The following is a 55,346-nucleotide window of genomic DNA, read 5'->3' on the forward strand; positions in this document are numbered from 1 at the left end:
CCATGAAGCACGGCCTCGAATACTTCCACGCCGCCGCCGCAGGATGGAGCCTCAGACATGTGTGCATGCCCTAGGGCGAAGGCCGGGACCCATAACCACAGCTGGTTGCTGCTGCACCGGGCTGTGGCTCCAGCCTTTTCAATAACAAGCGATGGTGGCTATGGGTCCCCCGATGCGCAATTGCGCATCTGAGCCTTCGCCGGGACGACGGGGTTTTGGGCTTGCCCCCTTTGAACCATCCGGCCATGGCGGACTCAAAGGGTTGACGACCATGGGGCCGCCGCGCCATTGAGCATAGGCCCGCAAGCCTCCACAGAAAGCCACCATGCCCATTCGCCTGGACAGAAGCAGCGCCGATTTCGACCAGCGCTTTGGCGCCTTTCTCGGCGCCAAGCGCGAAGCATCCGCCGATGTCGAGCGGGCGACCCGCGCCATCGTCGATGACGTGGCCGCGCGCGGCGACGTCGCCCTGCTCGAGGCGACCCGCAAATTCGACCGGCTGGATATCGCAGCCTCCGGCCTGCGCGTTACCGCTGATGAGATCGCGGCCGCGACCAAAGCCTGCGACAGCGCCACGCTGGATGCGCTGAAATTCGCGCGCGACCGGATCGAGATGTTCCATCGCCGCCAACTCCCCAGGGACGAGCGCTTCACCGATGCGCTCGGCGTCGAGCTCGGCTGGCGCTGGAGCGCGATCGACGCGGTCGGCCTCTATGTGCCCGGCGGCACGGCGGCGTATCCGTCCTCGGTGCTGATGAATGCGGTGCCGGCCGCGGTGGCCGGGGTGCCGCGCGTGGTGATGGTGGTGCCGTCGCCGGACGGCAAGCTCAACCCGCTGGTGCTGGCGGCAGCCGAGCTCGGCGGCGTCTCGGAAATCTACCGCGTCGGCGGCGCGCAGGCGGTGGCCGCGCTCGCCTACGGCACCGCCACGATCGCGCCGGTGGCAAAGATCGTCGGCCCCGGCAACGCCTATGTCGCCGCCGCCAAGCGGCAGGTGTTCGGCAAGGTCGGCATCGACATGATCGCCGGCCCCTCCGAAGTGCTCGTCATCGCCGACGACACCGGCAATGCCGGCTGGATCGCGGCTGATCTTTTGGCGCAGGCCGAACACGATGCCAGCGCGCAGTCGATCCTGATCACCGACAGCGAACGTCTCGCCGCCGAAGTCGAGCAGGCGGTGGAAGCACAGCTCGTCACCCTGCCGCGCGCGGAAATCGCCCGTGCCTCGTGGCAGGATTTCGGCGCCATCATCATGGTGAAAAAGCTCGACGAAGCCGTGGAGCTGGCGAACGCCATCGCCGCCGAGCATCTCGAGATCATGACCGCGGATTCCGAAGCGCTGTCGGCAAAAGTCCGCAACGCCGGCGCGATCTTTTTGGGCTCGCATACGCCCGAGGCGATCGGCGACTATGTCGGCGGCTCCAACCACGTGCTGCCGACCGCGCGCTCGGCGCGGTTCTCGTCGGGCCTCGGCGTGCTAGACTTCATGAAGCGCACCTCGATTCTCAAATGCGGGCCGGACCAGTTGCGCGCGCTGGGACCCGCCGCGATGACCCTGGGCAAGGCCGAAGGTCTCGATGCCCATTCACGCTCGATCGGATTGCGTCTCAACCTGTCATGACCAAGCCGCCCGCAGACGAGGATCCGCAGAATCGCATTGTCGCGGTGACGCTGGACGAGGAGTCGATCGGGCGTTCCGGGCCTGACATCGAACACGAGCGCGCGATCGCGATCTACGACCTGATCGAACAGAACCTGTTCGCGCCCGACGGGGCGGAGGGCGGCCCGTTCACCCTGCACCTTGCCATCACCGGCAACCGGCTGATGTTTGACATCCGCCGCGAGGACGGCACGCCTGTGGTGGCGCATCTGCTGTCGCTGACGCCGTTCCGGCGGATCGTGAAGGATTATTTCATGATCTGCGACAGCTATTACCAGGCGATCCGCACCGCGACCACCGACAAGATCGAGGCCATCGACATGGGCCGCCGCGGCATCCATGACGAGGGATCGCGCACGCTGCAGGAGCGGCTGAAGGGCAAGGTGCGCGTCGATTTCGAAACCGCGCGGCGGCTGTTCACGCTGATCTGTGTACTGCACTGGAAGGGGCAGGACGCATGACCCCGAAAAGTGCGAAGCGGTTTTCGGATCAGGTCATGCGTCAAATAAAGCGCGGGATCCGACTTTCGGAGAGGCTCGCGCCCCGAACCAGAGAAGACTGAGCGCATGGACGCGCCGCCCCGCGCGCGCAATCCGCAGGCCGTCTTGTTCGCATGCGGCCTGAACAGCGTGCGTTCGCCGATGGCCGAAAGCCTGCTGCAGCAGATGTTCCCGCAGGCACTCTATGTGAAATCCGCCGGCGTCAAGAAGGGCGAGCTCGATCCGTTCGCGGTCGCCGTGATGGCCGAACTCGGCCAGGATATTTCCGGCCACAAGCCGCAGACGTTCGAGGAGCTCGAGGATTGGGAAGGGCTCAATTTCGACCTCATCATCACGCTGTCGCCCGAGGCGCATCACAAGGCGCTGGCGCTGACGCACACGCTGGCCGCCGACGTCGAATACTGGCCGACGCCGGACCCGACCGACACCGAAGGCAGCCGCGAGCAGAAGCTGCAAGCCTATCGCGACGTCTGCGACGGCCTCTCGCTGCGCATCCGCCGGCGGTTTTCGAAGGTGGGCGCGGCGAGCGGATGAACCACCCTCGGTGTCGTCCCGGCCTTGAGCCGGGACCCATACGCCGCAGCGGGTGTGATTTAGGGCGGTAGCTGTGGCATCTTTCTTTTCAGCCACGAGGGCCGGTGGTTATGGGCCCCTGCGTTCGCAGGGGCGACGGAGATAGTGAAGCCACCACAACCACTTGCCACCCGGTTGTGAAAACCACGCCCTTCCGATAGGTTCCGCGCGCATTCGTCCCCTCGATTCCTCTGCCTCCCAAAAATCAGCATGCTTGGCCGTCCCAAATTCGTTCTTGCCTCCGGTTCGCCGCGACGGCTCAGCCTGCTCAACCAGGCCGGCATCGAGCCCGACGCGTTGCGCCCCGCTGACGTCGACGAGACCCCGAAGCGGGGCGAGCTGCCGCGCGCCTGCGCCAACCGGCTGGCGCGCGCCAAAGCGGATGCCGCGCTGAAATCCGTGCAGCTCGATGATGAGCTGCGCGGTTCCTTCATCCTCGCCGCCGACACCGTGGTCGCGGTCGGCCGCCGCATCCTGCCGAAGGCGAACCTAGTCGACGAAGCCTCGCAGTGCCTGCGGCTGCTGTCCGGCCGCAACCATCGTGTCTACACGGCGATCTGCGTGGTGACGCCGAAGGAAGCCTTTCGCCAACGCCTGATCGAGACCCGCGTGCGCTTCAAGCGGCTCAACGAGGACGACATCCAGGCCTATATCGGCTCCGGCGAATGGCGTGGCAAAGCCGGCGGCTATGCGGTGCAGGGCATCGCCGGATCGTTCGTGGTCAAGATGGTCGGCTCCTACACCAACATCGTCGGCCTGCCGCTCTATGAAACGGTCACGCTGCTCGGCGGCGAAGGTTTTCCGATCCGCTTCGGCTGGTTGAATGCCAGCTGACCCGCCCAAAGATGAAGCGCCGTCGAAGCCTTCATCCAAGCCGTGCCCGGAATGCGGCAAGCCGGCCGAGAACCCCAAAACCTTACCCTTCTGCTCCTCCCGCTGCCGCGACGTCGACCTGAACCGCTGGCTGTCCGGGCGCTACGTCATCCCCGGCAAAGAGAATGAGGGAGAAGACGAGGAGTAGGGCGGCTCTCTCAACGAGTCGCATCGCGGAGAGAGCCCCCACCCAGAGTTCGTCGCCGCCGACTGGCCCAGGAACCATATGCCCCGACACCAAATACCGCTTATTCCCCAACAATTTGGCGGATAACTCCCAAGCGGGCCTGCCGCGCCGTAGCCGAAGGCGAAGGCGGGTGGACACGGCCCTCTCGCCCCACTATAAACCGCCCGCTCCGGGCCGTTTTCGCCCCGCAGTGCCCAGGTAGCTCAGTTGGTAGAGCATGCGACTGAAAATCGCAGTGTCGGTGGTTCGATCCCGCCCCTGGGCACCATTAACCTCAGTAACGCCGCATCCCGAAAGAGTTGCCGAGCAGGGGCTTGTCCCGCTTGGGCGAAGCCGGATGGTTCGATCCCGCCCCTGGCACCGTTTGATGACCCGAGAACCTGACGCAGCGGCCCCGGCTTCCACCCGCAGGCAAGGCCGGGGCGCCGGATCGCAGCTATCTCCGTGATGTTACGGGAGTTTTGACAAAACATTAAGCCTGCCCGAACACCAAAACTTAAGGCTGCTGACGCTACGCTCGAGGATTGCAAGATCCCGGCGGTGCCCGGCCCGCGGCCATGCGGAACGCGGGCGGTTCAGGCGAAGATAGTCGATGTCATATTTCAAGGCGTTGCTATGCTCTGAGAGCGCAACCGTGGGTTTCCGGCTCGCACGGGATTGCGTGCTGTGATTCACGCCCGCAGATTGGTCCGCAAAGCTGCCAAGGCAATCCTGCGAAATGCCCCGCTGCAGATCGCGCTGTTCTTCTTGCCGCTGGTGTGGATCGGCTACTTCGCGATCACGTCTTCGGAACGGGCGGAAGCGCTGCAACAGGCGCGGGCGCACGGAGACAGTGTCGCTGAACTGTTTGAGGAAAATTCCGAGCGGATATTCGAACGGGTGGATCAGTCATTGCGGGTCGTGCGTGCGCTTTACGCACAGGATCCGGCCACCTTCAGCCTGAAATTCTGGGCCGGCAAGGCGCAGATGGCGAGCGGCGACGTGGTTCAGTTCTCGCTGATCGGACCGAACGGCTATTTGTTCGATACGACGACCGGCTATTCCGGCCCGCCGCTCTATCTCGGGGACCGGGAGCACTTCATCAAGGTGATGGAGCTGACCGAAGATCGGATCTATGTCGCAAAGCCGGTGTTCGGGCGGGCGTCGAACAAATGGACCATCCAGATCGCAAGAAAGCTGTTCGACCACGGGAACGGTCCGGCGGGCGTCGTCGTCGGCTCGATCAGTGTGGACGTGGTCGGCAGGTTCTACGAAACCGCAAAGCTCGGTGTCGGCGGAACCCTCGTTCTCAGAAATAGCGACTACATCGTGCTCGCCGCGCGGGGAATAGACCAGGGCGCGGTGTTGGGACAGCGCAATCCCGGCCACGCTGAAGGCGAGTTACGGGACCGCTCCTATAGCCAGTACTGGAACTGGAGCGGGAGCGAAGGTCGCCCGAACCGGACCAACAGGTTGATCACCGCGCGCAGATCGCGGGTTTTTCCGCTGATCTTTACCGCCGGCATTTCGGAGCAGGAGATCTATTCGCGCTCTGAAGCCAGGAAGAAAATCTATCTCGGTGGAGCACTTCTGCTCACGTTCATCATCCTGACGGCGACCGCGCTGCACTGGCGAAGACAGAAGGCGCTCGATGCGGCGCAGCGCGAACTGCGCGACTCCGTGAGCAAATTCGAGGACGCGCTGCGAAACCTTCCGCAAGGGCTCAGCATGTTCGACGGCGACGATCGCCTGATTGCGTTCAATCGACAATGGCTCGATGCCTATGGGCTTTCGCCTGAGAACATCAGCGTCGGCATGGATTTCCGCGAGGTGTTTGCGCACCAGGAGGCCGTGCGCGATCTCGACGCCTATCTGGTCGACCTCAAGGACCGGCTCGCCAAATCGGAACACACCTCCAACACGGTGCAGTTTCCGGACGGGCGCGTCATCTACATATCCTATGGACGGCGCGAGAGCGGCGGCTGGGTTGCGACGCATGAAGACATCACCGAACGCAAGGCTTCCGAGGACCGGATCGAGAAGCTGGCGCACTATGACAGCCTGACCGGCCTTGCCAATCGCAACCTGTTCAAGGGGTCGCTTGACGAAGCGCTGGACAAGTATTTTCTGCACCAGACGCCGTTCGCCGTGCTGTTGCTGGATCTCGACAAGTTCAAGTCCGTCAACGACGCGCTCGGCCACCACTGCGGCGATGCGCTGCTCAAGCAGGTCGCCGGCCGGATCAAGGCGCAGGCCCGAACCGTCGATACGGCGGCCCGGATCGGCGGCGACGAGTTTGCGCTGATCGTGGCGCCGGGGCCGTCCGCGCTGCAGGACGCCGCCGCAACGCTCGCCGCGCGCCTGGTCCAGGCCATTGCCGAGCCCTATGAAATAGACGGCCACCCGGTCGTGATCGGATGCAGCATCGGTGTCGCCGTGGTGCCCGGGCATGGCACGCGCATCGATGAAATTCTTCGCAATGCCGATCTTGCGCTCTACAAGTCGAAGAACGCCGGTCGAAATTGCTTCCATCTCTACTCGCCGGAACTCAAGGCCGAAGCCGACCAGCGCGACATCCTTGAAATCGAGCTTCGCGAGGCGATCTGGCGCGAAGAGATCGAGGTGTTCTATCAACCCATATTCGAGCTCTCGACCGGCCGCGCGAAATCGGTCGAGGCGCTGGCGCGCTGGCGCCACAAGACCAGGGGCCTGATCCCTCCCGCCGAATTCATTCCGGTGGCGGAACGGGGAGGGCTGATCGGCGAGCTCGGCAATCTGGTGCTCGCCAAGGCGTGTCGCCATGCCGTGATGCTGCCGGACGACATCAAGGTTGCGGTCAACCTGTCTGCTCTGCAATTTGCCGGCGGCAGTCTCGTCGATTCCGTCATGGTCGCGCTGGTCGACAGCGGACTTGCCGAGACGCGGCTGGAGCTCGAGATCACCGAGAGCGTCTTTCTGGCCGACAGCCAGGAAAATCTCAAGACGCTCGAACGCCTGAAGCGACTCGGCGTTTCCATCGCGCTCGACGATTTCGGCGTCGGCTATTCGTCACTGTCCTATCTGACCGCCTTTCCGTTCAACAAGGTCAAGATCGACAAGTCCTTCATCGACAGGATCGGTCGCGCCGAGACCGTTGCCGTCCTCGGATCGATCGTTCAGCTTGCGAAGACGTTGAACCTTTCGATCGTCGCCGAAGGCGTCGAGACATCCGAACAGGTCGAAAAGATCCGCGCGCTCGGCATTGCCCTGGGCCAGGGATACCTCTTCAGCAAGCCCGTGCCGTTCGGCGAACTGTTGCTGCAGGTTCTCCCCGAGAGCGAGCGGCAGGCCGTGGCGTGATAGATCGTGTAGGGCGGATTTAAGCCGCAGGCGTAATCCGCCGCCTTCGGTTCAACGCTAATCGAACGTGCTTCGTTTGGCCAGGGACGGCGGATTACGCCTTCGGCTCCAATCCGCCCTACTCGAGCTCTGGTTCAGTCCGCCCTTCGAGATTGCGTAGGTCGCAATCGAGGGATTTGCGAGGATTGCGTTGATCGACGACATGTTGATGAAGACGCCGCCGTTGCCCCCGGCAATCATCGCCCACGCGGCAGCCTGAACACCGAGAAAAGGCCCCTTCAGGTTCACGCCCAGGACCTTGTCGAAATCGTCGTCGGAGATCGTGAGGAAGTCCTGGCTGCGAACAATCCCTGCGTTGTTGATCATCACGTCGAGTTGGCCGAACTCTCGTACAGCGATGTCGACCGCACGCTCGACATCCGCGCGCCTGCTGACGTCGGCGATGACCGTGCGCAGGCGGTTTGCCGAACCGTCTGACATGCTCGCAAGGTCGGCAAGGCCGGCCTCATCGAGGTCGATCGCGACGACGCTCGCGCCGTCATTCAGGAACCGTTCGACGCAGGCCCGGCCCAATCCACGCGCGCCACCCGTGACGATGACGACTTTTGAATGCTGCGTCGGGAAGACGCCGGAGCTGTCGCTGTTTCCTGAGGTCATGATGCCACGCGCCTGTTGCTCCGCTCTTGCCAATGCAGAGCTGAGCCGACACTGCCATGTCCGTTGCCGGCAGGCGTCTAGTATATGGTGCGAACAGCTATAGCGAAATTGGATCGGTCAGGGATGTGCCTCACGTTCGCAGCGCGTAGGGCGGATTGGAGGCGAAGCCGTAATCCGCCGTTGTGAGCTAGTTACGTGACAGTGAGCTAAACATTCTCGAGTGCGTGGCACGTGCAGCGCGTAGGCGGATTTAAGCCGAAGGCGTAATCCGCCGCCTTCGATTTAATGCCAATTCAGCCTGCGCTCCGCCGAATACGGCAGCGCCTTATGATTACCTCATCATGGGAGTGGCAGGGGCCGGTGATCGGATGGAGAAGCGCCGAGATATCGGCGAGCGGCTATGCTTGCTCGTCGTTGGCAAAGAACGGCGGATTACGCCTTCGGCTCCAATCCGCCCTACAAGCTCTACGGTTACGCTGTTCCTGAATTTCAAACTCACCCCGCCACCAGCAACCTTAACACCGCATCATACCGAATGCCCTGCTCGCCAACGAGGGCCATCGCATCGACCTTGGCGCCGGCGTCGTTATACGTGCCGAAAAATCCGATGTATTGGACGCGGGCCACCATCGGTCGGTCTGTCGGGGTATGTTCGTTACTGGTCATCTTGCCTTTCCAGCTTCCGCCAGAGCATTCGTAGTTGCCGGTGTAGTAGACGTAGGCGTCGCCGCCGTGGATCTCGCCGTCGCGCAGGATCAGGACGCCGCCGACGTCATCGGCCACGCCGTCGCGGGATTTGGCGGATAGCGAATAGAGCCCGTTCCTGATCATGAATGTTTCCACGCCCGATCGCCAGCCAACATTGCCGGCGCATACCCGCTGCTCACCCGTGCACCTTGCCGCTCCGGGAGGCGCGACTTAAACTTATAACCGGCGGACACCGAAATGGCGACGCAATCGCCCGGATGGATCCGTCGTCGGGAGGATTTCATGAAAACGCTCATCGCCGCGGCCGTGGTTGCCGGGATCGCCCTTAACGCGGCCAGTGCCGCGCCATTGCCGGAAGCAAAGCCCGACGAGGCGGGATTCTCGCAAGCCGGGCTCGCCCGGCTGGATGATTTCTTCGCGCGCGAGATGTCGGCGAAACGCGTGCCCGGCGCCGTGGTCGCCATCGCGCGGGACGGCAAGCTCGTCCACTACAAGGCCTATGGCCAGCTCGATCCCACAAAAGGCACGCCGATGCCACTCGATGCCATCTTCGCGTTGGCGTCCATGACCAAGCCGATGGCGGCGGTTGCAGGGTTGACGCTGATGGAGCAGGGCCGTCTGCCGCTGCAGGCCAGTCTCTCGCAATATTATCCGGCGTTTGCCGAGATGAAGGTGGGCGTGCCGCAGGCCGATGGCACGATCAAGATGGAGCCGCAGGCGCGGCCGATCACCATTCACGACCTCTATCGCCACACCTCCGGCCTGATGTATGGCGGCCGGCCGGACAGTTCGAGCCTGGTCGCGCGCCTCTATCCCGACGGCACCGCGCCGGCCATCGAAGGCGATACCCCGGCCTTCATCGACCGCATCACGAAGCTGCCGCTGGCGCATCAGCCGGCGACGGCATTCGAATATGGCTTCTCGATCGACGTGCTGGGCGCGGTGGTCGAGAAAGTCAGCGAGCAGCGGCTCGGCGAATATCTCGGGGCGAATGTCTGGAAGCCGCTCGGCATGAAGGACGCCACCTTCCGCCCCGCGGAGGCGCAGCGCGAGCGTCTCGCCCGTCCGTTCCCCAACGACCCGCTCACCGGCAAGCCGCAGGCCATCAAACTGCTGGACACGCCGACCAAGTCCGATTGCGGCGGCGCCTGCGCGTTTGCGACCGTCGGCGACTACATCCGCTTCGGGCAGATGCTGCTCAATGGCGGCGAGCTCGACGGCCAGCGCGTGCTCGGCCCGAAGACGGTGCATCACATGACCAGCAATCACCTCGGGCCCGGGATCAAGAACAACGTGGCAAACGTCGAGCCGCATCGCGGCGGTTTCAGCTTCGGCCTGTCGGTGGCGGTGCGCACCCATGAAGGCCTGTCGGCGGTCCCCGGCAATCCCGGCGAGTTCAGCTGGAACGGCGCCTACGGCACGCAGTTTTTCGCCGACCCGAAGGAGCGTCTCGTCGTGGTGGTCGGAACCGCGGCGCCAGGCGAATTGCGCAAATATTATCGCGAGCAAGTCCAGGACATCGTCTACGGCGCCATGGTGAAGTGAATCTTGTAGGATGGGTAGAGCGCAGCGAAACCCATCATCTCTCCCCCGTGCAAGCATCGATGGGTTTCGCCGAGTTTATCATCGGGCCGGCCAAAGGCCGGACCCGTTGGCTCTACCCATCCGACGATCTACTGTCGTGCGGTCCGCCTGCTACCGGCTCCGCCAGATGCAGGAATTCGTCGAACGCGACGGCGCCTTCCGCAACGCTGTGGCACGCGCGACTGTCGATAAAGATTTGCGCGTCATGGTCGAAGATCTCGACGATAAAAAGGGGCTGCCTTGCGGCGCAAGCCACTGAGGCAGCGTGCATGCGAATTTCATAGTCGCCGATCCACGCCAGGGAAATCGCCTCACCCTCGGGGCGGGACACCAAGCTGACATAGGCTCGGGAAATTCGCAGCGTTGTAAAATTGTATTCCAACGCACGTCCCACAGCGAAACCTCGCGCTTTGTTGGTCGGCCGCACGATTACCAGCCCCGCCATTACGGGACGCTGGCGGTGAAATTAATGTTTCGAAAGATGGGCCGTGGAATGGCTGCTTAATTTCGGCGCTGTTCCCTTCCCGTCATTGCGAGCGAAGCGAAGCAATCCATATTGCGCCTGGCCGAGGCGTGGATTGCTTCGCGGAGCCTGTCATCGGGCGCGCATTCGCGCGACCCGGTGGCCCGCAATGACGACATGAAGACAGTAGTGCGACAAATTAACCCGACGGGCAAAATTCCGCTTTCCTCGTCGGGCAAATCATCTCTACGAATTTGCGCATCCCGTCCTATCAAGAGGGGCGTTGGCCATCGTCACAACGAGGGGCGGGTCGCGGTGGACGCTGAGGTCGCGATTGACGGTCGCGGCTGAAGCGTACGGTGAAGTCGTGTGGTCCTGACGCCCGTAACGGCGTCAAGTCCCGTGGGAGCTAACGCTTCCGAGGGGCGACGGTGGCAATAGAGGCCGTCTCACCGGGGAGAGCACGAAGTAAGCCGTAAAGCCATTGCGCAGGGAAGGCCGGATGCTCTCCGCTGGACCTGTATGCTCGTGTGCGTGTTCTTGTTGCACAATTGCACACGGGACCGCGGGTGCAGCGCGCACCCGGTCTTCCCTGCGCCCTCTCATTTGAGGGCACGGAAATTTCTGGCAAAGCTCGGGCGCGATGCGTCGCGAGAATGCGAAGCTGCGTTTACATAATGGTGCAAGGCGCGCGCGGCAAACACCGCCGTCGTCCCGGCCTTTTGAGCCGGGACCCATACGCCGCGGCCCATCGGTTAAAGCGCCGGCGTCAGAGACCTTCTGCCAACAACGACCGCCGCGGCGTATGGGTCCCGGCGCAAGGCCGGGACGACCAATAGATGGGCTATTTGAAAATTGAATCAGAGCAAGCCGGGCCGCGCCCGGCGTAGCCCTTTTGGGCGAAGCCGGGTCCTTAACCTCTATGGCGATCCTTCACACCAGGGTCGTATTGGAGTCACGTTGCCGCGCTACATGAGCGCCAACGGGAGTGCGCATGACCAAGATTTCGCCGAACAACTTCAATCCGGAACTGGTTTCAATGATGAGATCGGTGCTGGAATTGGCCTCGGCCCATGTCGACAGCGCGTCGGGCAAGCCCGCCACGCCGGCGATCAAGGTCAAGATGGCGTCGCGCATCCTCGCAACCGCCGCCGCAGGCGTCACCGACGCCGGCCAGTTGCAATCGGCCGCGATCGAAGAGGGGCTGTGCCCGGCGGACTGAGGCGCGCCTTCCTTTTAGAAGCTTGCGTTTAGAAGTTCGCCGCGCCGAGATCGTAGGAGCCGCGGCTGCCGCGCACGTAAACCCGGGCGGCGGCGGCGCAGATCCTGTCGCGGTTGGCGTCGAAGGCGTTCAGGCAGCCCGATTCATCGAGCGGAGTACCCGGCTGGATGCGCGCCAGCGCCGTCTCGTGGACATAGAACGAGGCCTCGATCGCGCTGTCGTAGCCCCAGAATCGCACCGCGCGCCGGGTGTGGTCATAGGCTCGGCTATGGTTCGGAAAATCGATCATGATGGTCACCAGTGACCGTGACGCCGGCCCCAATAGTGGCCGCCGCTAAACAACGCCACCACGACAACAACAAACAGGACAGGTTCAAAACCCAGGATCGGTTCCATCGGAATCCTCCACTGGATTGCGGCTGCGTTCACCGCAAGTCGGCTGGGACAACGGCCCATTCAGGCCGTTGTTCCCACTGGAACCGCGATGAAATCAGGTCGAGTAGCAGCGGCGAAGGGACTTCGCTCCCTCTCCCGCTTGCGGGAGAGGGCTGGGTGGGGGTCTCGCTAGCCGCCGTAGAGATATTTCGGCAGCCACAGCGTCATGCCCGGCCACATATACATGAAGACCATGCAGACGATCACGATGAACATGTAAGGCATCATGCCGGAAAAGATCTGGTTCAGCGTGACGTGCTTGGGTGCAACGCCTTTCAGGTAGAACGCCGACATCGCCACCGGCGGCGACAGGAAGGCGGCCTGCAGGTTCACGAACACCAGCACGCCCCACAGGATCGGATCGACGCCGAAGTGCTTGAGCATCGGCAGGAAGATCGGCACGAAGATCACGATGATCTCGGTCCATTCCAGCGGCCAGCCCAGCACGAAGATGATCGCCTGCGACAGGATCATGAACTGGAGCGTTGTCAGGTTGAGCGACAGCACCCAGCTCTCCAGCAGCGCCTGGCCGCCGAGAATCGCGAACACCGCCGAGAACAGCGCCGAACCGACGAACAGCCAGCACACCATCGACGTGGTCTTGAGGGTGAGGAACACCGCCTCCTTGGTTTTTTTCCAGTTCAGCGTGCGGGCATGGAACGCCAGCAGGAAGGCGCCGGCGGCGCCCACCGCCGCCGATTCCGTGGCGGTCGTGATGCCGAACAGGATCACGGCGAGCACGACCACGGTCAGCAGGCCAAGCGGCATCACCGAGGTGATGAGCAGCCGCAGCACCTCGAACTGCTCGGCCTCCATGATCGCGTAATAGTAGAACAGCAGCAGCAGCAGGACGGCCGCGGTGAACCCGAAATACAGGTAGAAGCCTTCCGGCGGCCCGGACGCCGACGGCGGGGCGGCAGTTTCGCTCTGCAGATTGCCCATCTGCTGCAGCACCTCCGGCTCGCCCTTTTTGGCCGCGCCGGACTGCTGGACCGAGCTGCCCAGTTCCTGAAGCTTTTCCTCGACCGGCTCGCTGCTCGGCGCCCCCTGTCCGAGCGGGGTCGGCGCCTCGCTGCGCTCGATGGCGGTGGGCGCATCCGGCTGCTGGTGGATCACGACGTACCACCAGATGCCCCACAGGGTGCCGAGCGTCATGACCAGCGGCACCAGCACGAACGACAGGCTCTTGAGGATCGTGCCGTAGCCGAGCCGCGCGCCATCCACCGTGATGGCAAGGGCCCGCGACGGGGCCACCGTCGCGGCCAGCAATGCCGGCAGCATCTTTCGCGAGTAGAGCTGCTGGATCTGCGTCACCCACGGCCGCACCGGCACCCGGGTCTCGCTCTCCGGCAGTTTGGGTGCGATTTTGGGGTTAATCAGCGCCCAGCCGATGATGTAGACGAGGTAGAGGAACGCCAGGAAGAAACTCGGAAACATCGCCGCGGCATACAGCTTGACCACCGACTGCCCGGCGACCGCCGCATAGACGATGATCATGACCGAGGGCGGGATCAGGATGCCGAGCGTGCCGCCGGCGGTGATGACGCCGGAGGCGAGTTTCACGTCATAGCCGGCCTTGAGCATCGGGTTGAAGGCGATGACGCCCATCAGCACCACGACGGCGCCGACCAGGCCCGAGGCAATGCCCCAGAAGGTGCAGACGATCAACGAGGCGACCGCGAGCGCCGCCGGCACGCGCCGGAACGCCAGCTGGATGGCGTAGAACATCTTGTCCACCAGCGCGCCGCGTTCCATCACATAGCCCATCAGGACGAACAGCGGGATGGAGATCAGGACGTCGTTGGTCATCGCGCCATAGGTGCGCTGGACCATCAGGTCGAAGATGTGGTTATCGGCCCAGGATTCGCCGGCGCGGTAATAGGCGAAGAAGCCGAAGAACATGCCAAGCCCCATCAGCGTGAACGCCGTGGGGAAACCCATGATGATGACGACGACGATGAGTCCGAGCATCAAAAGCCCGAGTGCCGGATCGCTCATGGCTGTGACGCTCCGCCCAAGCCGCGCTGGCGCGCGCTCTCCTCGATGTTCTGCGCGTGCTCGATCGCGTTGCGGCGCGTTTCATCGTCGACATGCTCGCTCAGCGCCAGTTGCTCCTCGACGACATCGATTTCGCTGACGTCCTTGAGGCGGCTCGGCCACACGCCGGTCTTGAGGCAGATGACGCAGCGCGCGATTTCGGCGGACCCCTGCAGCAGCAGCAAAAAGCCGGCCAGCGGGATCATCGCCTTGAAATGATAGACCGGCGGTCCGTCCGCGGTCACATTCGAATGCTCGTTGATGCGCCATGACAGCGCGGCATAGTCCCAGCCGGCATAGGCCAGCGCCGCGATCCCGGGCAGGAAAAACACGATGTAGAGCACCAGATCGAGCCCGGCCTGGGTGCGCGGCCGCATCGAGGAATAGAGAAAGTCGCCGCGGACGTGGGCGTTCTGCGCCAGCGTATAGGCGCCGCCGAGCATGAACGCCGCGCCGTACAGCATATTCGACGCGTCGAAGATCCATGCGGTCGGCATGTTCAGGATGTAGCGCTTGAAAACCTCGGCGCAGACGAGAAGCATCAAGCCCATCACCAGCCAGGCGGCCGCCTTGCCGGCAAAGGTGCTGATACCGTCGAGGGTATGCAGAAAACGGTCGCTGTTCATGAAATCTGGACTGCTTGGTACGGGCTGCCTGGTACAGGAATGATCCGGACGGGGTCGGGCGTAATGGCCGACCTGAGATCCGGCGCCGCGTCGGAGCGCGTTCACGTCGTGAATGCGCAGGCGATGGCCAGCCGACGATACAAGACCCCGCCCGGGATTGCCATCCCGGACGGGGTCTGTTGGCCGATTCTATTGCCGTTAGGTCCGCTTCTTGGCGTTGGGTCCGAAGTAGTGGTTATACGCCATGCGGCGGTTCACCACCGTGTCCTGCTCCCACTGCGTCGCGCGCTTGGCGAAGGCCAGCTGGGACGCCACGATCTCCTTGAACAGCGGATTCTCCGCCGACTTTTTCTCGACGACCTGATCGTAAATATCGAGCTGCGCCTGCAGCACCGAGTCAGGGGTCTTGTAGAACTTGACGTTATCCTTGGTCTGCATCTCGGCGTAGTCTTTCGAATACCGGTCGATCGCCTTCCAGGCCATGTCCTGCCCGGCCGCTTCGGCGGCGTTGTCGAGGATCGCGCGGATCTTCGCCGGCAGCGCGTCGTACTTGTCCTTGTTGAACATGATCTCGAACTGCTCGGCATTCTGGTGATAGCTCTGCAGCATGCAGATCTTGGACACGTCGGGGAAGCCGAGGACGCGGTCCGACGTGGCGTTGTTGAATTCGGCGGCATCGAGCAGGCCGCGATCGAGCGCAGCGACGATTTCACCGCCGGGCAAGGCGTTGACCGCGGCACCCATGCCGCTGAACACGTCGATCGAAATGCCGACGGTCCGGAACTTGACGCCCTTGAGGTCGTCCGCCTTGGTGACCGGCTTCTTGAACCAGCCGAGCGGCTGGGTCGGCATCGGCCCATACGGGAACGAGACGACGTTGGCGCCGATCGAGTTGTACAGCTTCGCCAGAAGCTCCTTGCCGCCGCCGTACTTGTGCCAGGCCAGCAGCATGTTGGCGTCCATCGCATAGCCGGGACCGGAGCCCCACAGCGCGAGCGCGTTCTGCTTGCCGTAATGATAGGCGAGCACGCCGTGGCCGCCGTCGAGCGTACCCTTCGAGACCGCCTCGAGCAGGCCGAAGGCGGGCACCACGGCGCCGGCCGGCAGCACCTCGATCTTGAGGTCGCCGCCGGTCATGTCGTTGACCTTCTTGGCGTAGTCGAGCGCATACTCGTGGAAAATGTCCTTGGCCGGCCAAGTGCTCTGGAAGCGCATGCTGGTCGCGCCTTGCGCGCTGGCGATGCTCGGTGCCGCGACCGTTGCTGCGGCGCCCGCGGCGGCCGCTTTCAGGAAGCGGCGGCGGCTGGAAGTGGTGTCCTTTTTGGATGTCGTCATGGTTTCCTCCCCGTTTTGACGGCGATCCAACCGAGGATGCGCCCCTTATTATTGGAAGGGAGACAAAGGCTTGCGCAGGTGTTTGGCAAGAATGTTCGGGAAGATGCGACGCTTCGACGCGGCAGATGGTGAACAACGTCGATGACTGCTTCCGGATTTATTCCGAAGGCGCTGAATTAAATTTCGCAAGCCCGCGATGTCGTATGCGACTTTCGTTTAAGTCACGGTGCGCGCGCGCCGTCCCTCGATCGGATAGGCGGGATCGTTGAACCCCGGTGTGGATGGATGCCCACTCACGACCAGCCGGTCGATCAGCGCTTCGTCCTCCGACGTGAAGCGATAATCGAGCGCCTTCAGGTAGTCGTCCCACTGCTGCTCGGTGCGGGGACCGGCGATCACGGCGGACACGAATGACGAGTTCAGCACCCATGACACCGCGAACTGCCCGGCGGTGATGCCGCGCCCTTCGGCGTGCTCCTTGATTTGCTGCGCGAGCTGCAGCGATTCCGGCCGCCATTCGGTCTGCATCATGCGCTTGTCGTTGCGGCCGGCGCGGCTGTCCTTGTCGGGCGTGGCATCGGGCAGGTACTTGCCGGTCAGCACGCCGCGCGCCAAGGGGCTATAGGGCACGATGCCGAGACCGTAATAGCCGCAGGCCGGGAAGTGCTCGACCTCCGGCATCCGGTTCATGGCGTTGTAATACGGCTGGCTCACGATCGGACGATCGATGCCGTTGCGGTCGCAGATGTTGCAGATCTCGGCGACGCGCCAGGCGCGGTAATTCGAGACGCCGAAATAGCGGATCTTGCCCTGCCGCATCAGGTCGCCCATCGCGCGCACGGTCTCTTCCAGCGGCGTCGCGTGGTCTTCCTTATGCAGATAGTAGATATCGATATAGTCGGTGCCGAGCCGCTTCAAACTCTCTTCCGCCGCCTGCAGCACCCAGCGCCGCGACAGCCCGCCGCAATTGGGATCGTCACCGATCTGGTTGGCGAGTTTTGTCGCGAGCACCCAACTGTGCCTGATGTTGGCAATGGCGCGGCCGACCACTTCCTCGGACTTGCCGCCATTATAGGCGTCCGCGCTGTCGATGAAATTGATCCCGGCCTCGCGTGCCTTCGCCACGATCCGCGACGACGTCGCTTCGTCGGTCGGCCCGCCGAACATCATGGTGCCGAGGCAAATCGGTGAAATCTTCAGGCCGCTGCGGCCGAGTTGGCGATATTGCATCGGGCGGATCCTCTAACTTGAGCCGTCATTCCGGGGCGATGCGAAGCATCGAACCCGGAATCTCGAGATTCCGGGTCTGGTGCTAACGCACCATCCCGGAATGACGGTGTCTAACTTTCATTCTTCAATATTTTAAACACGCCCGATGCCATCGCGATACAGCGCTGGTCGACGGTGACTTCGGTGGTGATGAAAATCAGGCTGCGGGTGGCGCGCACCACGTGTGGCTTCGAGATCAGCACCTCGCCGATCCTGCCGGACTCGACGAAATGCGTGTCGAGCTGCACGGTCGCCAGCGTCGGTTTGCCCGAGACGTGTCGCGCGGTGATGCCGCAGGTGCGATCGGCAAAGGTCATCAGCACGCCGCCCTGCACCAGGCCGCGGCGGTTGTGATGCTTGTCCTCGGTGATCAGCGCGAATTCAAGCTCGCCGTCGAGCGTTCGCTGCCACAGGGGTCCTATCAGATGCAGGAATCCGGTCGTCTCGACGATTTTCCAGCCATCGGATTTGAGCTTCTCCGTGGCGGCCCTGGTCGTCATCTGATGCATTCCGTTCCCTGCAGGCGGTCATGTCCTGAACGTCATTTCATCAAACGCGGGAGTATTGTAGTCAAGCGTCATGGCCCGTTCATTTGATGATGCCACCCGGCGAAATATCGCAGAGCTTGTTGCAGCTTTTTCGCGGGCGACCGCGGATGAGCCGGAGCCTGCGCTGAAGCGGGCCGCCGTTGTCATCGCGCTCACCGAAAGCGAGAATGGTGCCGAAACGGCGTTTCTCCTGACGCGGCGTGCCGAGGGCCTGCGCTCCCATTCGGCCCAATGGGCGCTGCCGGGCGGACGCTGCGATCCCGGCGAGACGCAAGTCCAGTCGGCGTTGCGCGAGCTTCATGAAGAACTCGGCCTGGAGCTCGGAGAGAGCGATGTGCTGGGCCTGCTCGACGACTATCCGACGAGGTCCGGCTATCTGATCACGCCGGTCGTGGTGTGGGCGAGCACGAAGGCCGCGCTGGTGCCGAACCCGGCGGAGGTGGCTTCCGTGCATCGCATCGCGCTTGATGAGATCGAGCAGCAAGATGCGTTCAGCTTCACCAAAATTCCCGAAAGCACACGGCGCGTGATCCGCTTTCGCCTCGCCGGCCAACACATCCACGCGCCGACGGCGGCACTGATCTATCAATTCCGTGAAGTGCTGGCCGGCCGCAATACCCGCGTGGCCGAGCTGGAGCAGCCGGTGTTCGCCTGGAAATAGGGCGTCCTGAGTTCGTCATTGCGACACGTTGGCTCGCAACGACGATGGGTAGGGTTGTCTGGAACACGGGTTGCGGATGTCGGCAGTTTCAGCGACCATACGGCCAACAAGAACAATGATCCCAAGGGAGTGCTGAATGCGCGGTAACGCTTTAGCCGTCATCATCGCCGTCGGCTTCGCCGCCAGCCTCAACAGCGCGCAAGCTCAAAACTATCCGACCCGGGCGATCACGCTGGTGATTCCGTTTGCGCCTGGTGGTTCGACCTCGATCGTCGGCCGCGGCATCGCCGACAAGATGAGCGAACTGCTCGGCGAGAAGGTGGTGGTTGACAACCGCCCCGGCGCCGGCGGCACGATCGGCACCAAGGCCGTCGCCAAGAGCGATCCCGATGGCTACACGCTGGTGCTGGGCTATACCGGCACGCTCGCGATCGGGCCCTCGCTCTACAAGAGCGCCGGCTACGATCCGCGCAAGGATTTCGCGCCGATCGGCCTGATCGGCAATGCGCCGAATTCGCTGGTGGTGCATCCGTCGTTTCCGGCCAAGACCGTTGCCGAACTGATCGCGCACGCAAAGGCCAATCCCGGCAAGGTCAATTTCGGCTCGGCCGGCGCCGGCACGGTCAGTCACATCACCGGCGAATATTTCGCCCGCACCGCCGGGATCACGTTGGTGCATATTCCCTACAAGGGAACCGGTCCGGCGCTGACCGATCTGTTGGGTGGCCATATCCCGATGGCGTTTGCGCCGATCCCGGCCTCGCACCCCAACGTCTCGGCCGGCAAACTGCGCGCCCTCGCGGTGACCAGCACGACCCGCTCCGGCCTGCTGCCGGACGTGCCGACGATGGCGGAAGCGGGCCTTGCCGGCTTCGATGCGTCGCTGTATTACGGCCTCGCGGCGCCTGCCGGCACGCCGCGCCCCATCATCGACAAGCTCAACAAGGTGCTGCGCGACGCACTTGGCTCCGACGAGGTCAAGAGGCAATTGGCCAATGACGGCACCGAAATCACACCCGGCACGCCGGAGGACTACGCCGATTTCATCGACAAGGATGAAAAGAAGTGGTCGCAACTGATCAAGACCAGCGGCGTCGAGCAGGAGTGAGCGGCACCGCGCCGCGCCGTTTCGGGCACTTTGTTAACCGATTTGAGCCCGGCAATTGATACAACGGGGCCATGCGCCTGCAATTGATTCGCCTTTATTTCTGCCTTGTCGCGCTCGCGCTTCCCGCGGGCGCGCCGCCGGCTTTGGCCATGGACGCGCTGCCGGCCTCAGCGGCGGATGCGATGGCGCAGGCGGCCTCGCCACAGGCGATCGCGGAATATCGCCGCAAGCTGAAGGAATATCAGGCCGCGCGCGCCGCATTCGAGCAGGAAGCCGAGCCCTACTGGAGCGCGATTGCCGAAAAACGGCGTGGCCGCAATGCCAAGCGGCGCGAGCGCCAGGCCATCACGCTCAATGATTATGTGCTGACGCAGCCGCCGCTTTACGACGGGCCGAAGCGGCCGGTGGATCCGGAGCCCGACGACAAGCCGCGCGAGCGCAAGCCGCTTCCGGTGGTCTCCGATTTCCTGCAAGCCGCCGCGGCGCATTTCCAGTTTACGCCGCAGCGGCCCGCCAGCGAAGTCGAGTTCAAGCGCGCCTATGGCCGCGTCGCATTGGCTTCCGGGCTGACGCGCGAGCAGATCGTTCGGGTCTATTCGTTCGAGACCGGCGGCAACGGCAATCACGACATGCAATCCGGATTGAGTTCCTCGCGCCCGGGCTCGCGCGCGATCTCGACGGCGGTTGGCTACAACCAGTTGCTCACCACCAACACCGTCTCGCTGCTCGCCGAACAGGGGCATGACATCGTCAAGGCGTTGACGGAGAAGGCCGCCGGCCTGTCAGGACCGGCGCGCAAGGCGATGGATCACAAACTGGCGGTATTGAAGCGGATGGTCGCGTTCACGCGCTCGGTGCCGGTGCAATGGTCGGAGCACGAGAAGCTCGCCAGCACGCCGCAGGGCTGGGGGGTCCACGCCATGGTGCTGGACATCGACGTCGGCCCGCTGCTGCAGACCCACAAGCTGCTGACCTCGGTGCTGTTCGCGCGCGCCAAGGGTTACACCAGGCCGCTCAGCGCCGCTGAACTCGAGATGATGAACCTGACCGGTGACAGCACCGGCCTCGACATGGTGACGATGCCGCAGGCGATGCGCGAGCAGGTGCCGACCTCGAATTTCTTCCAGCGCGGTGGCTACGAGCGCAACCCGGTCGCGATCCGCCACAACACGGTGGCAAAACTGCTTGCGATCACCGACGAGCGGATGGACGTCAACAGCGGCAAGCCAGGTGCGAAGGAACTGGCGGCGGCGTTTTAGGCGACTCTGCTGAAACATCGTCGTCCCGGCCTTGAGCCGGACCCATACGCCGCGGCCCCTCTGTGTGGACGCTGGCGTTAGAGACCATCCGTTACAATGACCGCCGCGGCGTATGGGTCCCGGCGCCTGATGCGCAATTGCGCACTAGGCCGGGACGACAAGCGGTGGTTAAGCGCACCCCTCAATTCGCGCCGAACTTGAACTTGCCGTCGTCTTCGAGGTAGGGGCCGGTGCGCATGTAAAGCTGGCCGTTCTCGCCGACGAAGAACAGCGTGCCCTTCGGCACTTTCTTGGCGCCCTTCAGCAGCGTGCCGGCGTTGTTGGTGCCCAACTTGTACGCAACCGTCTTGCCGTCTTTGCCGTAGGCATAGCCCGTGCCGGAGGTCAGCTCCCAGGGCGTTGGCGCGGCGGCCTGTGCGAATGCAGACGACGTCAGCCCGCCGAGCGCGGCCGCGATCAAAAAGGTCTTGGCTGAAATTCCCGTCATCGTTGTCCCTCCCAGCGGCCAAAATTGGCTTCTGCCCCATTCGTTTGAACAAATCACGAACGTCATTATTCCGTCAATGGTACCTTCGCCGCATCACGCCTTCATCTGCGACTTTGTGATTTCCCGCCTTCGACTTCGCGACTATGTTCCGGTTTCCGGTTACAAACCGCTATTGCCAGAAACGTTATAGGGATGATTCGGATGAACCTCGTCATGAAGATTGGTTTCGGTGTTGCGCTGTCTTTCATGACGCTGGCTTCCGCTGTCCAGGCCGACGAATTCAAGCTCAGCAACAACCAGCGGATTGCCTGCAGCCGCGGCCTGAGCCCCGGCAAGCTCAACACCGCAACCTGCAGATCGTACGCGTATGTCTTCAACATCAAGACCTCGGAATATTTCCGCTGCCAGGTCACGCTGGCGCTGACGCGCGACAACAAGGAAGTCATCAACGTGCAGGCCGACGGCAACTGCGCCAAGAAGCCCCGCATCTTCGAGACCGATTCGAACTATTCGTTCGACGCCACCGAAACCGAACCGCCGAACACCAACTCGTTCTTCGGGCCCGGCGGCTATGCGGTGTGGGCCAGCGACAACAATGCGCGCAAGGTGCGCGGCTGCATCATCATCTCGTCCGGCCTCGGCTCCGACATCTCGAAATGTCTCGACATGAAGTTCGATTGATGGGCGGCGGGCGTGACAGCCGCCCCCTCCGCGCCGGGCGCGCCGCCGCCGCCCTGGCCGTTTCCTGAACGAATCCGGTTTGAGGGACGCGCGATGTCCCTCGAACCGCTTGCCGTCGGACACGCGGACGAGCTCTGGCACGCCGCGCAGGGCGCCGATGCGTCATTTGCCTATTTGCGCTACGGGCCGTTCGCGCAGCAGTGCGACTTGCTGGAGTTGATCACCGAACTGGCTGCGCGGGCCGATCAGCCGTTCTGGGCGGTGCGGGCGAAAAGCAGCGGCGTGGCTCAAGGCTGGCTCTCGCTGTGCGATATCTATCCTGCCGACGGCGCGATCGAAATCGGGGCGATCTGGTTTTCGCCGCGGCTGCAGCGAACCCGGGCCGCGACCGAAGCGATCTTTCTCCTGATGCAATATGCGATGGAGGAATTGCAGTACCAGCGGCTGGTCTGGCGCTGCAACGCGGCAAACCAGGCGTCGCTGAACGCGGCCGCGCGCTACGGTTTTACGCCGGAAGGTACATGGCGTGGTTCGGCCTTCAGCAAGGGGCGTCGCTGCGACGTGGCGTGGCACTCGATCATCGCCGCCGAATGGCCGGCGCGCCGCGCCGCCATCGCCGCGTGGCTCGCGGACGGGAATTTCGATGAACATGGCCGCGCGCGCACGCGGCTGGTCCATCCGTGAGCCAGTTCTTGACGAAGTTCGGCTGAGCCCGACCGAGCGCCCCTCACGGCTTTTGCCCGACGGGGGATGGCAGCACGGGGGGCGAGCGGGCAAATTTCTTGACCCCGAGCGGCTTGCTGAACAGATAGCCCTGGACCAGATCGAAACCCATGTCATGCGCAGCGAGAAAATCGGTGCGGGTTTCGACGCCCTGGGCGATGGCGCGCGCGCCGTGGTCCTGCGCCAGCTCGACGATGTGGCGGCATACGGTCTGCTTCAAGCGGTCATCCGCGCAGCCGGTGACAAACTGATGATCGACTTTCAGCTCGACGAATGGAAAGTTCCGGAGCCCCATGAGCGCCGGCCATTCCGGGCCGACATTATCGACGGCAATCGCGATATTATGCAGGCGCACCTGTCTGGCGACGTCGATCACGAGATCCAGATTGTCCGTCACCTCGGCGCTGTCGATCTCGATGATCAAGCCGCCGAACGCGGGATGGTCGGGCATTCCGAGACAAAGGTCGCGCACCGTTTCGCGGCCCCTTAAAAACGAAACCGGCAGGTTGATCGAGAGATCAACCGGACCTTGCTGCTCCAGAAGGTAATGCCAATCCTCAATCGCGCGGCCGATCACGAACTCGGACAGCGCGCGATAATGCGGATCCTTGTCGTCCGGAATGAAATACGCCGGTGGAACGACGCCCCAGGCGGGATGTCGCATCCGCACCAGCGCCTCAGCGCCGCAGGGAATCAGGGTGCGGGCATTGATCTTTTGCTGATACCACAATTCGAGCCACCCGGCCTTCAGCGCCTCGGCCACGTCCACCGCCGGGCTCGGCGCCGGTTCGGTGGGCAGCAGCGAGGCGACGCTGGCCCGCAACGTTCCGGCGCTGAAGGGCGTCGGCAGCGATGGCAGCATCGCGATGTCGTATTCCTCGGCAATTTGCCGAACCGCCTTTACCATAATCGAGTCCGGTGGGCCGATGATGAGCACCTTGCCGCCGAAATTTTTCCGGACCAGAACTTCGAGAATTTCGCCGACTTCGGTCCCGTTGACGGACACGCCGAGCACGACGAGGTCGGGCTGTTGTGCGTCAAGCACTCCCGCCAACTCGCTTGCACAAGCGCATGCGCTGGTGATGAAGCCGAGTTCCTCGAGCGCGTCAGAGAGGAACAGCCGCAGGTGTTTCTTGGCGTCGGCCACGCAGGCGCGGGGCATCATCCTTCGTAGTCCGAAGCCACCGGCGCGCGCATGCGCGTTTGCATTGATCAGATTCATTCCGTCCCCCTGCTCAGATATCGACGCTAGTCGTACATCCGCGCGGCGGCGCTAATCATGGAGTTTTAGGGACACGGTGATGAATGCGTGGGTAAGGTTAAAGCCGCCAATGAAATTAGAATTGTAACGAAAGCGGCAAGTCATCTGGCTGTAATATGACAACTCGGGAGCCCAACGGAGATCCATCCGTTGGTCGTTGCTGTCGTCGGCATGTTCTATGAACTGACGCGTGCATTGCGCGCTGTTTCATTGCTGGACGCGCGTTAACGCCTGTGGTCGCTTGTCGGCGCGGCCACAGTTTATGTTCGCGCCGAACAGAAGAATCGCTTCATCGCAGGCGGGCCGTGCGGAATGCGATCGTCACTCCGGCTTGATGCCGGCGAATTTGGCCACCTTGCCCCACTTCTCGGTTTCCGCCAGCACGTAAGCCTGCATGTCCGCGGGCGACCCGCCGGCCGGCTCGGCGCCGAGCTTGCGCAGCCGCGCGATGCCGTCCTCTGTCTTGAGGAATTTGTCGACGCTGGCGTTGAGCCTGTCGATGATCTCCTTCGACGTCTTGGCCGGCGCACCGATGGTGAACCAGGATGCCGCCTCGTAACCGGGTACGCCGGCTTCCGCGATCGTCGGCAGATCAGGCAGGCCCGGCCAGCGCTTGGCGGAGGAGACCGCCAATGGACGGATCGAGTTGGATTCGGCGAACGGCTGCGAGGCCGGCAGATTGTCGATCGTCAGCTGCACGCGGCCGGCGATCAGGTCGGTCAGCGCCGGTGCGCTGCCCTTGTAGGGAACGTGAGTCATCTCGACGCCAGTCATCGACTTGAACAATTCGGTCGAGACATGCGCGGTGCTGCCGAGCCCCGGCGTGCCGTAGAACAACTCGCCCGGTTTCGATTTGGCATAGGCGATCAGCTCCGCGACCGATTTCACCGGCAGCGAATTGGTGACCGAACAAAGATTGGGTACCCGCGCGATGATGATGACCGGCGCGATATCCCTGGCCTGGTCGTAGTTCATGTTCTTGAACACGAACTGGTTGATGGCGTGCGTGCCCGGCGTTCCCACCACGAAGGTGTAACCGTCGGGCTCGGCCTTCGCGACGAATTCAGCCGCGATGTTGCCGCCGGCGCCGGTCTTGTTTTCGACGATGAATTGCTGGCCGAATTCCTCGGAGACTTTTGCCGCGACCACGCGCGCCAGGATGTCGGTGGTGCCACCGGCCGCGAACGGCACGACCAGTTTGACCGGCCGTGTCGGCCATTGATCGGCGCCCGCCCGCCGCGGCAACAGCGACATACCGCCAAGGGCAGCGGCGCCGGTCAGCACAGCGCGGCGGCTCAGGCGGTGCGGATGGATAATCTTCGAAGTCATGTCGGTCCCTCCAAAATTTCGGCGGACCGTATTTGTTAATCGGCGCGACCGCCACCCCCGTCGGCGTCATGCCTCGGGGCTCCGGCATCATGGCGCAGAATCCGATCAGGCCGATAGCGGCGAATGACGCAAGAAGCGCACGGTCAAAGAAATGACCGCGGCCCTTGGCGGACCGCGGTCAAATGCAATCAGAAAATTGCAGGCAGCCGGCGTTAGCCGCCGATGCCTTTTTCCTTGAAGTACTTCAGCGCGCCGGGATGGAACGGGATCGGCGAGCGATCCTGTACCTGGTTGTCGAGCGAGAAGCTCTCGGCTTCCTTGTGCACGGCAACGATGTCGGCCTTCTTCTCCACCAGCGTCTTGACGATCGTGTAGGCATCGTCGTTGCTCATCTTGTCGCCGGTCACGATCAGGTTCCAGACCTCGGCGATGGAATTGTCCTTGTCGTAGCCGGGATAGGAGCCTGCCTTGATCTTGCTTGACGTGTAGAGCTTGCCGTACTTGGCATTCATCTTCGCGGCGAGGTCGCCGTGATCGATCAGCTTCATCTTGATGCCCGGCGTTGCCGCCAGATCGGTCACCGCTGCGGTCGGAATGCCGCCGACCCAGAAGAACGCGTCGATCTTGCGGTCCTTGATGGCGTTGACGGATTCCGCGACGCCGAGTCGCTCGCGCTTCATGTCCTTGTCCTTGTCGAGGCCGGCGGCCTCGATGACGCGGAACGCCATCACTTCGGTTGCGCCGCCCGGCGAACCGGTCGAGACGCGCTTGCCTTTCAGGTCGGCCATGGTCTCGATGCCGGTGCCTTCGACGGTCACCACGTGCATGCGGTTCGGATAGACCACGAGCAGCGCCTGCAGCGGCAGCTTGCCACTCTTGAACTTGTCCTGGCCCTGCAGCGCGTCGAGCGCGGCATCGGCCATGGTGAAGCCCATCTCGCTCTGCCCGGTGCCGATCAGCTTGAGATTGTCGATCGAGCCGCCGGTGACCTCGGCGGTGGCCTGCACGTTGGGAAGGCTCTTTGACAGCACGTTGGCGACGGCGCCGCCAAGCGGATAGTAGACGCCGCCGGTTCCGCCGGTACCGATCGACATCGTCTTCTGCTGGGCATGGACGATGCCGGCGAAGGCGAGTCCGGCCGCAACAGTCACAGCCAGCACGGCCACGGTCTTTTTCATTATTTTCATCTCAATTACTCCCTTGAACCTATTCTTGACGTTCTTCTTGGACTTAAGTTGTAAGCGCCGGTCGTTTCGGCGCCCGCGTTCTCGACTGCCACAGCAACACGCCGAAGCCGATAATCAGCCCGGGCACGTAAGTGTAGCTGATATCGCGGCCGATCATCCATTCGACGATCGCCTCGATCAAACTCGGAAATACCAGCAGCAATCCGGATAGCAGAAGCAGGCCTCCCTCGACCCGCGTATTTTGTCGCAGCGCCCAGTTCTGGGCAAATGCGGCCAGCGCCAGCAGTCCCAGGGTGGTCTTGATCGTGATTTCGACGATGTCGAGCCATGATCCGCCCTTGGGGATCGACAGCAGCAGGCCGACGCCCTGCGGATCGAGCACGAACACGAACGGCACCAGGAACGCCGGCAAGGTATATTTCCAGGACTGCAGCGTCGTCTTGTAGGGATCACCGCCGGTGATGGCGGCGGCCGCGAACGGCGACAGCGCGGTCGGCGGCGACACCTCCGACAGCACGGCGTAATAGAAGATGAACATGTGCGCGGCGTAATCGGGTACGCCAAGTTTGGTCAGGGCCGGTGCGGCGATCACGGCGCAGATGATGTAGGAAGCGGTCACCGGCACCGCGAGCCCGATGATCCACACGATCAGCGCGGTGTAGATCGCGGTCAAGAGCAGGCTGCCGCCGGCATAGCTGATCACGATCGCCGAGAATTTGAGGCCGAGACCGGTCAGCGTCACGATGCCGACCACGATGCCGGCGCAGGCGCAGGTGGTCGCCGCGTTCAGCGCGCCGGTCGAGCCTTCAGCCAGCGCCTTGACCAGTTTGCTCGGCACCAGCGCGGTTTCCTTGCGCAGGAAGCTCAGCGCGAAGGTCACGACGATGGCATAGAACACCGACAGCGACGGCGAATAGCCGATCACCATGAATACGACCACGGCGAGCAGCGAGATGAAATGAAAGCCGTAACGCCGGGTCATCTGTCCGAGCGACATCTCCGGCGTGAAGTTGACGTCCTTGGCGCCGAATTTTTTCGCATCCAGTTCGACCATGAACAGCAGCGACATGTAATAGAGACAGGTCGGAATCGTCGCCATCCAGATCACGTCGAGATAACTGATCTTGAGAAACTCGGCGATCAGGAAGGCCGCGGCGCCGAGCACCGGCGGCGACAGGATGGCGCCGAGGCCGCCGGCCGCCAGCAGACCGCCGGCGGCGTTTTTCTCAAAGCCGGCCTTGGCCAGCATCGGGGAGGCCACGGTGCCGATCATCACGGTCGTGGCGACGCCGGATCCGGAGGGGCCGCCGAGCAGGAACGAGGACAGCACCACGGTTCTGCCGGCGCTGTTCGCCTTGCCGCCCATCAGCGCCAGCGAGAAATCGATGAAGAACTTGCCGGCACCGGATTGCGCCAGGAACGCGCCATAGATCGTGAACAGGATGATCAGGGTCGCCGACACGTCGACTGCGACGCCAAAAATACCTTCCAGCGTGATGAAGAGATGGCCGACCAGCCGGGGCAGATCGTAGCCGCGATGGGTCCATGGCGCCGGCAGATGCGGGCCGAGCATTGCATAGGCGATGAACAACACGGCCACGACGGGCATGATCAGCCCGGTGGTGCGCCGCGTCGCCTCCAGCACCAGCACAATGAAGACGATGCCGACGATGACGTCCCAGCGGTCGGGCGAGGTGGCGCGGTCGGTAAAGTCCTCGCCGCCCCAGAGCGCATAGACGATGGTCGCGACCGCAAAGATGCCGGGCACCACGTCCCACCAGCGCACCCGGTTGCGAAACCGCGTCGCCAGCGGAAACAGCAGGAAGCTCAGCACCAGCGTGAATGCGACGTGGGTGTAGCGCAGTTCCTGGGTCGGAACGATCGCGTAAGCCGCATAGAGGTGGAACAGGCTCATCACCACCGCAATGGTGGTCGAGATCCGTCCCGCCCATCCCATCAGGCGGTTGGCCGCGCCTTCCTCGGCCTCGATGAACAATTCAGCCTTATGCAACGCCTCGTCGGAAACGGCGACGACGTCGTCATTGGGCAACGAATTGCCTGGTGGTTGACCCTGTGCGGCCATGCAGCCCCCGGAGCGCATTGACATCTCCCGGCCGATCGCCGGGGCCTTTTACGGCGGCGCATTCATGCCGGTTTGGGCAGGCGTGGCAAGGGCATAAATCGAGAGATTTTGGGATGGTTACATCCATGCGAGGGTTGCATCGACCGCCACGCGCTGGACGGGTTGACCGCGGGCACATGCCCGTTCAACTTCCCGTCCAAATCAAGGGGAGAGAAAGTCGATGGAACGGCTCAAGGACAAGACGGCGATGGTGGTCGGCGCGGGTTCGATCGGGCCCGGCTGGGGCAACGGCAAGGCGACCGCGGTTACTTTTACTCGCGAAGGTGCGCAGGTGTTTTGCGTCGATCGCAACGCGGCGGCAGCCGAAGAGACCGTGAAGATCATCACGGGCGAGGGCGGCAAGGCGGCGGCCTTTACCGCCGACGTCTCCCGCGCCGCCGATGTCGAGGCGATGGTGGCGGCGTGCCTGAAGACCTATGGCCGTATCGATGTGCTCGACAACAATGTCGGCATTGCTGAAATTGGCAGCGTGGTCGAGACGACGGAATCCGAATGGGATCGCGTGTTCGCGGTCAACCTCAAGAGCGCCTTCCTCGCCATGAAGCACGTTATTCCGGTGATGCAGAAACAGGGCGGTGGCTCGATCATCAATATTTCATCGATCGCCTCGATCCGCCACGTCGGCATTTCCTACGTCTCCTATGGGGCGTCGAAGGCGGCGATGAACCAGATGACGCGCACCACTGCGGTGCAGTTCGCAGCCGATCATGTCCGGGTGAATTGCATTCTGCCGGGCCTGATGAAAACGCCGATGGTCGAGCACTCCGCAGGTCTTGCGGCGAGTTATGCCAAGGGCGATGTCGAGGCGATGTGGCGGGCGCGCGACGCGCAAGTGCCGATGGGGCACATGGGCGACGCCTGGGATGTCGCCAATGCGGCGCTGTTTTTGGCGTCCGACGAATCCCGCTACGTCACCGGGCTCGAACTCGTGGTCGATGGCGGGATGACGGCGAGGTCGGCATAACCCAAGCGCGGGTTCGCGCTTCCGCTACTGCGCCATCGCCAAGATGCCGCCGGCAAAGGAGTACCACATCGGCGTCATGCTGATCGGCCAGTTCAGCAGCTTGACGGCGATCAGCGCGGCGCCGCCATAGATATAGACCGGATGCGGGCGGCCGCGCGTGCGCCAGTCGTGCACGATGGCAACCACGAGCAGCAGATAGGCGACGAAGGCCGGCGGGATGGTGACGGGCACCGGCGGCGGGCCGAGCGGCCCGGGCGGCGCCAGGAAGGTGAGAAACCAGCGCGCCACGGCCGCATCGAGCAGCGAAATGCCGGCCAGCAGCATCAGCCGCTTGTGGGTTTCGCTCCGGCGGATGTTCGCGATTCCCAACGCGAACACCACCGCGAAGAACAGGATGCCGCTGAGCGGGACGATCGCAAACGCGATGCCTTCACTGGTGAGCCCGGCCGCGGCTGATCGCTTCATCGCGTTGACCGCAACCAAAAAGCCGAAGATCGTCATCGCGGTCGCCAGCGACACGCCGATCATCCCGATTGCGCGGTGCCGGGTGACATTTCCCGATGCGGCGAGCCATGCCTGGAACGCGAAGTAGAGCGACCAGGCGAAAAACAGCAGGCCGTGAAAATGGACGACGGGCGAGGCCGAGAGCGATCGCGACATCATCGGCAGCCAATAGGTGGGGGCAAAGCCGAGAAACGCGACGGCCATGCAGGCCAGCGCCATGTAAAAATAAAAATATCCGGTTTGGGTATACGCGGTCGCGCGCGGCGGAGTGGTGTCGGTCAGGATGGCCATGGTTTTGAGTCGACCAAACAGAGGAAAGGTTCAACGAAAATTCTTCAATGGATATGTACACTTGCGGGCGAAAAGTGCGGCTTCCCGGACGTCATGTTTCAGCCAGAGCCGGTTTTCGAACGGCTAACGAAATTCGCCTTGGCCGCTGTCGGAAGCTCACCTCGCTTGCTAGGATTGTCCATCGTCGAGAGCGTTTTTCGGGTCTGTTGATGCGAGGTTGTCCTATCATCCGCAATATTGTCGTCGCTTCCCTGCTGTCGACGGCGTTCGTGCAAGCCGCCTTCGCAACCGGCGCCGAGCCGACCAAAGATCCGCAAGTCGATCCCGCGCCTTGCGTTGCGGCTGCGGCGGCCAATGACGACGACAAGACCATCAGCGTTTGCGGCGCGTTGATCCGCAACGAAAAGACCGCGAGGTCCGACCGCATCAAGGCATTGATCGCGCGCGGCGGCGCCAATGATCGCAAGGATCTGATCGACCGCGCCATTGCCGATTATGACGGCGTGCTGCGGCTCGATCCGGCGCTGGCCGATATCTTCAACGCGCGCGGCGAACTCTGGCGCAAGAAGGGCGACCGGCCGAAGGCATTGCAGGACTTTGGCATGGCGATCAAGCTCAACCCGGAGCATCCCACCGCGCGCGGCAATTACAAATCGCTGGCGCAGGAGCTCGAGCGTCTCGGCGCGCTGATGGCGGTCTACAACAAGCCGAGCTTCAACTGCGCCACCACGAAGCAGCCGGTGGAGAAGGCGATCTGCGCCAGTCCGGACCTTGCCAAGTTTGACCGCGAGATCAGTGCCGTGAACACCAAGGTGGTCCGCGATGCGAGCGCGGACGGCCCGCGCGCCCGTGCCCTGCAGCGTGAGCAGGATGATTTCGTCGCCCGCCGCGGCGCCGCCTTCGGCCAGCCGGGTTACGATTTGCGCAGGGCCATGAAGGAACGGCTAGACCAATTGCTGGCGATCGAGTCGCGCTGAGCGGTGGTCAAGCTTTAGCCGATCGCCGAGCTGTTCCGGCTTGATCTGGCGCGACTTCCCGTGACAATGCGTGGCAAATAGCATTGTCGCCCACACCGTCATGGCCGGGCTGGTCCCGGCCATCCACGTCTTGCTTATCCAACAGGCAGCAAAGACGTGGATGCCCGGGACAAGCCCGGGCATGACGAGTGGGTGGGCCACGGGAGAAATGCCATGAACACCCACGGAAAGAGCCGGTACCACGAAATCCACGCCCGCTCGCTCAGGGATCCCGAAGGCTTTTGGGCCGAGGCGGCGCGTGAAATCGACTGGATCGAGGCCCCAAGGAAAATCTTCGATTCCACGATGGGCCCCTACGGCCGCTGGTTCACCGATGGCGTCGTCAACACCTGCTACAACGCGCTCGACCGCCATGTCGCAGGCGGCCGCGCCGATCAGGTGGCGCTGATCCACGACTCGCCGCTGACCAACACGGTCACCAAATTTACCTATGCGCAGATGCTGAAAGAGGTGCAGACGCTCGCGGCGGTCATGCAGGATTTCGGTGTCACTAAAGGCGACCGCGTCATCCTCTATATGCCGATGGTGGCGGAGGCCGTGTTCGCGATGCTGGCCTGCGCGCGGATCGGCGCTGTTCACTCGGTGGTGTTCGGCGGTTTTGCAACCAAGGAGCTCGCGAGCCGGATCGAGGATGCGAAGCCAAAATTGATCTTTTCGGCGAGCTGCGGCATCGAGCCCGGCCGCATCGTGCAATACAAGCCGCTGCTCGACGAGGCGATTGCGCTGTCGAGCGTCAAGCCGCAAACCTGCATCATCCTGCAGCGGCCGCAACAGACCTGTGAACTCACTGAAGGCCGCGATCACGACTGGGCGCAATTGCGCCGCGCCGCGCTCGATGCCGGCAAAACCGCGCCCTGCGTCCCGGTCAAGGCGACCGATCCGCTCTACATCCTCTACACCTCGGGTACCACGGGAATCCCCAAAGGCGTCGTGCGCGACAATGGCGGGCATCTGGTCGCGCTGAAATGGTCGATGTTCAACCTCTACGGCGTCAAGCCCGGCGAGGTCTGGTGGTGCGGCTCCGACATCGGCTGGGTCGTCGGCCACAGCTACATCGTTTACGGACCGCTGATCCACGGCGCGACCTCGATCATGTATGAGGGCAAGCCGGTCGGCACGCCGGACGCCGGCGCGTTCTGGCGGGTGATCTCCGAGCACCAGGCGGTCGCCTTCTTCACCGCGCCGACCGCGTTCCGCGCCATCAAGAAGGAAGACCCTGATGGCACCTTCATCCGCAAATACGATCTGTCGAAATTCCGTAACCTGTTTCTCGCCGGCGAGCGCGCCGATCCGCCGACCGTGGAGTGGGCGGAGCAGCAGTTGAAGGTGCCGGTCATCGATCACTGGTGGCAGACCGAAACCGGCTGGTGCATCGCCGGCAATCCGGTGGGGCTCGGCATGCTGCCGGTCAAGCACGGCTCGCCGACGGTGCCGATGCCGGGCTATCAGGTCGATGTGGTCGATGAGGCGGCAAGACCGGTGCCTGCGGGCACCATGGGCTCGATCGTCATCAAGCTGCCGATGCCGCCGGCCTGCCTGCCGACGCTGTGGGAGCAGGAGGCGCGTTTCAAGGAAGCCTATCTCACCGAGTTTCCCGGCTATTACAAAACCTCCGACGCCGGCTACAAGGACGAAGACGGCTATGTGTTCGTGATGGGCCGTACCGACGACATCATCAACGTTGCCGGCCACCGGCTTTCCACCGGCGGTATGGAGGAAATCCTGGCCTCGCATCCCGACGTCGCCGAATGTGCGGTGCTCGGCATCAAGGATACGATCAAGGGCGAGGTGCCCTGCGGTTTTCTGGTGCTGAAGGCCGGCGTTACGCGCAGTCATGCCGATGTCGAAAAGGACGTGGTGGCGCTGGTGCGCGACAAGCTCGGCCCGGTCGCAGCCTTCAAGCTCGCGATCACGGTCGCCCGCCTGCCCAAGACCCGCTCCGGAAAAATCCTGCGTGGCACCATCAAGAAAATCGCCGACGGCGACGCCTGGACCATGCCGGCGACCATCGAGGATCCCAAGGTGCTCGACGAAATCGGCGCCGCGCTGAAGGGCAGGGTGTGATTTAGTTGGCCGTCATGCCCGGGCTTGAACCGGGCATCCATCAATCTCCGAAAATGCCTTGATTTCGATGGATTGCCGGGTCAAGCCCGGCAATGACGAAACCGGACCCATGGATCAGTCATGCGACATAGCCCCGCTCGACTTCTCATCGCCCTGCTGCTCACCGCGCCCTTGCTCGCGGGCTGCCTGGAACGGGGCCAGCCGACCATGGTCGATACCAGCGCCGACGACGATGCGTTCTGCCGCGCCAACAACGTGGCGCCGGGGTCGAACGACTACGTCATCTGCCGCAAGAACCGCGACGTGCAACGCGGCAATGCCAACGCCCGCACCGACCGTGCCCAGCGAAACCTCGCCGAGCAAATGCTGAACAATCCGGTCCGGCCGTGATCAGGAGGTCATCATGAACGAAGACGTCTTCAACACCAGCCTGCGCGGCTTTCTCAAGAAGGTCGGCATCACCTCGCAGCGCGAAATCGAAAAAGCGGTCCGCGACGCCCTCGCCAGCGGCCGCCTCAAGGGCAACGAGAAGCTGCCGGCCAAGATGGTTCTGACCATTGGCGGCATCAGCCTCACGCACGAGATCAACGACGAGATCGAGTTGGGTTAGAACAAGCGATGCGCCCCTCTTCCCCTCTCCCCTTGTGGGAGAGGGTGGCTTCGCGAAGCGAAGACGGGTGAGGGGTTGTCTCCGCGGATAGAGACCTCTCGGCGGATAGAACCCCTCATCCGGCGCTTCGCGCCACCTAAGAGCGAGCTTCGCTCGTCTCGGCTCCCACAAGGGGAGAAGGAAGAGGAGCCACTCCGACTTTTCTAGAAAGATACTTCATGGACATCAAGGTCAGAGATTCCAACGGCGCGCTGCTCGCCGAGGGCGACACCGTCACGCTGATCAAGGATTTGAAGCTGAAAGGCTCCTCCACCGTGCTGAAGCGTGGCACCGTAATCAAGAACATCCACCTCACCGACAACGAAGACGAGATCGAAGGCCGCACCGACAAGGTCAAGGGCCTGGTGCTGCGCACGGAGTTTTTGAAGAAGGCGTGAGGGAGGTTCGCCGCAGCGAGGCACGCAGCCAACTACCGCTCATTGACCTTCGAATCGATGCTATAAGACCGCCCATGGAACCGATCGCCATCAAGCTGCTGGGCTTTGCGGCCGCAACGTGCACGACTCTCGCTTACGTCCCGCAGTTCGTAAAAGTCTGGCGAACCCGCTCGACGGAAGACATTTCGCTCGGAATGTTTCTGGTCATGGTGGTCGGCGTCCTGCTGTGGCTGGTGTACGGCCTGCTGTCCGGAGATGCGCCGTTGATCGTTGCCAACGCCATCACGATCGTGCTGGCCGGCGGAGTTTTGTTCATGAAACTGAAATACGGCTGAGCGCCGCAGCTCACCAAAACAAAAACGCGGCAGGTTGCCCCGCCGCGTTTGAAATCCGGCAATTCAAAATTCCCGAATACGGAAACCTACTCCTCGTCGTCGTCCTGCTTCTTGCCGCCGATCGTCTTCAGCTTGGCGAACACGGCGTCGACGTTGAGGTCGTCGCGCTGCTTTTCGGTCGGCTCGAATTCCGGCTCCTTCTTGGTGGTCTCGGAGGCCGGCAGCAGGGTGGCGCCGCCGTAGGCGGCGGGGACCGGCTTTTCCTTGGCGGCGCGCTGCACCTCGAAATCGAGCTCGATCTGCGAGCACAGGCCCAATGTCACCGGGTCCATCGGGGTCAGGGTCGAGGCGTTCCAATGGGTGCGGTCGCGGACCGAGGCAATGGTGGTCTTGGTGGTGCCGACCAGGCGCATGATCTGGGCGTCCTTCAGCTCGGGATGGTTGCGCACCAGCCAAAGGATCGCGCTCGGCCGCTCATGGCGGCGCGACACCGGGGTGTAGCGCGGGCCCTTCTTCTTGGCCGCCGGGGGCAGGGTAACCTTGCTCTCGCCGAGCTTGAGGCGGTAGTTCGGGTCTTTTTCGCCCCTTTCGATCTCGTCGCGGCTCAATTGGCCGGTCGAAATCGGGTCCATGCCCTTGATGCCCTGGGCTGCGTCGCCGTCGGCGATGGCGCGGACCTCCAGGGGGTGCATTTTGGTGAAATCGGCCACCTGGTCGAAGGTCAGCGCGGTATTGTCAACCAGCCACACGGCAGTCGCCTTTGGCATCAGCGGTGCATTGCTCATGGCAAATCTCCTTTGTGCCTCGCCCACCTCTTTTTGGAGGCGAAGTCTGCGGTCATCGGGGATGACGGGAATTCCGGGCCTATATACCCCTTGAGGGCCCATTGGCGCAATGGCCAGCTAAAGTGCCTTGACAGCGCCCAAAAGCAGCCCCAAGTCCTTATGCAAATTGGCCGTTCCCCGCCCGCCGGCGAGGGGTGATTCGGTCCCCGAGATGGCCCCCATGACCTCTTTATCGGCGTCAGCCAAACCAGACCTGAAAATCGTGCTTTGTTCCCCCCGCGGCTTCTGTGCCGGCGTGGTACGGGCCATCGACACCGTCGAGCGGGCGCTCGCGATCTACGGCGCCCCCGTCTATGTCCGCCACGAGATCGTGCATAACCGCTATGTCGTGGACAGCCTGAAGACCAAGGGCGCGATCTTCGTCGAGGAACTGGCCGAAATTCCCGACAATACCAGCGCACCGGTGGTGTTTTCCGCCCATGGCGTGCCGAAATCGGTTCCGGCGGATGCCCGCGCGCGCAATTTCTTCTCGCTTGACGCGACCTGCCCGCTGGTCACCAAGGTGCATCGGGAAGCTGCGATCCATTTCAAGCGCGGCCGTGAAATCCTGCTGATCGGGCATTCGCATCACCCGGAAGTCGTCGGCACGGTGGGCCAGCTGCCGGCAGGCGCCGTGACGCTGATCGAGACCGCGGAAGACGCCAAGACCTTCACCCCGAAGAATCCGGACAACCTCGCTTTCGTGACCCAGACGACGCTGTCGATCGACGACACCGCCGAAATCGTCGCCCTGCTGAAGGAGCGTTTCCCGAACATCAACGGCCCGCACAAGGAAGACATCTGCTACGCCACCACCAACCGTCAGCTTGCGGTCAAGAAGGTGGCGCCGGTGGTTGACGCCCTGATCGTGGTCGGTGCGCCGAACTCGTCGAACTCACAGCGCCTGCGCGAAGTCGCCGAGCGCGAGGGCTGCCCGGTCTCGGTGCTGGCGCAGCGCGCCAGCGATCTCGACTGGTCGCGGTTCGAAGGCATCACGAGCCTCGGCATCACGGCGGGCGCCTCGGCGCCGGAAGTGATCGTCGAGGAGATCATGGGCGCGTTCGCCGAGCGCTATACGCTGCATGTGGAGACGGTCTCGGCCGCGGAAGAAAACGAATTCTTCCCGCTGCCGCGTTCGCTGCGGCCCGACGCAGCTTAGGGCGCGCTAGTGCGGCGGATTTGAAGTTCCCCAGAGTTTGACGCGAGTGCGGTGGGAACTTCAAATCCATAAGCCGCACTAGTAATAAGATTTTTCTGGTGTCCCCTTGATCCCGAAGTTCGCATCCAAGGGGCCGCGGGGGCGCGCGAACTTCGGGATCAAAGGGACACTACATGGCGGTTTACACGGACGTTGCCGCCGAAGACCTCGCGGAGTTCCTCAAGGGTTACGACATCGGCGAATTGCTCTCCTACAAGGGCATCGCCGAAGGCGTCGAGAATTCCAACTTCCTGATGCACACCAGCAAGGGCGCCTACATCCTCACGCTGTATGAAAAGCGCGTGGCGGTGGACGATCTGCCTTACTTCCTGTCGCTGATGGCGCATCTGGCCGATCGCGGGGTGCATTGCCCGCAGCCGGCGAAAAACCGCCAGGGCGACGTCTACAGCCATCTCGTCGGGCGGCCGGCGGCGATCATCAATTTCCTCGAAGGGATGTGGCCGCGGCGGCCCAACGCCGCGCATTGCAGCGGCGTCGGCGAGGCGCTCGCCAAAATGCATCTGGCGGGCGGCGACTTTCCTCTTGTCCGGAAAAATCCGCTGTCGGTCGAGGGATGGCGGCCGCTGTTCGACCTGTCGGCGCCGCGTGCCGACAGCGTGCAGCTGGGCCTTCGCGATTTCATCGCCCGCGAACTCGATCACCTCGAGGCGAACTGGCCAAAGGATCTGCCGCTCGGCGTCATCCATGGCGATCTGTTCAACGACAACGTCTTCTTCCTCGGCGACAAGCTTTCCGGGCTGATCGACTTCCCGTTTTCCTGCAACGACATCCTGGCCTATGACGTTGCGATCTGCCTCAACGCGTGGTGCTTCGAGCCGGATCATTCCTTCAACGTCACCAAGGCGCGCGCGCTGCTCGGCGCTTATGGCCGCGAACGGAAATTGTCCGATGCCGAGCAGGACGCGCTGCCGCTGTTGGCGCGCGGCTCCGCGCTGCGCTTTTTGCTGACGCGTCTGGTCGATTTCCTCGACGTCCCGCCGGGCGCGCTGGTGAAGCCGAAAGACCCGGTCGAATATGTCCGCAAGCTGCGTTTCCACCAGAGCGTCCAGTCGGTGCGCGACTACGGCCTGACGCAGGCGGGATGCGCTGCGTGAGCGATTCAAAGCCGCATGTCACGGTCTTCACCGACGGCGCCTGCTCGGGCAATCCCGGCCCCGGCGGCTGGGGCGCGATCCTGAAATTCGGCGACACCGAAAAGGAATTGAAGGGCGGCGAAGCCCACACCACCAACAACCGCATGGAATTGATGGCGGCGATCTCGGCGCTGGAAGCGCTGAAGAAAGCCTGCGTCGTCGACCTCACCACCGACAGCCAATATGTCCGCAAGGGGATCACGGAGTGGATCCATGGCTGGAAGCGGAACGGCTGGCGCACGTCCGACAAGAAGCCGGTCAAGAACGTCGACCTGTGGCAGCGCCTCGACGCCGCGCTGAAGGCGCATGAGGTGCGCTGGCACTGGATCAAGGGCCACGCCGGCCACGAGGAGAACGAACGCGCCGATCAGTTGGCCCGCGACGGCGTCGCGATGGCACGGCTGAAGGCGTAGGGCTCGGGTGACGGGTGTCTCTTCCCCTTTCCCCTTGTGGGAGAGGGTGCCGGAGCGGAGCGCAGGCGGGTGAGGGGTTCTCTCCGCGGACACAACTGTCTCTACGGATAGAGACCCCTCATCCGGCGCGCTACGCGCGCCACCTTCTCCCACAAGGGGAGAAGGGAGGATCAGCGAAGTCGCTGCTTTACAGCTGCCCGAGCAGCGTATCGCCGCCGGAAACTTCGACCTTGCCGGGGGCCGGCTCGAGGTTGAGCTTCTTGACCACGCCGTCTTCCACCAGCATCGAATAGCGCTTGGAGCGGATGCCGAGGCCGTTGCCGGACGCGTCGAGCTCCATGCCGATCGCCTTGGTGAAGTCGGCATTGCCGTCGGCGAGGAAGGTGGCTTCGTCGCGCTGGTCGGTGTCGCGTTTCCAGGCGTTCATCACGAAGGCGTCGTTGACGGAGACGATCGCGATGGTGTTCACGCCCTTGTCCTTGATGGCGTAGGCGTTGAGGAAGATGCTCGGCAGATGCATCTTGTGGCAGGTGCCGGTATAGGCGCCGGGCACCGCGAACAGCGCGACCTTCTTGCCCTTGAAAATATCGTCGGTGGTTTTGACCTGCGGCCCTTCCGCCGTCATTACGCGAAACTTGGCTTCCGGCAGCTTGTCGCCAACTTGGATCGTCATCGTCAATTCTCCCTCATGAGCGGATAGGTCTTAAACCCTGCGGCTGGCGGGCACAATATTCGGTGTCCCGGAAACGGCAATGCCGTCCTGCGTTCACTGTTCTGTCATCAGCCGGTAAACCCGCCGGTGTCGAGGAATGCCTGTTCTTCAGGCGTCGTTTCGCGCCCCAGGATGCGGTTACGGTGCGGAAAGCGGCCGAACCGGCGGATGATGTCGGCGTGATGCTCGGCATATCCCTTGTTTTCGGTATTGTCGGTCCCGCGGAACAGTTCGATGCAGCGCAGCTGGTCGGGCAAATGCTCCGAATGCATGAACGGTAGATAGAGGAATTCGAGCAGCGCCGGGTCGATACGCTTGTCCACGTCGCGGTCGATGGCGCGGGCCGCAACGTCGCGCGCCAGCCTGTCGCTTGCATAGGTCTGGGCGTCGCCACGAAACATGTTGCGGGGAAACTGATCGAGCACAATGGTGAGCGCCAGCGTGCCGTCATCGCTCGCTTCCCATGACGACAATTCGCCGGCGGCGGCCTTCCGCCACAGCTCGAGATATCGCCGGCGCACTTCCGCGTCGAACGCATCGTCGCGGCTGTACCAGCGGTCGTGGCCGGCTTCGCGCCAGAATGTGAGGATGTCTGCCGGCGTGGGGTCGCGAGCGTCAGTCATGATCCGACGCTCGCTCCACGGTTCGGTCTCAGGCCGCGGCCTTCTTTTCGTCGCGCAGTTCGCGGCGCAGGATCTTGCCGACATTGGTCTTGGGCAGGTCGGTCCTGAACTCGATCTGCTTGGGGACCTTGTAGGCGGTCAGCTGCGTGCCGCAGAACTTGATGACGTCGTCGGCCGTGAGGTTCGGGTCCTTCTTGACGATGAAGGCCTTGACCGCCTCGCCTGACTTGGAGTCCTGGACGCCGATCACGGCGCACTCCAGCACGCCCGGATGGCTGGCGATCACTTCCTCGATCTCGTTCGGATAGACATTGAAGCCGGAGACCAGGATCATGTCCTTCTTGCGGTCGACGATCTTGGTGTAGCCGTCCGGCGTCATTACGCCGATGTCGCCGGTGCGGAAGAAGCCGTCCGCCGTCATCACATTCGCGGTCTCTTCCGGCCGGTTCCAGTAGCCCGCCATCACCTGCGGACCCTTGGCGCAGATCTCGCCGGCTTCGCCGAGCGGCACTTCCTTGCCGTCATCGTCGCGGATCGAGAGGTAGGTCGAGGGAACGGGAATGCCGATCGAACCGGAGAACTTGTCGGTGTCGGCGGGGTTGCAGGTCAGCGTCGGCGAGGTTTCCGACAGGCCGTAGCCTTCCGACAGCGCGCAGCCGGTGACCTTGAGCCATTTCTCGGCCACGGCCTTTTGCGTCGCCATGCCGCCGCCGAACGAGGTCTTCAGCTTGGAGAAATCGACCTTCTCGAAACCGGGCGAGTTCAACAGGCCGTTGTACAGCGTGTTGACCGCCGGGAAGCTGTTGACCTGGTATTTCATCAGCTCCTTGATGAAGCCCTGCATGTCGCGCGGATTCGGAATCAACAGATTGACGCCGCCGGCCCGCACCCCGAGCAGGAAGCACGCCGTCAGCGCGAAGATGTGATAGAGCGGCAGCGCGCAGACGATGAACAGTTCGTCGACATGCGGCGGCTTCTTCAGCGCCGGCTGCAGCCAGGCGTCGTTCTGCAGCACGTTGGCGAGGATGTTGCGGTGGAGCAGCGTCGCGCCCTTGGAAACGCCGGTCGTGCCGCCGGTATATTGCAGGAAGGCGACGTCATCGCGGCTGAGTTGCGGCTTGCTGAGTTGCATGCCGCGGCCGGCGGCCAGCGCGTCGTTGAAGGAGACGGAGCCCGGGATCGACCAGGCCGGCACCATCTTCTTCACCTTGCGGACCACCAGATTGACGATCACGCCCTTGAAGCCGAGCAGGTCGCCCATGCTGCCGACGATCACATGCTTGACCGCGGTCCTGGCGATCACCTGCTGCACCGTGGTGGCGAAATTCTCCAGCACCACGATCGCCTCGGCGCCGGAATCCTTGAGTTGATGTTCGAGTTCACGCGGGGTGTAGAGCGGGTTGACGTTCACCACCGCATAGCCGGCGCGCAGCACGGCGGCGGTCGAGACCGGATACTGCAGCACGTTCGGCATCATCAGCGCGACGCGGGCGCCCTTTTGCAGGCCCTTGCTCTGCAGATAGGCGCCAAGGGCAGCCGACATCTGGTCGAGGTCGCGGTAGCTGATCGACTTGTCCATGCAGATGAACGCCTTGCGGTCGGCGAACTTCTTGAAGCTCTCTTCCAGCAACTCGACGAGCGACGAGTACTGATTGACGTCGATATCGGCGGGCACGCCGGCCGGATATTGCTTGAGCCAGATCCGCTCCATGATATTTCCCCTCTGGTTAGTTCCCGATTTCTGGAATTCTTGGGCCGGGATGCCTCGTTTTTGGCAGTATTGTGAATGCCGCCGCCGATGGCAAGCGGCTGCGCGCTATCGACGCATTGGGAATCAACAAGTCAACGTCCGGAACGGGCGAAAAGCGCCTTGATTGCCGGGCCTTGCGGGCTCTCTAACCAGCCGGTTTGGATTCGCTCTTAGGTTTTGCGGCGGCGTTGGGCTTGGCGGGCTTCGCGGCCGGCTTGTCGCCCGAAGCGGCAGGTTTCTCGGCCGGCCTGGCGACGGGCTTGGCAGCTGCGGCAGGCTTTGCAGCTGCCACAGGCTTTGCAGCTGCCACAGGCTTGGCGGCGGCAGCAGGCTTTGCGGCGGCGGCGTCTGGTTTGATATTCGCGTGCCGGACCGCGGCCGGCTTGGCCGCGGGTTTTGTGGCCTCGGTCCTGGCGGCGGTCTTCGCTTCAGACTTGGCTTCAGACTTGGGCTTATCCGCGTCCGGCTTCTTCGCCGCGACTGCGACCCGCGATTTCTTGCCGCGGCGCGTATCCTGCTTTTGGTCATCCGCGGCCACGGCGGCAATCAGCTCCGGGCCGGTCTTCTTCGGGCCGGTATAGACCACCATGGGCTCACCAGCGGTGTACGCCGCGGCGAGCAGCTCCGAGGGTTTTGCCGTCGGCGCCTGCAGTCCTGCGGAGAAGAAAGCCAGTGCCGGGCTTTGGCCCTCGCTGGCGGCGGCCATTGTCGTGTCCGCATCCTCGTCGGTGGCGGGCCGCTTGCGTTTGCCGTTGCACATCTCCTCGCGCAGGTTCGGCGGCGTGGCGTCGATCGGCACCAGATTATCGACGGCGCCGAGCGAGGGCCGCAGCCATCCCAGCCCGTTGCTGGCAAAGCCGCGCTCCAAGAGCTGGGCGGCGCGCACCGCCCGCGCCTGGCCCGAGGTCGAGCCGAGCACGACCGCGATCAGCCGCTTGCCGTCGCGCGTCGCCGAGGCCACCAGATTATATCCGGACGCGCAGATGAAGCCGGTCTTGAAGCCGTCGGCGCCGGCATAGCGGCCGATCAGCTTGTTGAAATTGTTGGTGGTGCGGCGGCCGAAACGGATCGCCGGGATGTGCATGAAATATTCGTATTCGGGCAGATCGCGAATCACGGCACGCGCCAAAATCGCAAGATCGCGCGCCGAGGTGATCTGGCCATCGGCGGGCAGGCCGTTGGGATTGACGTAGCTCGTCTGCGTCATGCCGAGCCGCTGTGCGGTCGCGTTCATCATGCCCGAGAAGCCGTCGACGGAGCCACCGACGCCTTCGGCGAGCACCACGGCCATGTCGTTGGCCGACTTCACCATCACCATCGCCAGCGCGTTCTCGACGGTGACTTGCGTGCCCGGTTTGAAGCCCATCTTCGACGGCGACTGCGAGGCGGCCACCGGCGAAACCGTCAGCACGCTGTCTAGGCGGAGGCGTCCTTCCTTGACGGCCTTCAGCGTGACGTAAGCCGTCATGATCTTGGTCACCGAGGCTGGATACCAGGGCATCGTCGCATTTTCGGCCTGCAGCACCTTGCCGGTGTCGGCTTCGACCACCAGCAGCGCCTCGGCATGCGCGGTGCGCGGCGTGACCAACGCAAGCGCGGCGACGAGCAGGATCAGGTTCAACAACGAATGGCGAAGCCGCGGGCGATGAAAATGCACTTTTGCGTTCCGGTCCTTTGAGACCCGCCTTCGAAAAAGGAGGTCCTGATATCCGACGTTCGGGTTTCAAGCGTGTCCGGTGCCGTCGCTCACGGCGGCTGCAAGCCTATACCGGCTTGCCGTTCCGGAACAGAGGTTCGCTAATTAAATCGTGGACGAAATAGACGCAATTTCGCCGATAATTCAATCCGGTGGGGGCGCAGGGGTGGGGCTAATGTGTCTCAATGCTGGCCCGCGCGTCGGCCTGCACCATGAACTGGGCCCGCGCGAGTTCCGCAAAGCGGCCGCCTTTGGCCACCAGTTCATCGAAAGTTCCGCTTTCGATCACACGTCCGTTGTCGAACACCAGGATGCGCGTCGCGTTGCGGATGGTCGAAAGCCGGTGGGCGATCACGAAGGTCGTGCGGCCCTTCATCACTTCGTCGAGAGCGGCGTTGACTTTTGCCTCGGTGACCGCGTCGAGCGCGCTGGTGGCCTCATCGAGGATCAGGATCGGCGGGTCCTTCAACAGCGCGCGCGCGATCGACAGCCGTTGCCGTTCGCCGCCGGACAGCATGCGGCCGCGCTCGCCGGCATGGGTCTCGAATTTCCTGTCGCTGCGTTCGATGAATTCGAGCGCCTGCGCCCGCGTCGCCGCGATGCGCATTTCTTCTTCAGTGGCGTCCGGTTTGCCGACGAGCAGATTGTCGGCGAGCGAGCGGTTGAACAGCAGTGCCTCCTGGAACACCACGCCGATATTCCGCCGCAGCGCGGTCAGCTTCAGGGCGCGGACATCCATGCCGTCAATTTTGATGATGCCGGACTGCGGATCGAACGCGCGATGCAGCAGCGCGATCGCCGTCGATTTGCCGGCGCCGGTCGGGCCGACCAGCGCGATGGTCTGGCCGGGCAAAGCGGTGAAGGACAGATCCTCGATCGCGGGCCGCTTGCCGTCATAGGAGAACGAGACGTCGTTGAATTCGACCAGGCCGGAGAGCCGGCCGGTGTCGACAGCGCCGGGCCGATCGCGCACCGCGGGCACGGCGTCCAGCACGTCGAAGAATTCCTGCAGGCGCGGCGCTTCCATGAACACGCTGTTGATGAAGCTCACCACCTGTTCGAGCTTCTGGATCAGCATGGTCGCGAAAGAAACGAACATCACGATCTCGCCGACCGTGGTCAGCCCCTGCTGGTGCAGATAGATGCCGACGGTGAAGATCGCGAGCACCGTGATGGTGGTGGAGGCGCGGGTGATCACGGTGACCAGCGCCCACCAGCCGAGCACCGGCATCTGCACTGCGAGCAGCTTGTCGGCGACGTAGCGCAGGCCCTGCACCTCGGCATCGATGCGCACGAAGCTCTGCACCAGCGCGACATTGCCGAGCGCGTCGGAAGCGCGCGCGGAGAGGTTTGAGTAATGCTCCTCTACCTCGCTCTGCATGCCGTAGGTCTTGCGCACCACCAGCGTGGTCAGCACCGTGAATATCACGCACAGCAGGAACAGCAGGATCGCCAGCCGCCAGTTGATGTAGAGCGACAGCGGCAGCAGCACCACCAGGGACATCAGCGCGGCAAAATGCTCGCGGAAGAATCCGAGCCAGAGCCGCCACAGCGAATCCGTGCCGTTCAGCATCACCTTCATCAGCCGCCCGGAATGGGTGCCGGTGTGGAAGGTCAGCGGCAGCTGCATGATGTGCTCGAAATAATCGGTCAGCACCGCCTGGCGCTGGCGGTGCGCCAGCTTGTCGGCATGGAGCGCGACGAGGGCGCTGCAGGCGATAGTGAACAGACCGAACCCCACCCAGGCCGCCAGCAGCGGCCAGGCCCCCGACGACGACAGCGGACCCGGCGCCGCCTTGCCGGAGAGCACGTCGATGATCTTGCCGAACAGCACGGGCTCGGCGAATTGCGCGCCGGCCAGCAGCAGATTGGCGCCGGCCAGAATCCAGCCCAGCCGCGCCTCTTTGCCGAGCAGCTCGAGGACGCGGGTGTAAAGGCGAATCATGGACATGCCGCAAGCACTGGAGGGGCGGGGCGATCAGTCGAGCCGCATTCTAATCAGGGATCGCCACCGAGAACCAGCGTCCGCGCGACTTTTACTCAATTGATCAGCCGGCCGTTGACCGGGGGCAGGAACTGGTCGTCGAAAATATCAGCTGCTACCGGCCGCTTCTGGAATTTGAAGCCTTCCGCGAGCTGATCGATCGACCGCTCGAACCTCGCAATATCGATGCCGCCGATGCCGTTGCGCCTGACCTCGCCGGTCAGGATATTGTCGCGCAGGATGGCGCTCAGCCGTTCGAGCTCCAGGTCGCGCGAGCCGCCGTCCATGCGGTTGACGACCTCGGTCACTGCGGCCGCGGGGTCCTTGATGGCCAGATGCGTGCCGCCGATCACCGCCCGCACAAATCCCCTCACCGCTTCCGGTTTGGTGGCCGCCAGCGCCGGGTTGACGACAATGGCGAAACCGTAGGCGTCGCAGCCATAGTCGGCGAATTTCAATACCGCCAGATCGTCGGCCGGCACGCCACGGTCTTTCAGGTTGATCGCCGACAGATAGGAAAATCCGGTGACGGCATCGATCTGGCCCGCCGACAGCATCGGCTCGCGCACCGCGGCGCTGATATTGCTTTGCTTGACGCTCGCGATCTTGATGCCGTTCTGCTTCGCCACCGCCGGCCATAGCCGGATCGAAAGATCGCCCTCGGCGACGCCGAGATTCTTGCCTTCGATGTCCGACAGCGCCCGGACGCCGCGGCTCTTGCGGGCGATGATGGCGTAGGGGGCCTTGTTGAACAGCATGAACACCGCCTTGACCGGCGGGACGCCCTGCTTGTCCTTGTCGCGAAAACGCACCAGCGCGTTGATGTCGACCAGCGCGAAATCGCTGGTGCCGGCGGCGACGCGCGTGATCGCATCCGGCGATCCGCTGGCGATGTTGATGGTGACGGCGAGCCCCTCGGCGGTGAACAGGCCGCCGGTGGCCGCCATCACGAAAGGCGCGTCCGTCGCATCGATGGGGCGGTCGAGCGAGAACTGGATCGCGAGCGGCGGTCGTGGTTCGTCCGCGGCAAGGCTCACCCCCGCACCGAAGCACACCACTCCGCAAAGGCCTGCAAGCGAGGCCAGCATCGAGCGAAGGGCGTTGGTTCGGCGTGCACGCATTGAGCTTACGTCACTGGGAGATGGGACAAGTTGCCGCGCGGCCAAGTCTGTTGGATCGCAGGTCTGTTTCAGGACAAGAACACCGGCATTACAAGCCTTAAACGCAGGCATTCTGTCGCATCCAACGTGAACGGGCGATGACTGCCACGATTTGGCCAGAGATCGTTCAGCTTGCGTTTGGTTTGGGGAACCTAATATCCGCCCAGTGGTTAGCAATTCGAGGCCTGTCAGGCCAAGCTCCCACGGAGGACATTGAGATGTTTGCACGAACAGGAGTGTTTTCATCGATCGGCCGCGCCGGCGCGGTGGCGACGGTTGTCGCGCTAGCCCTGACGGCCTACCAGCCGTCGGCAGCTTTCGCCGGCTCGGCCGCGCCCGCCAAGGATGTAACGGCCAAGACGGGGACCAGCGGCGCGACTGACTTCAGTTCGCGCGCCAGGAGATATCATGGCGGCGGTGGCGCCGCGGCGGCTGCGGCCTTCGCCGGCATCGTCGGCACCGGCATCGCGATTGCGGCCGCCCAGAACCGCCGCGATTACTACTATGGCAACAGCTACGGTTACTACGGGGGCGGCCCGGCCTATTACGCTCCCCCGGCCTATTACGGCGGCGGCCCCTACTACTACGGCGGTGGCTACGGCCGTGACCGGTACTATGGCGGCTACAAGAATCCCAACTACTGGTAATTGCGAGCGTTGTTAAGGCCGATGTTAAACACGAATCCACCGGCCGCCCCCGGCCGGTGGATTTTTTTTGGTTGTCAAGCCGGCCGTTAACACGCTGCCCACGGCTTTCGATTAGGTTTAAGGGATGAGTGATTCGCTCGAACGGCTTTATCAGGCGGTGCTCGCGGCCAGGGATCTTGATCCGGCAATTTCGCGAACGGCGCGGCTGTTTCAGCGCGGCCCGGCCAAGATGGCCAAGAAGCTGGCCGAGGAAGCCATCGAAGTCGTGATCGACGCCGTCAACGGCGATACCGATGCGGTGGTCCGCGAGAGCGCTGATCTTCTCTACAACCTGACCGTTCTGTGGGCAGCCGCCGGGGTCAAGCCCGAGGATGTCTGGCGCGAGATGGCGCGGCGCGAGCTGATGCTCGGCATCGCCGAGAAGCTGCCGAAATCGACGGTCAAGCCGCCCAAGGCGATTCCTGACAAGGCGGCCTCCGCCAAGGCGTTACCCAAAGCGGTGACACCACCTGCGGTTCGGCGGCGAATTGTCGCGCTGGAAGGCCGCAGCCTGCGAAAGCGGCACTAAATCTCCCAAAATTCCGTCGTCTGCCGGCATGGACAAATCCGCTCCATGATGGTTCATGCGGCCATGCTTAAACGATCCTACGACTGGTTCCTCGCCGCCGCCGACAAGCCGTACGCATTGTGGATTATGGCGGCGGTATCGTTCGCGGAAAGCTCGTTCTTCCCGATCCCTCCCGACGTCATGCTGCTGCCGATGTCGCTGGCGCGGCCGAAGCGGGCGTGGTGGTTCGCGACCGTGTGCACGATCGCCTCGGTTGCCGGCGGTGTGGTCGGATATGCCATCGGCGCGCTGCTGTACGACTCGGTCGGGCAGTGGCTGATCAACGTCTATGGTCTCAGCGGCAACGTCGAAGCGTTCCGTCAGTCCTATGCCGAATGGGGCGCGCTGATCATCATCGGCAAGGGGTTGACGCCGATCCCCTACAAGCTTGTCACCATCACGTCAGGATTCGCCGGCTACAATATCTGGCTGTTCATCCTGTGCTCGATCATCGCGCGCGGCGGACGCTTCTTCGTGGTCGCGATCCTGCTCAACCGTTACGGCGACCTCATTCGCAGCGAGCTGGAAAAGCGCCTCGGTTTCTGGGTCGCGATCGGCGCCGCGGTGCTGGTGCTCGGATTCGTCATCGCGGTTAAATTGGTCTGACCTGCGCGCGGGGCGCCTTGCCGGACCAAACGCTTCTGAACACGCCCGCTTCAGGCTACGCTCGCTCCATGCCTGATCGAATCGGCCATCTTTTCAAGTCATTCAGGACGGCGTTCGCGGCCGCTTGCCTCGCGCTGTCGATGCTGGCGCTCGCCTCGGACGCCGGCTGGTCGCAAAGCGCGCCTCAGCCCTCGCTCGGCGTGCAGTCGCCGGCCCAGCAGCCAGTGCCGCAGGGACCGGCCCCGCAGCAGATCGAACCGCCGCAGCAGCCGGAAAATCCCGGCCTGATCAACGAAATCGGCAAGCTGCTCGAGAAATCCAAATCGATCCTGCCGAGCCTGAAGAGCCCAGGCGAGACCGACCCCAACACCCGCGCCCAGGATACTGCAAAGGATGCTGCAAAGGATACCGGCGACAGCCGGCCGAACATGATGCTTCCGTCGATCATGGTCACCGGACGCGCGGCCTGCCTGGTGTCGGCCAATGGCGCGCCGGACTGCAAGGCCGGGGCCGACAGACTGTGCCAGACCAAGGGTTACAGGGAAGGCAAGAGCCTCGACACCGACGCGGCCGAGAAATGCTCGCCGAAAGTGTTCATCCCGGGCCGCAAGCGCGAACCGGGCGACTGCAAGACCGAAAATTACGTGACTCGCGCGATATGCCAGTAGCGCATGACCCGGAAAAGTGGGCACCGGTTTTCCGGTAGGGTCATGCGCAAGAAATAGCGCCAAAACGCAATACTTGACACTGGAAAGATTGCCTTGTTGGTATGACGTCCGGCATCTCTTGAGATATCTCTTGGCAGATGCCCCGTACCAGTTCCGGAACACGCGAAAGGATTGTTTCGAATGTCCATGCCTGCCTTGTTCAAGGGCCGTCTGTCGATCCCCGTCATCGGTGCGCCGCTGTTCATCATTTCCGTGCCTGATCTGGTGATCGCGCAGTGCAAGGCGGGTGTGGTCGGATCGTTTCCGGCGCTGAACGCGCGGCCGCCGGCGCTGCTCGACGAATGGCTGGCGCGGATCAAGGAAGAACTCGCGGCTCACGACAAGGCGCATCCCGATAGGCTCTCGGCACCGTTCGCGGTCAACCAGATCGTGCACAAGTCGAACAACCGGCTCGATCAGGATCTGGCGCTTTGCGAGAAGCACAGGGTGCCGATGATGATCACCTCGCTCGGCGCGCGCGAAGAACTCAACCAGGCGGCGCATGGCTGGGGCTGTGTCGTGTTCCACGATGTCATCAACCAGAAGTTCGCGCACAAGGCGGTTGAGAAAGGTGCCGATGGCCTGGTCCTGGTGTCGGCCGGCGCCGGCGGCCATGCCGGCGAGATCTCGCCACTGGCCTTCGTGGCCGAGACGAGGCAATGGTTCGACGGTCCGATCGCGTTGTCGGGCGCGATTGCCAACGGCCGGGCCATTCGTGCGGCACGCATACTGGGTGCCGACTTCGCCTATATCGGCTCGGCCTTCATCGCCACCGCAGAGGCCAATGCGGTGGAAGGCTACAAGCAGATGATCACGACCTCAGGCGCCGAAGACATCGTCTATTCCAACCTGTTCACCGGCGTGCACGGCAATTATCTGAAGCCGTCGATCGTCGCGGCGGGCATGGATCCCGAAAACCTGCCGACGTCAGATCCGTCCAAGATGAGTTTTGGCACGGATGCTTCGGGTGAGCGCGCAAAGCCTAAGGCCTGGAAGGAAATCTGGGGCAGCGGCCAAGGCGTCGGTAGCGTCGCAAAAGTCTTGCCTGCAGCCGAACTGATCGCGCGGTTCAAGAAGGAATACGACGAGGCAATCGATCCGCCGCTGTGATTTTCTTCCTTCTCCCCTTGTGGGAGAAGGTGGCCTAGGCGGCCTTCGGCCGCCGTTCTCTTAGAACGCCGATGCCCTGCATCGGCTATGGCGCCGGATGAGGGGTCTCTATCCTCATCTCAAAATGTTACCGTGAGGATAGAACCCCTCACCCGTCTTCGCTGCGCGAAGCCACCCTCTCCCACAAGGGGAGAGGGGAAGTGAGCATCACACGCTCAAGTTCATCCACACCGCCTTCGGCTCGGTGAAATTCTCGATCGCGGCCGAGCCGTGTTCGCGGCCGAAGCCGGAATCGCGCACGCCGCCCCATGGCAAGCGCACGTCGGTATAGCCATAGGTGTTGATCCAGACCGTGCCGGCCTTTGCATGCTTTGCGAAACGTTGCACCCGCCCGATGTCGCGGCTCCACACCCCGGCCGCGAGACTGTAGGCGGTGCCGTTGGCGATCCGCAGCGCATCGGCTTCATCTCTAAACTTGATGACGCTCACTACCGGGCCGAAAATCTCCTCCTGCGAAATCCGCATCTCGTGTTCGACATTGGCGAACACCGCGGGGCTGATGAAATAGCCGCGGGTGCCGATGCGTGTCCCGCCGGTGGTCAGCAGTGCGCCTTCCCTTTGGCCGATATCGACATAATCGAGGATGCTGTTCATCTGTTTTTCGGAGATCACGGGCCCGAGCGCCGTGGCGCGATCACCGGGATCGCCGATGCGGATCGACTGGGCGCGTTGCGTCAGCCGCTCGACCACTTCGTCGTAGACCTTCTCATGGACCAGTACGCGCGAGCCGGCCGAGCACACCTGTCCGGCGTTGAAAAAGATTGCTGACGCCGCCGCCTTGCTGGCGGCCTCGATATCGGCGTCGTCGAAGATCACGTTGGCGGACTTGCCGCCGAGTTCGAGCGAGACCCGTTTGAAGTTGCCGGCGGCGCCGCGCAGGATGCCGCGGCCGACGCCGGGCGAGCCCGTGAACGTGACCTTGTCGACATCAGGATGATTGACCAGCGCGTCGCCGACGACCCGGCCGGGGCCGGTCACGATGTTGAGCACGCCCGGCGGCAGGCCGGCTTCCAGCGCCAGTTCGCCGATCCGCAGCGCCGACAGCGAGGTCAGTTCGGCAGGCTTCATCACGATGGTGCAGCCGCAGGCGAGCGCCGGCGCCAGCTTCCACATCCCGATCATCAGCGGGAAATTCCAGGGAACGATCGCCGCGACCACGCCGACCGGCTCACGCACGGTGTAGGTCAGCGCGTCGTCCCGCGTCGAAACCACCTCGCCGTGGATCTTGTCGGCCCAGCCCGCGTAGTAGGTCAGCGTGTCGATCGCGGCTGGCAAATCCTGCCGGAGCACGCCTGAGATCGGCTTGCCGGCATCGAGGCTTTCGAGCGCGGCGATTTCGTCCGCATGCTTCTTCATCAGTTCCGCAAGCCGGAGCAGGATCCGCCCGCGCTCGGAGGCGCGCATGCTGCGCCAGGGACCCTCGAAGGCGCGGCGGGCCGCGGCTACGGCGCGATCGACGTCGGCCTCGTTGCCTTCGGCCACGGTGGTGATGACCTGTTCGGTGGCTGGATTGAGCGTCTTGAAGGTGCGTCCGGAAATCGAAGGCACGTGCTGGCCGTCAATCAGCAGCAACCGGGGCCTGACGGCCGCGATCGCGGGCGCCGTCGCGGCGTAATCATATGCAATAGACATCATATTTCCTCCGTTTCTGTATCTCAAACTAGGAGGGTTACCGCAGCAGTAAATATGATATGATCTGCCTATGGATCGCGAATATATGCAATCGACTTCATAGGCTGAGAGCCAATGCACCACATCGAAATCGAAACCGTCTGGCGATTTCACAAGGAGGGCAGCCCGCAGACCGCCGTGGTGATGCTCGGAATTCTCAACGAGATCCGCAAAACCGGAAAGCTCACCAGCGCGGCGACGCACGCCCAGCTGTCCTATCGCCACGTCTGGAATCTGGTCGAGCAATGGTCGGATTTTTTCGGCGTACCGCTGGTCGAGACCCATCGCGGCAAGGGCACGACGCTGACGGCGTTCGGCGAAAAACTGGTCTGGGCCGGTGAGCGGATGCAGGCCCGTCTCGGCCCGCAGCTTGAAAATCTGGCGCAGGAGCTCGCGACCGAGATCAAGCCCTTCCTGCACCAGCGTCCGTCCGTGATCCGCGTCCACGCCAGCCATGGTTTTGCAGTCTCAAAGCTGCGCGAACTGCTCGACCGCGAACCCGGGATCGGCGTCGATTTGCGCTATGTCAGCAATCAGAATTCGCTGCTGTCGCTGGCGCAGGGCGCCTGCGATCTCTCCGGCGTGCATCTGCCGCGCGGCGAATTGCGCATCCAGGGCATCCGCGCATGCAAGGAATGGCTCGATCCGCGCGAGGACCGCGTCATCAGTTTCGTGACGCGCGAAATGGGATTGATGGTCAAGCCGGGCAACCCGCTCGAGATTGCATCGATCAAGGATATCGTCGATCGCAAGGCGCGCTTTGTGAACCGCGATCATGATTCCGGAACGCGGCTGCTGTTCGATCAGTTGCTGGCGTTGCACAGGATCGACGAAGCGAAAATCAACGGCGCCCAGCAGATGGAATTCACCCACGCGGCGGTCGCCGCCTACGTCGCCAGCGGCATGGCCGATGTCAGTTTTGGCGTCGAGGCGGCCGCACGGCAATTCGGGCTCGATTTCATCCGCTTGCTGACCGAGGATTATTTGTTTGTCTGCAAGCGCGCGTTTCTGGAGACCGAACCGATGCGCCGCGTCATCGACATCATGAAGGGTCGCGAGTTCCAGCGCGAAGTGGCGAGCCTGCCCGGCTATGTCGCGACGGACACCGGCACGGTCTCAACCGTGAAGGCGTTTTTGGAGAGCGTGGGTAGCGGTATGGCGTGAGGACGTTCGCGAATCGCGACGCGTCTCCCTTCGTCATGGCCGGGCTTGACCCGGCCATCCACGTCTTACTTGGCTCAAGTGAAGCAAAGACGTGGATGCCCGGGACAAGCCCGGGCATGACGAGAAACAAAATGATATCGTCACACGTGGCCACGCTTGCGTTGATGGGATCATGACCGATGACAACGAAACAGGATCTAAGCGCGCGTGTCGCGTTGGTGACGGGTGGCTCGCGCGGCATCGGCGCTGCGATTGCTTTGATGCTCGCCGAGCAAGGTGCCGCGGTCGCGGTCAATTACCGTGAGCGCGCGGATGACGCGGAAGCGGTCGTCGCCAAAATCAAGGCCGGTGGTGGCCGTGCCATCGCCGTTGCCGCCGACGTGTCGCAGGCCGCTGCCGTCGCAAAGATGGTCGAACAGGTCGCGCGCGACCTCGGTCCGATCGACATTCTCGTCAACAACGCCGGCATCGCAATCGTGCGCAGCGTCGACGAACTTTCCGAAGCCGATTTCGACCGCACCATCACAGTCAATCTGAAGTCGGTCTTCCTGTGCACGCAGGCCGTGCTGCCGGCAATGCGGGCGCGCCAATGGGGCCGCATCGTCAATATTTCGTCGGGTGCCGCACGCGGCGCCGGCGCCATCGGCCCGCATTACAACGCCTCCAAGGCCGGCATCGAGGGACTGACGCGAGGGTACGCGGCGCGGCTCGTGAAGGAGGGGATCACGGTCAACAATGTGGCGCCGTCGCTGATTGAAACCGACATGATGCGCGGGCGCACCGATCTTGCGCGCAATATTCCGCTCGGACGAATGGGACAGCCTGAGGAAGTCGCGCAGGCCGTCGCGATGGTGCTCGGCAACGATTACATGACCGGGCAAACCATCATTCTCAATGGCGGCATGGCGTTCATTTGACGGATCAGTTCAACCGCGGTCTTGATGGGCCGGATGCAAACAGGAGAGATGTTGGTGTCGCTCGCCCCCGAAATCGCTGTGTCGCGCTGGTTCAATACCAATGAAGTGCAAACGCTCTCCGCGTTGCGGGGCCGCCCGGTCCTGCTCCATGCATTTCAGATGCTTTGTCCCGGATGCGTCGCCCATGGCACGCCGCAAACCCAGCGCGCCCATGAGCTCTTCAAGAACTCGGATCTTCAGGTCATCGGCTTGCATACCGTGTTCGAACATCACGCAGCCATGACGCCGGTGTCGCTGCAGGCCTTCATCCACGAATATCGCCTGACATTTCCGATCGGGGTCGATGAGGCCGGTGAGGAGACGCCGATACCGCTCACCATGGGGAGATATAGAATGCAGGGTACGCCAACCAGCATTCTGATCGGTCGAAACGGCAGCATCGTGCACCACGGGTTCGGGCAGCAAAGCGACATGGCACTCGGCGCGATCATCGCGGCGGAGCTTGCTGCCTGACAGGGCACTCGACTCCGCGAGGCAGAGCAGGCAGAAAGCTGTCTTCTCTCTCCAACCGAGATCCCTGATTGATGGACGCTATCTTTCGCGTGGACGGCAATAGCGTCCTCACCAGCCCTCACGCGGCGGGGCCGTGGGATCCGAGCATGCAGCACGGCTCGCCGCCGGCGGCATTGGTGGTCTGGGCGGCAGAAGCGTTGCCGACGCCGGTACCAATGCGGATCGCGCGGGTGACGGTCGATCTGATGCGCCCGGTGCCGGTCGCGCCGCTGACGATCGAGACCGAGGTTCTGCGCGAAGGCCGCAAGATCCAGCTCTGCGCGGTAAAACTTCGCGCCAACGGCGTCGTGGTGGTCGCCGCCACTATTTTGAAAATCAAGGTGCAGGCCAACGAGTTGCCGCCCGAGGCCGAGATCGAACAGGTCACGCTGCCCGGACCGGAACAGTCGCGGGTCGAGCCGGCGGATTTTTCTTCCAGCCCGTTCGTAACCGGCATGTCGCTGCGCGCCGCGCGCGGCCGGTTCGGCGTCCCCGGTCCAGGCGCGATCTGGTATCGCGTCGATCGCCCGATCGTCGAGGGGGCGGCGGTCTCTCGGGCAATGCGCGCGATGGTGGCTGCGGATTTTTGTAACGGCACTTCGGCGGTGCTGGATTTCCGGCAATGGACGTTTCTCAATGCCGACCTCACCGTGAATTTCGCGCGCCAGCCGGTCGGCGACTGGATGCTGCTCGACGCCGAATCCTGGATCGGCCC

General features: G+C 63.1%; 55 protein-coding genes and 1 tRNA gene (1 of these 56 running past the window's edge). 33 read left to right on the forward strand and 23 right to left on the reverse strand.

The genetic code is table 11. The features are described 5' to 3' along the window. The first annotated feature begins 325 nt into the window (after positions 1–325). From hisD to JQ609_RS35310, 7 genes are all read left to right on the forward strand, one after another. A complete protein-coding gene (gene hisD, locus JQ609_RS27695) occupies positions 326–1,621 on the forward strand; it encodes a histidinol dehydrogenase (protein WP_212276056.1) in 1,296 nt (431 codons plus the stop codon). Further along, a complete protein-coding gene (locus JQ609_RS27700) occupies positions 1,618–2,121 on the forward strand; it encodes a UPF0262 family protein (RefSeq protein ID WP_212276057.1) in 504 nt (167 codons plus the stop codon). The genes hisD and JQ609_RS27700 overlap by 4 nt, the downstream gene beginning before the upstream one ends. Before the next feature lie 105 nt (positions 2,122–2,226). Continuing rightward, entirely contained in the window at positions 2,227–2,694 is a 468-nt protein-coding gene (locus JQ609_RS27705) for a low molecular weight phosphatase family protein (RefSeq protein ID WP_212276058.1), read from the forward strand. A 249-nt stretch (positions 2,695–2,943) separates the two neighbouring features. Then, positions 2,944–3,567 (forward strand): Maf-like protein, encoded by a 624-nt coding sequence (locus JQ609_RS27710; protein WP_212038174.1) that lies wholly within the window; start codon positions 2,944–2,946, stop codon positions 3,565–3,567. Continuing rightward, the gene (yacG, locus tag JQ609_RS27715) at positions 3,557–3,754 is read left to right on the forward strand and encodes a DNA gyrase inhibitor YacG (protein WP_212209883.1); all 198 of its coding nucleotides are present in this window, start codon (positions 3,557–3,559) and stop codon (positions 3,752–3,754) included. Before JQ609_RS27710 ends, yacG begins: the two co-directional genes overlap by 11 nt. A 231-nt stretch (positions 3,755–3,985) precedes the next feature. Then, positions 3,986–4,061, forward strand: a tRNA-Phe gene (locus JQ609_RS27720). 398 nt (positions 4,062–4,459) lie between these two features. Then, complete coding sequence (locus tag JQ609_RS35310) at positions 4,460–7,111, forward strand: EAL domain-containing protein (protein WP_212276059.1); 2,652 nt, start codon at positions 4,460–4,462, stop codon at positions 7,109–7,111. A gap of 57 nt (positions 7,112–7,168) precedes the next feature. Here the strand turns inward: JQ609_RS35310 and JQ609_RS27730 are convergent, their stop codons facing one another. Beyond that, entirely contained in the window at positions 7,169–7,768 is a 600-nt protein-coding gene (locus JQ609_RS27730) for an SDR family NAD(P)-dependent oxidoreductase (protein ID WP_212276060.1), read from the reverse strand. A 495-nt stretch (positions 7,769–8,263) separates the two neighbouring features. Further along, a complete protein-coding gene (locus tag JQ609_RS27735; RefSeq protein WP_212276061.1) occupies positions 8,264–8,599 on the reverse strand; it encodes a GrlR family regulatory protein in 336 nt (111 codons plus the stop codon). Between the two features lie 159 nt (positions 8,600–8,758). Here JQ609_RS27735 and JQ609_RS27740 point away from each other — a divergent pair, with 159 nt between their 5' ends. Continuing rightward, a complete protein-coding gene (locus tag JQ609_RS27740) occupies positions 8,759–10,021 on the forward strand; it encodes a serine hydrolase (protein WP_212276062.1) in 1,263 nt (420 codons plus the stop codon). Between the two features lie 112 nt (positions 10,022–10,133). Here the strand turns inward: JQ609_RS27740 and JQ609_RS27745 are convergent, their stop codons facing one another. Further along, positions 10,134–10,505, reverse strand: coding sequence for a hypothetical protein (locus JQ609_RS27745; RefSeq protein ID WP_212276063.1), 372 nt, complete (start codon positions 10,503–10,505; stop codon positions 10,134–10,136). Positions 10,506–11,517: 1,012 nt separating this feature from the next. On the opposite strand from JQ609_RS27745, the gene JQ609_RS27750 reads away from it, so the two are divergent. After that, entirely contained in the window at positions 11,518–11,745 is a 228-nt protein-coding gene (locus JQ609_RS27750) for a hypothetical protein (RefSeq protein WP_212036264.1), read from the forward strand. A gap of 28 nt (positions 11,746–11,773) precedes the next feature. Here the strand turns inward: JQ609_RS27750 and JQ609_RS27755 are convergent, their stop codons facing one another. From JQ609_RS27755 to JQ609_RS27780, 6 genes are all read right to left on the reverse strand, one after another. Beyond that, a complete protein-coding gene (locus JQ609_RS27755) occupies positions 11,774–12,034 on the reverse strand; it encodes a DUF1488 domain-containing protein (RefSeq protein ID WP_212209877.1) in 261 nt (86 codons plus the stop codon). A 275-nt stretch (positions 12,035–12,309) separates the two neighbouring features. Beyond that, entirely contained in the window at positions 12,310–14,178 is a 1,869-nt protein-coding gene (locus tag JQ609_RS27760) for a TRAP transporter large permease subunit (RefSeq protein ID WP_212276064.1), read from the reverse strand. Beyond that, a complete protein-coding gene (locus tag JQ609_RS27765; RefSeq protein ID WP_212209875.1) occupies positions 14,175–14,843 on the reverse strand; it encodes a TRAP transporter small permease subunit in 669 nt (222 codons plus the stop codon). Before JQ609_RS27765 ends, JQ609_RS27760 begins: the two co-directional genes overlap by 4 nt. Before the next feature lie 198 nt (positions 14,844–15,041). After that, complete coding sequence (locus JQ609_RS27770; RefSeq protein ID WP_212209874.1) at positions 15,042–16,178, reverse strand: TRAP transporter substrate-binding protein; 1,137 nt, start codon at positions 16,176–16,178, stop codon at positions 15,042–15,044. Between the two features lie 216 nt (positions 16,179–16,394). After that, a complete protein-coding gene (locus JQ609_RS27775; RefSeq protein ID WP_212276065.1) occupies positions 16,395–17,408 on the reverse strand; it encodes an aldo/keto reductase in 1,014 nt (337 codons plus the stop codon). 110 nt (positions 17,409–17,518) lie between these two features. Further along, positions 17,519–17,947 carry a PaaI family thioesterase gene (locus tag JQ609_RS27780; protein ID WP_212209872.1) on the reverse strand — a complete coding sequence of 143 codons (429 nt, stop codon included), beginning with the start codon at positions 17,945–17,947 and terminating at the stop codon, positions 17,519–17,521. Positions 17,948–18,026: 79 nt separating this feature from the next. On the opposite strand from JQ609_RS27780, the gene JQ609_RS27785 reads away from it, so the two are divergent. The 3 genes from JQ609_RS27785 to JQ609_RS27795 all read left to right on the forward strand — a co-directional run bounded on the left by JQ609_RS27785 (position 18,027) and on the right by JQ609_RS27795 (position 21,023). Continuing rightward, positions 18,027–18,656 carry a CoA pyrophosphatase gene (locus tag JQ609_RS27785; protein WP_212276066.1) on the forward strand — a complete coding sequence of 210 codons (630 nt, stop codon included), beginning with the start codon at positions 18,027–18,029 and terminating at the stop codon, positions 18,654–18,656. A 136-nt stretch (positions 18,657–18,792) separates the two neighbouring features. After that, positions 18,793–19,764: a tripartite tricarboxylate transporter substrate binding protein gene (locus JQ609_RS27790; RefSeq protein ID WP_212276067.1), complete on the forward strand. Its 972-nt coding sequence runs from the start codon at positions 18,793–18,795 to the stop codon at positions 19,762–19,764. 71 nt (positions 19,765–19,835) lie between these two features. Then, positions 19,836–21,023 carry a hypothetical protein gene (locus JQ609_RS27795; RefSeq protein ID WP_212276068.1) on the forward strand — a complete coding sequence of 396 codons (1,188 nt, stop codon included), beginning with the start codon at positions 19,836–19,838 and terminating at the stop codon, positions 21,021–21,023. Positions 21,024–21,204: 181 nt separating this feature from the next. Here JQ609_RS27795 and JQ609_RS27800 read toward each other — a convergent pair whose 3' ends face one another. Beyond that, positions 21,205–21,510: a hypothetical protein gene (locus JQ609_RS27800; protein WP_212209868.1), complete on the reverse strand. Its 306-nt coding sequence runs from the start codon at positions 21,508–21,510 to the stop codon at positions 21,205–21,207. A 201-nt stretch (positions 21,511–21,711) separates the two neighbouring features. Between JQ609_RS27800 and JQ609_RS27805 the strand changes: the two genes are divergently transcribed. Beyond that, the gene (locus JQ609_RS27805; protein WP_212209867.1) at positions 21,712–22,191 is read left to right on the forward strand and encodes a hypothetical protein; all 480 of its coding nucleotides are present in this window, start codon (positions 21,712–21,714) and stop codon (positions 22,189–22,191) included. A 93-nt stretch (positions 22,192–22,284) separates the two neighbouring features. Continuing rightward, entirely contained in the window at positions 22,285–22,875 is a 591-nt protein-coding gene (locus JQ609_RS27810) for a GNAT family N-acetyltransferase (protein WP_212209866.1), read from the forward strand. Positions 22,876–22,918: 43 nt separating this feature from the next. Here JQ609_RS27810 and JQ609_RS27815 read toward each other — a convergent pair whose 3' ends face one another. From JQ609_RS27815 to JQ609_RS27830, 4 genes are all read right to left on the reverse strand, one after another. Continuing rightward, positions 22,919–24,136, reverse strand: a complete 1,218-nt coding sequence (locus JQ609_RS27815) for an EAL domain-containing protein (RefSeq protein WP_212276069.1) — start codon at positions 24,134–24,136, stop codon at positions 22,919–22,921. 360 nt (positions 24,137–24,496) lie between these two features. Next, a complete protein-coding gene (locus tag JQ609_RS27820) occupies positions 24,497–25,504 on the reverse strand; it encodes a tripartite tricarboxylate transporter substrate binding protein (RefSeq protein ID WP_212209864.1) in 1,008 nt (335 codons plus the stop codon). Positions 25,505–25,716: 212 nt separating this feature from the next. Then, positions 25,717–26,691 carry a TAXI family TRAP transporter solute-binding subunit gene (locus JQ609_RS27825; RefSeq protein ID WP_212276070.1) on the reverse strand — a complete coding sequence of 325 codons (975 nt, stop codon included), beginning with the start codon at positions 26,689–26,691 and terminating at the stop codon, positions 25,717–25,719. A gap of 43 nt (positions 26,692–26,734) precedes the next feature. Beyond that, complete coding sequence (locus tag JQ609_RS27830; RefSeq protein WP_249128495.1) at positions 26,735–28,792, reverse strand: TRAP transporter permease; 2,058 nt, start codon at positions 28,790–28,792, stop codon at positions 26,735–26,737. A 202-nt stretch (positions 28,793–28,994) separates the two neighbouring features. Between JQ609_RS27830 and JQ609_RS27835 the strand changes: the two genes are divergently transcribed. Beyond that, entirely contained in the window at positions 28,995–29,798 is an 804-nt protein-coding gene (locus tag JQ609_RS27835; RefSeq protein ID WP_212276071.1) for an SDR family NAD(P)-dependent oxidoreductase, read from the forward strand. A 24-nt stretch (positions 29,799–29,822) separates the two neighbouring features. Here the strand turns inward: JQ609_RS27835 and JQ609_RS27840 are convergent, their stop codons facing one another. Next, positions 29,823–30,593 (reverse strand): hypothetical protein, encoded by a 771-nt coding sequence (locus JQ609_RS27840; protein ID WP_212276072.1) that lies wholly within the window; start codon positions 30,591–30,593, stop codon positions 29,823–29,825. Between the two features lie 209 nt (positions 30,594–30,802). Here JQ609_RS27840 and JQ609_RS27845 point away from each other — a divergent pair, with 209 nt between their 5' ends. The 6 genes from JQ609_RS27845 (at position 30,803) to JQ609_RS27870 (ending at position 35,076) form a co-directional block, all read left to right on the forward strand. Beyond that, positions 30,803–31,570: a hypothetical protein gene (locus JQ609_RS27845; RefSeq protein WP_212276073.1), complete on the forward strand. Its 768-nt coding sequence runs from the start codon at positions 30,803–30,805 to the stop codon at positions 31,568–31,570. 213 nt (positions 31,571–31,783) lie between these two features. Continuing rightward, positions 31,784–33,694: a propionyl-CoA synthetase gene (locus JQ609_RS27850; protein ID WP_212276074.1), complete on the forward strand. Its 1,911-nt coding sequence runs from the start codon at positions 31,784–31,786 to the stop codon at positions 33,692–33,694. A gap of 120 nt (positions 33,695–33,814) precedes the next feature. Beyond that, positions 33,815–34,084 carry a hypothetical protein gene (locus JQ609_RS27855; protein ID WP_212276075.1) on the forward strand — a complete coding sequence of 90 codons (270 nt, stop codon included), beginning with the start codon at positions 33,815–33,817 and terminating at the stop codon, positions 34,082–34,084. Between the two features lie 13 nt (positions 34,085–34,097). Continuing rightward, on the forward strand, positions 34,098–34,304 hold the full coding sequence (locus JQ609_RS27860) for a DUF6494 family protein (protein ID WP_212209855.1): 207 nt from the start codon (positions 34,098–34,100) through the stop codon (positions 34,302–34,304). Between the two features lie 218 nt (positions 34,305–34,522). Beyond that, entirely contained in the window at positions 34,523–34,741 is a 219-nt protein-coding gene (locus JQ609_RS27865) for an alkylphosphonate utilization protein (protein ID WP_011665834.1), read from the forward strand. Between the two features lie 74 nt (positions 34,742–34,815). After that, on the forward strand, positions 34,816–35,076 hold the full coding sequence (locus JQ609_RS27870) for a SemiSWEET transporter (RefSeq protein WP_212276076.1): 261 nt from the start codon (positions 34,816–34,818) through the stop codon (positions 35,074–35,076). 86 nt (positions 35,077–35,162) lie between these two features. On the opposite strand, the gene JQ609_RS27875 is transcribed toward JQ609_RS27870, so the two are convergent. Further along, entirely contained in the window at positions 35,163–35,861 is a 699-nt protein-coding gene (locus tag JQ609_RS27875) for a DUF1013 domain-containing protein (RefSeq protein ID WP_192735298.1), read from the reverse strand. 220 nt (positions 35,862–36,081) lie between these two features. Here JQ609_RS27875 and ispH point away from each other — a divergent pair, with 220 nt between their 5' ends. From ispH to rnhA, 3 genes are all read left to right on the forward strand, one after another. Continuing rightward, positions 36,082–37,059, forward strand: a complete 978-nt coding sequence (gene ispH, locus JQ609_RS27880; RefSeq protein ID WP_212276077.1) for a 4-hydroxy-3-methylbut-2-enyl diphosphate reductase — start codon at positions 36,082–36,084, stop codon at positions 37,057–37,059. 173 nt (positions 37,060–37,232) lie between these two features. Beyond that, positions 37,233–38,213 carry a homoserine kinase gene (locus tag JQ609_RS27885; protein WP_212276078.1) on the forward strand — a complete coding sequence of 327 codons (981 nt, stop codon included), beginning with the start codon at positions 37,233–37,235 and terminating at the stop codon, positions 38,211–38,213. Further along, entirely contained in the window at positions 38,201–38,665 is a 465-nt protein-coding gene (gene rnhA / locus JQ609_RS27890; RefSeq protein ID WP_212276079.1) for a ribonuclease HI, read from the forward strand. The genes JQ609_RS27885 and rnhA overlap by 13 nt, the downstream gene beginning before the upstream one ends. Positions 38,666–38,852: 187 nt before the next feature. On the opposite strand, the gene JQ609_RS27895 is transcribed toward rnhA, so the two are convergent. The 6 genes from JQ609_RS27895 to JQ609_RS27920 all read right to left on the reverse strand — a co-directional run bounded on the left by JQ609_RS27895 (position 38,853) and on the right by JQ609_RS27920 (position 46,551). Then, complete coding sequence (locus tag JQ609_RS27895; protein WP_192735294.1) at positions 38,853–39,338, reverse strand: peroxiredoxin; 486 nt, start codon at positions 39,336–39,338, stop codon at positions 38,853–38,855. Positions 39,339–39,445: 107 nt separating this feature from the next. Next, positions 39,446–40,000, reverse strand: a complete 555-nt coding sequence (locus JQ609_RS27900; protein ID WP_212209850.1) for a DUF924 family protein — start codon at positions 39,998–40,000, stop codon at positions 39,446–39,448. 28 nt (positions 40,001–40,028) lie between these two features. After that, positions 40,029–41,711 carry a long-chain fatty acid--CoA ligase gene (locus tag JQ609_RS27905; RefSeq protein ID WP_212209849.1) on the reverse strand — a complete coding sequence of 561 codons (1,683 nt, stop codon included), beginning with the start codon at positions 41,709–41,711 and terminating at the stop codon, positions 40,029–40,031. 184 nt (positions 41,712–41,895) lie between these two features. Next, a complete protein-coding gene (locus JQ609_RS27910) occupies positions 41,896–43,407 on the reverse strand; it encodes a D-alanyl-D-alanine carboxypeptidase family protein (protein WP_212276080.1) in 1,512 nt (503 codons plus the stop codon). Between the two features lie 211 nt (positions 43,408–43,618). After that, the gene (locus JQ609_RS27915; RefSeq protein ID WP_212276081.1) at positions 43,619–45,397 is read right to left on the reverse strand and encodes a glucan ABC transporter ATP-binding protein/ permease; all 1,779 of its coding nucleotides are present in this window, start codon (positions 45,395–45,397) and stop codon (positions 43,619–43,621) included. An 89-nt stretch (positions 45,398–45,486) separates the two neighbouring features. After that, positions 45,487–46,551, reverse strand: a complete 1,065-nt coding sequence (locus JQ609_RS27920) for an ABC transporter substrate-binding protein (protein WP_212276082.1) — start codon at positions 46,549–46,551, stop codon at positions 45,487–45,489. A gap of 257 nt (positions 46,552–46,808) precedes the next feature. Here JQ609_RS27920 and JQ609_RS27925 point away from each other — a divergent pair, with 257 nt between their 5' ends. The 5 genes from JQ609_RS27925 to JQ609_RS27945 all read left to right on the forward strand — a co-directional run bounded on the left by JQ609_RS27925 (position 46,809) and on the right by JQ609_RS27945 (position 50,267). Further along, a complete protein-coding gene (locus JQ609_RS27925) occupies positions 46,809–47,237 on the forward strand; it encodes a hypothetical protein (RefSeq protein WP_212276083.1) in 429 nt (142 codons plus the stop codon). A gap of 124 nt (positions 47,238–47,361) precedes the next feature. Continuing rightward, positions 47,362–47,805, forward strand: coding sequence for a phosphoribosyl-ATP diphosphatase (gene hisE / locus JQ609_RS27930; protein ID WP_212209844.1), 444 nt, complete (start codon positions 47,362–47,364; stop codon positions 47,803–47,805). A gap of 45 nt (positions 47,806–47,850) precedes the next feature. Further along, entirely contained in the window at positions 47,851–48,450 is a 600-nt protein-coding gene (locus JQ609_RS27935; RefSeq protein ID WP_212276084.1) for a YqaA family protein, read from the forward strand. Between the two features lie 68 nt (positions 48,451–48,518). Continuing rightward, positions 48,519–49,118, forward strand: a complete 600-nt coding sequence (locus JQ609_RS27940) for a hypothetical protein (RefSeq protein ID WP_409411201.1) — start codon at positions 48,519–48,521, stop codon at positions 49,116–49,118. A gap of 180 nt (positions 49,119–49,298) precedes the next feature. After that, on the forward strand, positions 49,299–50,267 hold the full coding sequence (locus JQ609_RS27945) for a nitronate monooxygenase family protein (RefSeq protein WP_212276085.1): 969 nt from the start codon (positions 49,299–49,301) through the stop codon (positions 50,265–50,267). Positions 50,268–50,474: 207 nt separating this feature from the next. On the opposite strand, the gene JQ609_RS27950 is transcribed toward JQ609_RS27945, so the two are convergent. Continuing rightward, on the reverse strand, positions 50,475–51,959 hold the full coding sequence (locus JQ609_RS27950) for an aldehyde dehydrogenase family protein (RefSeq protein WP_212276099.1): 1,485 nt from the start codon (positions 51,957–51,959) through the stop codon (positions 50,475–50,477). A 114-nt stretch (positions 51,960–52,073) separates the two neighbouring features. On the opposite strand from JQ609_RS27950, the gene JQ609_RS27955 reads away from it, so the two are divergent. From JQ609_RS27955 to JQ609_RS27970, 4 genes are all read left to right on the forward strand, one after another. Next, positions 52,074–53,162, forward strand: coding sequence for a substrate-binding domain-containing protein (locus tag JQ609_RS27955; RefSeq protein ID WP_212276086.1), 1,089 nt, complete (start codon positions 52,074–52,076; stop codon positions 53,160–53,162). Positions 53,163–53,341: 179 nt separating this feature from the next. After that, positions 53,342–54,079 carry an SDR family NAD(P)-dependent oxidoreductase gene (locus JQ609_RS27960; RefSeq protein WP_212276087.1) on the forward strand — a complete coding sequence of 246 codons (738 nt, stop codon included), beginning with the start codon at positions 53,342–53,344 and terminating at the stop codon, positions 54,077–54,079. Positions 54,080–54,127: 48 nt separating this feature from the next. Further along, positions 54,128–54,592 (forward strand): peroxiredoxin, encoded by a 465-nt coding sequence (locus JQ609_RS27965; protein WP_212276100.1) that lies wholly within the window; start codon positions 54,128–54,130, stop codon positions 54,590–54,592. Positions 54,593–54,663: 71 nt separating this feature from the next. Continuing rightward, positions 54,664–55,346, forward strand: the 5' portion of a protein-coding gene (locus JQ609_RS27970) for a thioesterase family protein (protein WP_212276088.1). 91 nt of this gene lie beyond the right edge of the window; 683 of the gene's 774 nt are visible here — the first part of the coding sequence; the start codon lies at positions 54,664–54,666; its stop codon lies off the right edge, out of view.

It is taken from the genome of Bradyrhizobium sp. AUGA SZCCT0169, from assembly GCF_018130085.1.
Classification (GTDB): Bacteria; Pseudomonadota; Alphaproteobacteria; order Rhizobiales; family Xanthobacteraceae; genus Bradyrhizobium.

What these genes read in the sequence shown, in the direction of transcription:
- JQ609_RS27755 (WP_212209877.1), bottom strand. Translation starts at nt 12,034, where the DNA reads ATGATCGATTTTCCGAACCATAGCCGAGCCTATGACCACACCCGGCGC.
- JQ609_RS27945 (WP_212276085.1), top strand. Translation starts at nt 49,299, where the DNA reads ATGTCCATGCCTGCCTTGTTCAAGGGCCGTCTGTCGATCCCCGTCATC.
- JQ609_RS27900 (WP_212209850.1), bottom strand. Translation starts at nt 40,000, where the DNA reads ATGACTGACGCTCGCGACCCCACGCCGGCAGACATCCTCACATTCTGG.
- yacG (WP_212209883.1), top strand. Translation starts at nt 3,557, where the DNA reads ATGCCAGCTGACCCGCCCAAAGATGAAGCGCCGTCGAAGCCTTCATCC.
- JQ609_RS27815 (WP_212276069.1), bottom strand. Translation starts at nt 24,136, where the DNA reads ATGAATCTGATCAATGCAAACGCGCATGCGCGCGCCGGTGGCTTCGGA.
- JQ609_RS27840 (WP_212276072.1), bottom strand. Translation starts at nt 30,593, where the DNA reads ATGGCCATCCTGACCGACACCACTCCGCCGCGCGCGACCGCGTATACC.
- JQ609_RS27935 (WP_212276084.1), top strand. Translation starts at nt 47,851, where the DNA reads ATGATGGTTCATGCGGCCATGCTTAAACGATCCTACGACTGGTTCCTC.
- JQ609_RS27850 (WP_212276074.1), top strand. Translation starts at nt 31,784, where the DNA reads ATGAACACCCACGGAAAGAGCCGGTACCACGAAATCCACGCCCGCTCG.
- JQ609_RS27745 (WP_212276063.1), bottom strand. Translation starts at nt 10,505, where the DNA reads ATGGCGGGGCTGGTAATCGTGCGGCCGACCAACAAAGCGCGAGGTTTC.
- JQ609_RS27705 (WP_212276058.1), top strand. Translation starts at nt 2,227, where the DNA reads ATGGACGCGCCGCCCCGCGCGCGCAATCCGCAGGCCGTCTTGTTCGCA.
- JQ609_RS27785 (WP_212276066.1), top strand. Translation starts at nt 18,027, where the DNA reads ATGGCCCGTTCATTTGATGATGCCACCCGGCGAAATATCGCAGAGCTT.
- hisD (WP_212276056.1), top strand. Translation starts at nt 326, where the DNA reads ATGCCCATTCGCCTGGACAGAAGCAGCGCCGATTTCGACCAGCGCTTT.
- JQ609_RS27845 (WP_212276073.1), top strand. Translation starts at nt 30,803, where the DNA reads ATGCGAGGTTGTCCTATCATCCGCAATATTGTCGTCGCTTCCCTGCTG.
- JQ609_RS27925 (WP_212276083.1), top strand. Translation starts at nt 46,809, where the DNA reads ATGTTTGCACGAACAGGAGTGTTTTCATCGATCGGCCGCGCCGGCGCG.
- JQ609_RS27710 (WP_212038174.1), top strand. Translation starts at nt 2,944, where the DNA reads ATGCTTGGCCGTCCCAAATTCGTTCTTGCCTCCGGTTCGCCGCGACGG.
- JQ609_RS27860 (WP_212209855.1), top strand. Translation starts at nt 34,098, where the DNA reads ATGAACGAAGACGTCTTCAACACCAGCCTGCGCGGCTTTCTCAAGAAG.
- JQ609_RS27855 (WP_212276075.1), top strand. Translation starts at nt 33,815, where the DNA reads ATGCGACATAGCCCCGCTCGACTTCTCATCGCCCTGCTGCTCACCGCG.
- JQ609_RS27865 (WP_011665834.1), top strand. Translation starts at nt 34,523, where the DNA reads ATGGACATCAAGGTCAGAGATTCCAACGGCGCGCTGCTCGCCGAGGGC.
- JQ609_RS27790 (WP_212276067.1), top strand. Translation starts at nt 18,793, where the DNA reads ATGCGCGGTAACGCTTTAGCCGTCATCATCGCCGTCGGCTTCGCCGCC.
- JQ609_RS27830 (WP_249128495.1), bottom strand. Translation starts at nt 28,792, where the DNA reads ATGCGCTCCGGGGGCTGCATGGCCGCACAGGGTCAACCACCAGGCAAT.
- JQ609_RS27700 (WP_212276057.1), top strand. Translation starts at nt 1,618, where the DNA reads ATGACCAAGCCGCCCGCAGACGAGGATCCGCAGAATCGCATTGTCGCG.
- JQ609_RS27770 (WP_212209874.1), bottom strand. Translation starts at nt 16,178, where the DNA reads ATGACGACATCCAAAAAGGACACCACTTCCAGCCGCCGCCGCTTCCTG.
- JQ609_RS27920 (WP_212276082.1), bottom strand. Translation starts at nt 46,551, where the DNA reads ATGCGTGCACGCCGAACCAACGCCCTTCGCTCGATGCTGGCCTCGCTT.
- JQ609_RS27730 (WP_212276060.1), bottom strand. Translation starts at nt 7,768, where the DNA reads ATGACCTCAGGAAACAGCGACAGCTCCGGCGTCTTCCCGACGCAGCAT.
- JQ609_RS27870 (WP_212276076.1), top strand. Translation starts at nt 34,816, where the DNA reads ATGGAACCGATCGCCATCAAGCTGCTGGGCTTTGCGGCCGCAACGTGC.
- JQ609_RS27965 (WP_212276100.1), top strand. Translation starts at nt 54,128, where the DNA reads ATGTTGGTGTCGCTCGCCCCCGAAATCGCTGTGTCGCGCTGGTTCAAT.
- JQ609_RS27825 (WP_212276070.1), bottom strand. Translation starts at nt 26,691, where the DNA reads ATGAAAATAATGAAAAAGACCGTGGCCGTGCTGGCTGTGACTGTTGCG.
- JQ609_RS27875 (WP_192735298.1), bottom strand. Translation starts at nt 35,861, where the DNA reads ATGAGCAATGCACCGCTGATGCCAAAGGCGACTGCCGTGTGGCTGGTT.
- hisE (WP_212209844.1), top strand. Translation starts at nt 47,362, where the DNA reads ATGAGTGATTCGCTCGAACGGCTTTATCAGGCGGTGCTCGCGGCCAGG.
- JQ609_RS27780 (WP_212209872.1), bottom strand. Translation starts at nt 17,947, where the DNA reads ATGACGACCAGGGCCGCCACGGAGAAGCTCAAATCCGATGGCTGGAAA.
- JQ609_RS27955 (WP_212276086.1), top strand. Translation starts at nt 52,074, where the DNA reads ATGCACCACATCGAAATCGAAACCGTCTGGCGATTTCACAAGGAGGGC.
- ispH (WP_212276077.1), top strand. Translation starts at nt 36,082, where the DNA reads ATGACCTCTTTATCGGCGTCAGCCAAACCAGACCTGAAAATCGTGCTT.
- JQ609_RS27940 (WP_409411201.1), top strand. Translation starts at nt 48,519, where the DNA reads ATGCCTGATCGAATCGGCCATCTTTTCAAGTCATTCAGGACGGCGTTC.
- JQ609_RS27835 (WP_212276071.1), top strand. Translation starts at nt 28,995, where the DNA reads ATGGAACGGCTCAAGGACAAGACGGCGATGGTGGTCGGCGCGGGTTCG.
- JQ609_RS27735 (WP_212276061.1), bottom strand. Translation starts at nt 8,599, where the DNA reads ATGATCAGGAACGGGCTCTATTCGCTATCCGCCAAATCCCGCGACGGC.
- JQ609_RS27760 (WP_212276064.1), bottom strand. Translation starts at nt 14,178, where the DNA reads ATGAGCGATCCGGCACTCGGGCTTTTGATGCTCGGACTCATCGTCGTC.
- JQ609_RS27810 (WP_212209866.1), top strand. Translation starts at nt 22,285, where the DNA reads ATGTCCCTCGAACCGCTTGCCGTCGGACACGCGGACGAGCTCTGGCAC.
- rnhA (WP_212276079.1), top strand. Translation starts at nt 38,201, where the DNA reads ATGCGCTGCGTGAGCGATTCAAAGCCGCATGTCACGGTCTTCACCGAC.
- JQ609_RS27950 (WP_212276099.1), bottom strand. Translation starts at nt 51,959, where the DNA reads ATGTCTATTGCATATGATTACGCCGCGACGGCGCCCGCGATCGCGGCC.
- JQ609_RS27905 (WP_212209849.1), bottom strand. Translation starts at nt 41,711, where the DNA reads ATGGAGCGGATCTGGCTCAAGCAATATCCGGCCGGCGTGCCCGCCGAT.
- JQ609_RS27820 (WP_212209864.1), bottom strand. Translation starts at nt 25,504, where the DNA reads ATGACTTCGAAGATTATCCATCCGCACCGCCTGAGCCGCCGCGCTGTG.
- JQ609_RS27915 (WP_212276081.1), bottom strand. Translation starts at nt 45,397, where the DNA reads ATGTCCATGATTCGCCTTTACACCCGCGTCCTCGAGCTGCTCGGCAAA.
- JQ609_RS27765 (WP_212209875.1), bottom strand. Translation starts at nt 14,843, where the DNA reads ATGAACAGCGACCGTTTTCTGCATACCCTCGACGGTATCAGCACCTTT.
- JQ609_RS27775 (WP_212276065.1), bottom strand. Translation starts at nt 17,408, where the DNA reads ATGCAATATCGCCAACTCGGCCGCAGCGGCCTGAAGATTTCACCGATT.
- JQ609_RS27740 (WP_212276062.1), top strand. Translation starts at nt 8,759, where the DNA reads ATGAAAACGCTCATCGCCGCGGCCGTGGTTGCCGGGATCGCCCTTAAC.
- JQ609_RS27750 (WP_212036264.1), top strand. Translation starts at nt 11,518, where the DNA reads ATGACCAAGATTTCGCCGAACAACTTCAATCCGGAACTGGTTTCAATG.
- JQ609_RS27805 (WP_212209867.1), top strand. Translation starts at nt 21,712, where the DNA reads ATGAACCTCGTCATGAAGATTGGTTTCGGTGTTGCGCTGTCTTTCATG.
- JQ609_RS27960 (WP_212276087.1), top strand. Translation starts at nt 53,342, where the DNA reads ATGACAACGAAACAGGATCTAAGCGCGCGTGTCGCGTTGGTGACGGGT.
- JQ609_RS27800 (WP_212209868.1), bottom strand. Translation starts at nt 21,510, where the DNA reads ATGACGGGAATTTCAGCCAAGACCTTTTTGATCGCGGCCGCGCTCGGC.
- JQ609_RS27895 (WP_192735294.1), bottom strand. Translation starts at nt 39,338, where the DNA reads ATGACGATCCAAGTTGGCGACAAGCTGCCGGAAGCCAAGTTTCGCGTA.
- JQ609_RS27795 (WP_212276068.1), top strand. Translation starts at nt 19,836, where the DNA reads ATGCGCCTGCAATTGATTCGCCTTTATTTCTGCCTTGTCGCGCTCGCG.
- JQ609_RS27885 (WP_212276078.1), top strand. Translation starts at nt 37,233, where the DNA reads ATGGCGGTTTACACGGACGTTGCCGCCGAAGACCTCGCGGAGTTCCTC.